The 57,671-nt window shown below is 61.0% G+C and carries 46 protein-coding genes, 1 rRNA gene and 2 pseudogenes; 18 read left to right on the top strand and 31 right to left on the bottom strand.

The window, feature by feature from the left end:
• Positions 1–67: 67 nt before the first annotated feature.
• Together CD175_RS25120 and CD175_RS25115 are read left to right on the top strand one after the other, a co-directional pair.
• Positions 68–430 carry a DUF6124 family protein gene (locus CD175_RS25120; RefSeq protein ID WP_104450863.1) on the top strand — a complete coding sequence of 121 codons (363 nt, stop codon included), beginning with the start codon at positions 68–70 and terminating at the stop codon, positions 428–430.
• Positions 431–545: 115 nt separating this feature from the next.
• A complete protein-coding gene (locus tag CD175_RS25115) occupies positions 546–1,952 on the top strand; it encodes a DUF2252 domain-containing protein (RefSeq protein ID WP_104450862.1) in 1,407 nt (468 codons plus the stop codon).
• Positions 1,953–2,356: 404 nt separating this feature from the next.
• Here the strand turns inward: CD175_RS25115 and CD175_RS25110 are convergent, their stop codons facing one another.
• Positions 2,357–3,190, bottom strand: coding sequence for a phosphatase PAP2 family protein (locus tag CD175_RS25110; RefSeq protein WP_104450861.1), 834 nt, complete (start codon positions 3,188–3,190; stop codon positions 2,357–2,359).
• A gap of 34 nt (positions 3,191–3,224) precedes the next feature.
• Positions 3,225–3,896 (bottom strand): lipopolysaccharide core heptose(II)-phosphate phosphatase PmrG, encoded by a 672-nt coding sequence (pmrG, locus tag CD175_RS25105; protein WP_104450860.1) that lies wholly within the window; start codon positions 3,894–3,896, stop codon positions 3,225–3,227.
• Positions 3,897–4,156: 260 nt separating this feature from the next.
• Between pmrG and CD175_RS32165 the strand changes: the two are divergent.
• Both CD175_RS32165 and CD175_RS32160 read left to right on the top strand, forming a co-directional pair.
• A pseudogene (locus CD175_RS32165) lies at positions 4,157–5,218 on the top strand (methyl-accepting chemotaxis protein); the annotation flags it as partial.
• Positions 5,213–6,079 (top strand): methyl-accepting chemotaxis protein, encoded by an 867-nt coding sequence (locus tag CD175_RS32160; RefSeq protein ID WP_420849145.1) that lies wholly within the window; start codon positions 5,213–5,215, stop codon positions 6,077–6,079. The pseudogene CD175_RS32165 and the gene CD175_RS32160, both read left to right, overlap by 6 nt.
• 121 nt (positions 6,080–6,200) lie before the next feature.
• Here CD175_RS32160 and CD175_RS25095 read toward each other — a convergent pair whose 3' ends face one another.
• The 8 genes from CD175_RS25095 to CD175_RS25055 all read right to left on the bottom strand — a co-directional run bounded on the left by CD175_RS25095 (position 6,201) and on the right by CD175_RS25055 (position 16,773).
• Positions 6,201–6,620, bottom strand: coding sequence for a type II toxin-antitoxin system VapC family toxin (locus tag CD175_RS25095; RefSeq protein WP_104450858.1), 420 nt, complete (start codon positions 6,618–6,620; stop codon positions 6,201–6,203).
• Positions 6,617–6,862, bottom strand: coding sequence for a FitA-like ribbon-helix-helix domain-containing protein (locus CD175_RS25090; RefSeq protein ID WP_104451049.1), 246 nt, complete (start codon positions 6,860–6,862; stop codon positions 6,617–6,619). Before CD175_RS25090 ends, CD175_RS25095 begins: the two co-directional genes overlap by 4 nt.
• 87 nt (positions 6,863–6,949) lie before the next feature.
• Positions 6,950–8,323, bottom strand: coding sequence for a DUF1329 domain-containing protein (locus tag CD175_RS25085; RefSeq protein ID WP_104451048.1), 1,374 nt, complete (start codon positions 8,321–8,323; stop codon positions 6,950–6,952).
• A gap of 157 nt (positions 8,324–8,480) precedes the next feature.
• Complete coding sequence (locus CD175_RS25075; RefSeq protein ID WP_205886355.1) at positions 8,481–10,436, bottom strand: DUF1302 domain-containing protein; 1,956 nt, start codon at positions 10,434–10,436, stop codon at positions 8,481–8,483.
• 41 nt (positions 10,437–10,477) lie between these two features.
• Entirely contained in the window at positions 10,478–11,779 is a 1,302-nt protein-coding gene (locus CD175_RS25070; protein ID WP_104450855.1) for a phospholipase C/P1 nuclease family protein, read from the bottom strand.
• Positions 11,780–11,993: 214 nt separating this feature from the next.
• Complete coding sequence (locus tag CD175_RS25065) at positions 11,994–13,562, bottom strand: FGGY-family carbohydrate kinase (RefSeq protein WP_104450854.1); 1,569 nt, start codon at positions 13,560–13,562, stop codon at positions 11,994–11,996.
• Between the two features lie 20 nt (positions 13,563–13,582).
• Positions 13,583–15,172, bottom strand: a complete 1,590-nt coding sequence (locus CD175_RS25060) for a glycerol-3-phosphate dehydrogenase/oxidase (RefSeq protein WP_104450853.1) — start codon at positions 15,170–15,172, stop codon at positions 13,583–13,585.
• A gap of 5 nt (positions 15,173–15,177) precedes the next feature.
• On the bottom strand, positions 15,178–16,773 hold the full coding sequence (locus tag CD175_RS25055; protein WP_104450852.1) for an FAD-binding oxidoreductase: 1,596 nt from the start codon (positions 16,771–16,773) through the stop codon (positions 15,178–15,180).
• Positions 16,774–16,983: 210 nt separating this feature from the next.
• Here CD175_RS25055 and gliR point away from each other — a divergent pair, with 210 nt between their 5' ends.
• Positions 16,984–18,012, top strand: a complete 1,029-nt coding sequence (gene gliR, locus CD175_RS25050) for an AraC family transcriptional regulator GliR (RefSeq protein WP_104450851.1) — start codon at positions 16,984–16,986, stop codon at positions 18,010–18,012.
• Positions 18,013–18,031: 19 nt separating this feature from the next.
• Here gliR and CD175_RS25045 read toward each other — a convergent pair whose 3' ends face one another.
• The 8 genes from CD175_RS25045 to mdaB form a co-directional block, all read right to left on the bottom strand.
• Positions 18,032–18,400, bottom strand: a complete 369-nt coding sequence (locus CD175_RS25045) for a glyoxalase superfamily protein (protein WP_104450850.1) — start codon at positions 18,398–18,400, stop codon at positions 18,032–18,034.
• Positions 18,401–18,598: 198 nt separating this feature from the next.
• Positions 18,599–20,056 carry an N-acyl-D-amino-acid deacylase family protein gene (locus CD175_RS25040; RefSeq protein ID WP_104450849.1) on the bottom strand — a complete coding sequence of 486 codons (1,458 nt, stop codon included), beginning with the start codon at positions 20,054–20,056 and terminating at the stop codon, positions 18,599–18,601.
• A gap of 1 nt (position 20,057) precedes the next feature.
• Complete coding sequence (locus CD175_RS25035; RefSeq protein WP_007973204.1) at positions 20,058–20,918, bottom strand: MurR/RpiR family transcriptional regulator; 861 nt, start codon at positions 20,916–20,918, stop codon at positions 20,058–20,060.
• 14 nt (positions 20,919–20,932) lie between these two features.
• On the bottom strand, positions 20,933–22,282 hold the full coding sequence (locus CD175_RS25030; RefSeq protein WP_104450848.1) for a GntP family permease: 1,350 nt from the start codon (positions 22,280–22,282) through the stop codon (positions 20,933–20,935).
• A gap of 220 nt (positions 22,283–22,502) precedes the next feature.
• Entirely contained in the window at positions 22,503–23,948 is a 1,446-nt protein-coding gene (locus CD175_RS25025; protein ID WP_104450847.1) for a SulP family inorganic anion transporter, read from the bottom strand.
• 212 nt (positions 23,949–24,160) lie between these two features.
• Positions 24,161–25,054, bottom strand: a complete 894-nt coding sequence (locus CD175_RS25020) for an NAD-dependent epimerase/dehydratase family protein (protein WP_104450846.1) — start codon at positions 25,052–25,054, stop codon at positions 24,161–24,163.
• Positions 25,055–25,157: 103 nt separating this feature from the next.
• On the bottom strand, positions 25,158–26,069 hold the full coding sequence (locus tag CD175_RS25015; protein WP_104450845.1) for a LysR family transcriptional regulator: 912 nt from the start codon (positions 26,067–26,069) through the stop codon (positions 25,158–25,160).
• Between the two features lie 146 nt (positions 26,070–26,215).
• A complete protein-coding gene (gene mdaB / locus CD175_RS25010) occupies positions 26,216–26,806 on the bottom strand; it encodes an NADPH:quinone oxidoreductase MdaB (RefSeq protein ID WP_104450844.1) in 591 nt (196 codons plus the stop codon).
• Positions 26,807–26,968: 162 nt separating this feature from the next.
• On the opposite strand from mdaB, the gene CD175_RS25005 reads away from it, so the two are divergent.
• Positions 26,969–27,283, top strand: a complete 315-nt coding sequence (locus tag CD175_RS25005) for a putative quinol monooxygenase (protein WP_104450843.1) — start codon at positions 26,969–26,971, stop codon at positions 27,281–27,283.
• On the opposite strand, the gene CD175_RS25000 is transcribed toward CD175_RS25005, so the two are convergent.
• A complete protein-coding gene (locus CD175_RS25000) occupies positions 27,273–28,037 on the bottom strand; it encodes a sulfite exporter TauE/SafE family protein (RefSeq protein WP_104450842.1) in 765 nt (254 codons plus the stop codon). The two genes, CD175_RS25005 and CD175_RS25000, sit on opposite strands and share 11 nt — an antisense overlap.
• A gap of 217 nt (positions 28,038–28,254) precedes the next feature.
• Between CD175_RS25000 and CD175_RS24995 the strand changes: the two genes are divergently transcribed.
• Positions 28,255–29,145, top strand: a complete 891-nt coding sequence (locus tag CD175_RS24995) for a LysR family transcriptional regulator (RefSeq protein WP_104450841.1) — start codon at positions 28,255–28,257, stop codon at positions 29,143–29,145.
• 30 nt (positions 29,146–29,175) lie between these two features.
• On the opposite strand, the gene CD175_RS24990 is transcribed toward CD175_RS24995, so the two are convergent.
• From CD175_RS24990 to kynU, 3 genes are all read right to left on the bottom strand, one after another.
• Positions 29,176–30,585, bottom strand: coding sequence for an amino acid permease (locus tag CD175_RS24990; RefSeq protein ID WP_104450840.1), 1,410 nt, complete (start codon positions 30,583–30,585; stop codon positions 29,176–29,178).
• An 88-nt stretch (positions 30,586–30,673) separates the two neighbouring features.
• Positions 30,674–31,987, bottom strand: coding sequence for an OprD family porin (locus CD175_RS24985; protein WP_104450839.1), 1,314 nt, complete (start codon positions 31,985–31,987; stop codon positions 30,674–30,676).
• Positions 31,988–32,091: 104 nt separating this feature from the next.
• The gene (gene kynU / locus CD175_RS24980) at positions 32,092–33,342 is read right to left on the bottom strand and encodes a kynureninase (protein ID WP_104450838.1); all 1,251 of its coding nucleotides are present in this window, start codon (positions 33,340–33,342) and stop codon (positions 32,092–32,094) included.
• 221 nt (positions 33,343–33,563) lie between these two features.
• Between kynU and CD175_RS24975 the strand changes: the two genes are divergently transcribed.
• Entirely contained in the window at positions 33,564–34,037 is a 474-nt protein-coding gene (locus CD175_RS24975; protein ID WP_085719050.1) for an Lrp/AsnC family transcriptional regulator, read from the top strand.
• A gap of 14 nt (positions 34,038–34,051) precedes the next feature.
• Here CD175_RS24975 and CD175_RS24970 read toward each other — a convergent pair whose 3' ends face one another.
• Positions 34,052–35,065, bottom strand: a complete 1,014-nt coding sequence (locus tag CD175_RS24970) for an AraC family transcriptional regulator (RefSeq protein WP_104450837.1) — start codon at positions 35,063–35,065, stop codon at positions 34,052–34,054.
• Between the two features lie 385 nt (positions 35,066–35,450).
• Between CD175_RS24970 and antA the strand changes: the two genes are divergently transcribed.
• The 4 genes from antA to CD175_RS24950 are packed head-to-tail and all read left to right on the top strand — an operon-like array spanning position 35,451 to position 39,821.
• Positions 35,451–36,842 (top strand): anthranilate 1,2-dioxygenase large subunit, encoded by a 1,392-nt coding sequence (gene antA, locus CD175_RS24965; protein WP_104450836.1) that lies wholly within the window; start codon positions 35,451–35,453, stop codon positions 36,840–36,842.
• Positions 36,842–37,333 (top strand): anthranilate 1,2-dioxygenase small subunit, encoded by a 492-nt coding sequence (gene antB, locus CD175_RS24960; RefSeq protein ID WP_104450835.1) that lies wholly within the window; start codon positions 36,842–36,844, stop codon positions 37,331–37,333. The genes antA and antB overlap by 1 nt, the downstream gene beginning before the upstream one ends.
• 18 nt (positions 37,334–37,351) lie before the next feature.
• Positions 37,352–38,374: an anthranilate 1,2-dioxygenase electron transfer component AntC gene (gene antC / locus CD175_RS24955; protein ID WP_104450834.1), complete on the top strand. Its 1,023-nt coding sequence runs from the start codon at positions 37,352–37,354 to the stop codon at positions 38,372–38,374.
• 43 nt (positions 38,375–38,417) lie between these two features.
• Positions 38,418–39,821 carry an amino acid permease gene (locus CD175_RS24950; RefSeq protein ID WP_104450833.1) on the top strand — a complete coding sequence of 468 codons (1,404 nt, stop codon included), beginning with the start codon at positions 38,418–38,420 and terminating at the stop codon, positions 39,819–39,821.
• A 73-nt stretch (positions 39,822–39,894) separates the two neighbouring features.
• Here CD175_RS24950 and kynA read toward each other — a convergent pair whose 3' ends face one another.
• Together kynA and kynB are read right to left on the bottom strand one after the other, a co-directional pair.
• Positions 39,895–40,749 (bottom strand): tryptophan 2,3-dioxygenase, encoded by an 855-nt coding sequence (gene kynA, locus CD175_RS24945; protein ID WP_104450832.1) that lies wholly within the window; start codon positions 40,747–40,749, stop codon positions 39,895–39,897.
• Positions 40,746–41,411 carry an arylformamidase gene (gene kynB / locus CD175_RS24940; protein ID WP_104450831.1) on the bottom strand — a complete coding sequence of 222 codons (666 nt, stop codon included), beginning with the start codon at positions 41,409–41,411 and terminating at the stop codon, positions 40,746–40,748. Before kynB ends, kynA begins: the two co-directional genes overlap by 4 nt.
• Positions 41,412–41,675: 264 nt before the next feature.
• Here kynB and CD175_RS24935 point away from each other — a divergent pair, with 264 nt between their 5' ends.
• From CD175_RS24935 to CD175_RS24915, 5 genes and pseudogenes are all read left to right on the top strand, one after another.
• The gene (locus CD175_RS24935; protein ID WP_007900627.1) at positions 41,676–42,020 is read left to right on the top strand and encodes a cupin domain-containing protein; all 345 of its coding nucleotides are present in this window, start codon (positions 41,676–41,678) and stop codon (positions 42,018–42,020) included.
• Positions 42,021–42,254: 234 nt separating this feature from the next.
• Positions 42,255–42,841 (top strand): annotated as a pseudogene (locus tag CD175_RS24930) (LysR family transcriptional regulator).
• A 42-nt stretch (positions 42,842–42,883) separates the two neighbouring features.
• Positions 42,884–43,462, top strand: coding sequence for an NAD(P)H-dependent oxidoreductase (locus CD175_RS24925; RefSeq protein WP_104450830.1), 579 nt, complete (start codon positions 42,884–42,886; stop codon positions 43,460–43,462).
• Positions 43,463–43,511: 49 nt separating this feature from the next.
• Positions 43,512–43,883, top strand: a complete 372-nt coding sequence (locus tag CD175_RS24920) for a MerR family transcriptional regulator (RefSeq protein WP_104450829.1) — start codon at positions 43,512–43,514, stop codon at positions 43,881–43,883.
• Between the two features lie 106 nt (positions 43,884–43,989).
• On the top strand, positions 43,990–44,334 hold the full coding sequence (locus CD175_RS24915) for a cupin domain-containing protein (protein ID WP_046038617.1): 345 nt from the start codon (positions 43,990–43,992) through the stop codon (positions 44,332–44,334).
• A 249-nt stretch (positions 44,335–44,583) separates the two neighbouring features.
• On the opposite strand, the gene mmsB is transcribed toward CD175_RS24915, so the two are convergent.
• Both mmsB and CD175_RS24900 read right to left on the bottom strand, forming a co-directional pair.
• Complete coding sequence (gene mmsB, locus CD175_RS24905) at positions 44,584–45,471, bottom strand: 3-hydroxyisobutyrate dehydrogenase (protein WP_104450828.1); 888 nt, start codon at positions 45,469–45,471, stop codon at positions 44,584–44,586.
• Positions 45,472–45,481: 10 nt separating this feature from the next.
• A complete protein-coding gene (locus tag CD175_RS24900) occupies positions 45,482–47,008 on the bottom strand; it encodes a CoA-acylating methylmalonate-semialdehyde dehydrogenase (RefSeq protein ID WP_104450827.1) in 1,527 nt (508 codons plus the stop codon).
• Positions 47,009–47,158: 150 nt separating this feature from the next.
• On the opposite strand from CD175_RS24900, the gene CD175_RS24895 reads away from it, so the two are divergent.
• Positions 47,159–48,106, top strand: a complete 948-nt coding sequence (locus CD175_RS24895) for a LysR family transcriptional regulator (RefSeq protein WP_104450826.1) — start codon at positions 47,159–47,161, stop codon at positions 48,104–48,106.
• Here the strand turns inward: CD175_RS24895 and recD are convergent.
• The 4 genes from recD to rrf form a co-directional block, all read right to left on the bottom strand.
• Positions 48,103–50,190 carry an exodeoxyribonuclease V subunit alpha gene (gene recD / locus CD175_RS24890; protein WP_104450825.1) on the bottom strand — a complete coding sequence of 696 codons (2,088 nt, stop codon included), beginning with the start codon at positions 50,188–50,190 and terminating at the stop codon, positions 48,103–48,105. The two genes, CD175_RS24895 and recD, sit on opposite strands and share 4 nt — an antisense overlap.
• Positions 50,187–53,876 carry an exodeoxyribonuclease V subunit beta gene (recB, locus tag CD175_RS24885; RefSeq protein ID WP_104450824.1) on the bottom strand — a complete coding sequence of 1,230 codons (3,690 nt, stop codon included), beginning with the start codon at positions 53,874–53,876 and terminating at the stop codon, positions 50,187–50,189. The genes recD and recB overlap by 4 nt, the downstream gene beginning before the upstream one ends.
• A complete protein-coding gene (gene recC / locus CD175_RS24880) occupies positions 53,876–57,325 on the bottom strand; it encodes an exodeoxyribonuclease V subunit gamma (protein WP_104450823.1) in 3,450 nt (1,149 codons plus the stop codon). The genes recB and recC overlap by 1 nt, the downstream gene beginning before the upstream one ends.
• Before the next feature lie 236 nt (positions 57,326–57,561).
• Positions 57,562–57,671, bottom strand: a 5S ribosomal RNA gene (gene rrf, locus CD175_RS24875); the annotation flags it as partial.

Below are 57,671 nucleotides of genomic sequence, written 5' to 3'. Positions count from 1 at the left end.
GCTGCCACCCACACCTGATTGACAGCAGATAGTTGGCAGCTCCTTCAACCAAAGACGGAGCACAATCTTGAAAAAACATAGCCCCAACCCGCCAGACACTTCACCAGACCCAACAACCGAATCACCCGACTTATCCAACCTCTCCAACACCACCGAACCCGCCATCAGCGCCCGCCTGCGCAACCCCAATCACCTCGACCCCGTCAGCCACGTCTTCACCATCCGCCCCGACATCGACACACCGTCCCTGCTCACCCACGCCAGCGAAACCCTCGCCTCGCTCAACGTCATGAGCACCGACCTTGCCTGCGAGCTTGAGAGTTCGCGTCGCAACATCGCCCTGGCGATCCAGCAGTTGGCCGTGCTGGCGCAATTGCTGGTGAACCGGGCTCTGGACAACATCGCGCCCCTCGAGGAAGCAGAGGCTTGAGATGGATCGATCCATGCCGATGCCAGACAGGTCAGTCGCCGGGCAAACACGAACCCACAAAGCCCTTCTACACTCCATTCGCAAACGCCCTAAAACACCCGTCGAATAGGCCCCCATGACGACCCTCACCGACCGTTTGAAGCAAGGTAAGGATGCACGCAAGAAGTGCTCGCGCAGTTCGCAAGCAGCCTTGGGCAATGTCGATCGCGACCCGATACCGCTGATCAAGGCGTCGAGTGAAGGACGCATCAAATCGCTGGTGGAACTGCGCTACGGGCGCATGCTGGTGTCGCCGTTCACCTTCTATCGCGGCAATGCGCTGCTGCAGGCCCACGACCTGGCGGGCACTTCGAACATGGGGCTGGTTTCGCCGATTTGTGGCGATAGCCACTTGATGAATTTCGGCGGTTTCGCAACGCCGGAACGCAACTTGCTGTTCAGCGTCAACGACTTCGATGAAGCCCATCCCGGGCCGTGGGAGTGGGACTTGAAACGCCTGGTGGCGAGTTTTCTGGTGGCCGCCCACGACTTGCGCCATGGCGAGTCGGTTGAAGAAACCATCTGCCATGAGGTGGTGAGTGCCTATCAGAAAACCATGCTCGAATGCGCCGAACAAAGTTCGCTGGAAACCTGGTACGAATCCATCAGCTATGACGACCTGCTGGCGCAGGCCAACAAAAGCACCCTGGAACACGTGGAGCGCGCTATCGCAAAAGCCGAGCGTCGCACCCATGCCGAACTACTGCCAAAAATCAGCGAACGCGATGCCCATGGGCGTCTGATCATTCGCGATGACCTGCCGGAAATTTTCCACCTGCACAAGAACACCACGCTGTTGGACGCCGATGATGACTGGTTGCGCCTCTCGGACTGGCGCCCGCTCTACGACACCTTCATGCGTGACTATCGCGGCACCCTGCAAGCGGACCGCCGTGATCTGCTGTCGCGTTTTCACGTGCAGGACATGGCCTTCAAGGTGGTGGGCGTCGGCAGTGTCGGCACCCGTTGCCTGGTGGCGCTGCTGACCGACGATCAGCAGTTCCCGTTGTTCCTGCAATTCAAGGAAGCGCGGCGCTCGGTACTCGCCGGCTACGTGAAGGCCAGGTCGCGGGTGCGGCATGAAGGGCAGCGGGTGGTCGAGGGGCAACGCTTGATGCAATCGGCCAGCGACCTGTTCCTCGGCTGGACCACCGGCCCCAGCGGGCGGCATTTCTATGTGCGGCAATTGCGCGATATGAAAATCTCCGCCGAACTCGAGACCTTCGATGGTGAAGCCTTCGCGGCCTACGGCCGGCTTTGCGGCCGGGCCCTGGCTCGCGCCCATGCCAAGTGTTCCGGGCAGGCGGCGGTGATCAGCGGCTACATCGGCAAGAGCGACGCACTGGCCGACGCGCTTTATAAATACGCCCAGGGCTATACCGAGCAGAACGAGCGCGATTTCGAGCGCTTCCAGCAAGCCTGCCGCAAGGGCCGTTTACGTGCACGGTCGGAAGCCGACTTTGCCGCGGATCATTTGCCGTAGCGGTGTCGCAGGCTCTGGTGCGGGGCTTTGATCGAGATGAATTTTTCTTCACCCCCCACTCTCGCGCCAGCCTGTACATTTCGCTCGCTCATTCAAGAAACTACGGTTTGCCCGCCCTCCCGCGGGCTTTTTTTTGGGCTTTAACTGGTTTTTTCGACTCTTGCCAGCGATGGTCGTCAACGATAACGCGTGTGAACCGGATAAACGCGGCGCACTTGAGTCCATCGCCAGCAGGCTGGCTCCTACAGTTTCAGCGTGGGCATGGCCCCTTGTGGGAGCTGGCTTGTCGGGTCGCCGCATCGCAGCGATGGTCGTTAACGATTACGCGTGTGAACTGGATGAACGCGGCGCACTTGAGTCCATCGCCAGCAGGCTGGCTCCTACAATTCCCCGGCTACGCCCACTCAATTCACTGGCTGACTCTGAGCCACCGGCACCGGTTGTTGCGCTTTGGAGAGCACCGGCTGTTCCAGCCTCGCTCGCCCGTAAAACGCCAGTGCCGTCAGCAAACACGCCAGCCACACAAAGATCCCGGCCCAGAAGGTGTGGGACATGTAGTGCCAGCCTTGCAGCACCCGCGTTGTGCCATAGATGAAACCGAGGGTCAGCGAGCCGTACATGATCGCCTTGGAATAGCGCCAGCGATAACGGCGAGCCACGAAGTACAACGCCAGCATGGTGAAACCGCCCGAGGCATGTCCGCCCGGCCAGCAGCGCCCCGGACCGGCAACTTTCAGCAGGTCGAAATTCTCATACCACTCGACGTGCTCCATTTTGCCGCCGTACAGGGTGGTTTCGATCGGGCAATACACGCTGGTGTGGCCCTTGAGGTAGTGAATGACCCCGGTGCTGATGGAGAACGCGAACACGACGTAGAGAAAATCGCGACGGTGGCGGGTGGCAAAGCGCAGCACCGGTGCAACTTTGATTTTTTCCAGGAAGGCGATGATTTTCGAATGCTTTTCAGCCTTCAGGCGCGGCCAGAGAAACGACAGCAAGGCACCGATAATCGCAATTTCGCCGGTCCAGTTCGGGATGATCCGCGCCCATTTGTGGGTAATTTTCTCGAACAGGTGGACCTGGTCCAACGGGTATGTCTGCGTCACCGGATCAAAAAAGTAATTGTTGAAGGCGATGTCGATGCTGGTCATGTCGAACATCAGGAACACCACGACCGCGCAGGCCAGCGGAATACCAAAATTCACCCAGTAAAAGCGGTAGCGAGAGGCGGTCAGCATTGTGAACCCTGATTCAGAAAGAGGAAGGAAAAACTCAATGGGTGCTCACCGAGCTCCAGTCGGAAGCTTCGATAAAGCCAAGCATGCGCGGAGTCTGCGGGGTTTCGGCGGAAATAAACAGTGAAGCACCATAACCCAGGGTCGAAGGCGGTAAATTGAGCTCTTTTTCCAGTTGCTCCATGCACTCGCTGTGGGTCACCAGAACCAGGTTACGCCCGGCCACCTTATGCGCAAGCGCGTCACGCAGCATGGTGCCCTTGCAACTGATCAGCCAGTCCTCTCCCGTGCCAACCTTGTTGAACATGAAGTTGGCCGTCTGAGCCGTACGCAGGATCGGGCTGTGATAGATGTCGGCCTTGCCCAGGCCAAGGTGTTTGAACTGCGCCCCGAGGCTCTGGGCAATACTGCGAGAGCGCTCGGTAATGCCATCGTTGCCAACCAGGCAAGGCGCCGAGGAGTGATCGCAGCGCTCGACGTGGCGCACCAGCACGATCACGTCACCCTTGGCCCATCCCGTCATCAAAGCCTGTGCACCGGCCACATTGCCGTGAGCCAGGTCCGGTGCAGTGGCGGGACGCAGCAAAAAAAAGGTCAACGGAATCACCAGCAGCGCCGAGGCCAACACCACCGCAGCGTTGCGATAGCGGGCGAAGCGCTTCAGATCTATCGAGCGTTTTATCCCGAAAAGACTCAGTCTTAGTTCCACATCAAGCCGCCTCGCCGGCACGCACCACCTCATTAGATCCCGAGAGGTTAAAGAAGCGTGCGTTGGTGGCAGGTGAAACACATGTGAAAAAAAGCTTAAAAACACTGTAAAAATCTTGTTACAGAATCCGTTTGGAAAAATCCTTTCAGCTCCCGCCATTGCTGCCGATACATCCTGCTTACACAGCTTGGCGGCCCCCAAAAAAAACAATCTTCCAGCCAACCGACGAAAAAGAAGCACTACGTTCCTGGAGGAATTTGATGAATAGCTGGTTCGGCAACATCAGCGTGAACCTGAAACTGGGCCTTGGATTTGGCCTCGTGCTGGCACTGACCTGCGTCCTCGCCCTGACCGGCTGGACCAGCCTGGGCGGGTTGATCGACCGCAGTAACTGGATGAGCGATATCACCCAGCTCAACGCCGGCCTGACCAAGCTGCGCGTGGTTCGCCTGCAATACATGCTGACCAACGGCGACGAAACCGCCGCGCAGGGCGTGCAGACCACCCTCGACGCCTTCTCGGCCCAGCAACAGGCCCTGCTGGCGAAGTTCAAGAGCCCGGAAAACCTCAAGCTGCTCCGGGAGCAGGGCACCGTGATCGACGCCTACAGGACGTCCCTGGGCAAAATGCGCAACGCTTATCGCGCCGGCAACAGCGCCCGCGACGCCATGAGCGTCAACGCCGAAACCGCCAACGCGCTGATCAATGACATCAACACCCGCGTGCAGCAAATGCCGCTGAGCGACCAGCGCTTCGAACAGTTCCAGGCCATTACAACAGCCAAGGAAGCGTTCCTGTTGGCGCGTTACGAAGTACGTGGTTACACCGCCACCACCAATACCGAAACCGAGCAAAAAGCGGTCAGCCAACTGGACGCCGCCATCGCCAGCCTGAAACCGCTGAACGCGCATTTCGCCGACACCCAGCAAGACGCCCTGCGTCAGCTGGAAACCGCGCTGGGCAACTACCGCAGCGCCTTGCAGGCCTACAAGGCCGCCAGCAATGACGCGGTGCAGGCGCGCAAGGAAATGACCGACCAGGGCGCCGCCATCGTGTCCCAGAGCGATCAGCTGTATCAGATCCAGCTTGACCGCCGGGACGCCGAAAGCGCCCGGGCGCGCACGCTGCAACTGATCAGCACGCTGCTGGCATTGTTGGTGGGCATCATTGCCGCCGTGGTCATCACGCGCCAGATCACCCGTCCGTTGCGCGAAACCCTGGCAGTGGTCGACCGCATCGCCAGCGGCGATCTGTCCCAGAACGTGCTGGTCACCCGTCGTGACGAACTCGGCGTGTTGCAGCAAGGCATCGCACGTATGGGCGTGACCCTGCGCGACTTGATCAGCGGCATCCGCGACGGCGTAACCCAGATCGCCAGCGCCGCCGAGGAGCTGTCGGCCGTGACCGAACAGACCAGCGCCGGGGTCAACAGCCAGAAAGTCGAGACCGATCAGGTCGCGACCGCCATGCACGAGATGACCGCCACCGTGCAGGAAGTCGCGCGCAACGCCGAAGAAGCTTCGCAAGCCGCTGCAGCGGCGGACGGCGAAGCCCGTGAAGGCGACAAAGTGGTCAACGAAGCCATCGCCCAGATCGAGCGCCTGGCCAGCGAAGTGGTGCGCTCCACCGAGGCCATGAGCGTGCTGCAACAGGAAAGCGACAAGATCGGCAGCGTCATGGACGTGATCAAGGCCGTGGCCGAGCAGACCAACCTGCTGGCGCTCAACGCCGCCATCGAAGCGGCCCGCGCCGGTGAAGCCGGTCGTGGTTTTGCCGTAGTAGCCGACGAGGTCCGCGGCCTGGCCCAACGCACGCAGAAATCCACCGAGGAAATCGAAGGCCTGGTGGCCGGCCTGCAGAACGGCACGCAACAAGTGTCCGCCGTGATGAACAACAGCCGCGTCCTCACCGACAGCAGCGTGGCCCTGACCCGCAAGGCCGGCGAGTCACTGGAGAGCATCACCCGCACGGTGTCCAACATCCAGTCGATGAACCAGCAGATCGCCGCTGCGGCCGAACAGCAAAGCGCCGTGGCCGAGGAGATCAGTCGCAGCATCATAAACGTGCGCGATGTGTCGGAGCAGACGGCTGCGGCGAGCGATGAGACTGCCAAGTCCAGCGTTGAGCTGGCGCGGTTGGGTGGTCAATTGCAGCAGATGGTGAGCCACTTCCGCGTGGGATGAACTCAGGCTCGCCCTGTAGGAGCGAGCTTGCTCGCGATGGTGGTCAACGTTACCGCGTGCATTCTGAATGACCGCGGCGCTGGCCAGTTCTTCGCGAGCGAGCTCGCTCCTACAGGGCAGCTCAGCTCACCCAGGGATCTATCACTTCAACACCGCTGAACTCGAAATCTCGAACATTGCGGGTGGCTATTGCCGCCCCATGGCTTCGGCAAGTGGCGGCAATTTGTGCATCTGCCATTGAAACTGCACGCCCGTTTGCTTCAGCACCCGCTGTCAGCGCTGCGTACTCAACAGCGGCATGCGCATCAAATGGCAAAATCCTGCCGGCAAAGTCCTCTTCGAACATGGCCATGGCATGGGCTTCAAGTTTTTGTTTGCGCTTGCCCGAAGGCAGGCGTGCGATGCCGTGGAGTATTTCCGCCACCGTTACCGCACTCACTGCCAGATCCATCGCCGGCTGCGCATCAACCCAGGCAAGCACCCGGGTTTCAGGCTCGACTCGCATAAACTCTGAAAGAACGTTGGTATCGAGCACTATCATTCAGAAAAATCCACCGCCGTTGCTTTCTCTGAACGCACTGGCAGATCAAGTTCGACTCCGCCCAGAGTGCTGAAACGATTGCGGATCCTGCTTCCAAGTCCACCGGCGCGATCAACCGTCGCCAAGGCCCTGCCCAGAATCAGGCGAGCCTCTTCTTCCATGGAATGTCCGTTATGAGCCGCTGTGATGCGCAGTTGCTCCTTGAGCTTCTCATCAAGGTTTCTAATTGTGATGCTGGCCATGATGCCTCCTGCAATCAATGAAATCATTGATTGCATGCTAGCACATCCTGGCAAACCAAAACCCGACAATCTTCCGAATGGCCAATATCACCGCGTCCCACGCTGGCGCAACGCCGACGGCATGAAGTACGCGTCTTCCGGCACCGGTTGGGCGAAGTCCACGGTGCCCTGCTCTTCGTTATCCAGGTTCTGCACGTAGTAACGACGCGCCTGCAGGTCATGGAACACGTCCAGCGCACTCCAGGTGGTGGGCAGGTCGTAGAAGTTTTTCAGGTAGGCCATCGACACCCGCCACAACTCCCCTCGCCCGTCATACTGATCGACCAATGCGGCGCCCCAACTGTCCTCGTCCAGAAACAGCACGCGCTTGGAATAGATATGCCGCGCGCCCGGCTTGAGCGTGCCTTCGACCACCCAGACCCTGTGCAGCTCATAACGGGTGTATTGCGGGTTGAGGTGACCCGGTGTGAGCAACTGCGCGTACTTCACCTCAGGGCTGCCGACTTTGTAGTTGTTATAGGGAATGTAGACCTCTTGCTTGCCCTTGAGCTTCCAGTCGTAGCGGTCCGGCGAGCCGTTGAACAGGTCGGTATCGTCCGCCGTGCGCAGGCCGTCGGATGAGGCGATCGGGGTGTCATACGCGAGGTTCGGCGCCCGGCGCACACGGCGTTGGCCTGCATCGTAGACCCAGGCCTGACGCGCGTCCTTGAGCTGGTCCAGGGTCTCGTGAACCAAGGCCGCACCACCCGCCAGGCGGGCCGGGCTCTTCACGAACGCCAGGTAGTAAAACAGGATGTTTTTCAGGTCGGCGAATTGCCCGCCAGGGCGGTAATAGTTGAAGAGCCCCTCCTGCTGCGAGGTCACAAGCGCGAAGCTGCCGTTGCGTTGTACCGGCGCTTCGGAGGCACGACGGACCACATAGATACCGCGATAACGGGTGATGTGGTTCCACAGTACCTCGACCCCATCCTTGGGCACCGGGAACGGCACACCGCCATAGGCTTCGGCAAAACCGGTGCCGCCATCGATAAGCTTGGCCGAGGTGGCATTCTTCAAGGTGTTGTCATACAGCCACTGCGGCGCCGAGCCAGAGCGGCGAGAGGGATAGACCGGCATCTGGAAGGTGTCGGGGTAGCTGTTGAACAGGGCAAGCTGACCCGGGCTGAGGTGGGCCTTGTACTGTTCAAGGTTGGCCTTGGTGATGGTGAACAGCGGCTTGTCCGCCGCATACGGGTCCGGGTGATGCTGGCCTGGCTTGTAGCCCGCCGGCGCCTGGGTAATGCCGCCGGTCCAGGCCGGAATGGTCCCGGCGGCGTTGCCGGCACGCTCGGCGCCCATTGGGGTCAGGGTGGTTTTCAGTTGTTCGGCCAGCTGTGGCGTGACCGCGGCCAGCGCGCTGCCGGCGGCCAGGCTCAGGAACAGCGCCAGCGTGGTCTTGGTCAGTCGTGAAGTGTGAAACATGATCGTTCTCCGAAAAAATCCAGCAGGTCTGCAAAACACAGCAGATCCCCTGTAGGAGCGAGCCTGCTCGCGATAGCGGTGTGTCAGCCAACATCAACTTCGACAGAAAGTCCGTCATCGCGAGCAGGCTCACTCCTACAGGGGGATGAGTTGGAACTCACAAGAAGTACTTGAGGTTGAAGCCGACGTTGTCGCGGTCACGCAAGCCGTTGTCCTGCCCGCCGCCATAGAACTCGGTGTATTGCAGCTCGGCCTCCAGCTTGTTCTGGTAGTTGGCCTTGATCCCCAGGGTGTAGGCCTTGCGGCCCTCGATGACGTTGCCCGCCTGATAGCTGTTGCCCTCGAAGTCATCCTTGTAGACGACATAGGGCGAGACGTTGACCCCGGCATACACGTCGTTCCAGGTGCCGTTGAGCATCGCGGTGTAGCTGTAGGAGTTGCGGTTGACCTGGTCGTCGCGCTCACCACCGGACACATAGGAAAAGTTACCGGTGCCCGCGTAGTAACGGTTGCTGCCGTCATACGCGGTGTATTGCAGGCTGCTGCCGCGCAGGTGCTCGGACGCCAGCTCGAATACGCCGAACATCGAGTCGAATGACAGGCTCGGGCCAAAGTTGTAAATGGTGCCCAGGGAAGTGTTGAACGCTTCAACCCGCTCAGCGTTATTGATCTGACTGTCGAGCGTGACCTGCTGCCCGCCGATGTTGATGGTCTGGCCAGCTGCCGCAGCGGCGGCGCCGTTGGCCAGGTCGCCGATCAGGTCGTTGGTGGCGGCGACCCCGATGGGCAGGTTCGGCCGATACGCCACTTCACCGAACACCGACGCCTGGCCCAGGGTGGTGTTGAAACTGAAGCCATACATGCGGATGTCTTCGGCATAACGCCGGTGCGCCTGAATATTGCCCAGCACATCCACGGTCGCCAGGCCGTTGGCCAACTGCCCTGCCTGGCTGCCAGCGACACCGGTCAACAGGTTGGTCAGTGCATTCATGTCGATGCCCTGGTACCCGCCCAGATCGGCGGATATGGTCGGTTCCTTGGCGTGGTAGTTGACCATGTACAACCCGAACTCGGTGCTGTTGAGTGCTTCTGCGATGTAGCGAAAAGCGAAACCGAACTGGCCGTCGTTGCGCGCGTTGAAATCCTTGCCGATCGTGGCCACCTTGACGGTGTTGCCAAAGGTCGGGGTGACCCCGTTGGCGTACAGGCCGGTGGTGCTCAGGGCCTGGTTGAGCAGCGGGTTGTTGCCCAGTGCGCTGTACAGATCGATCACGTTGCCGAAGCCTGGCACCGGAGTGTCCAGCGCGGTACCGCTGAAGTTGTTGTAGGCGGTGTTGCCGCCGTCGGCGAACAGGTCCGTCTGCGAGTAGAACGTGCCGACCGGGTCGATGCGGGTTTCCTTCCAGTTGGTCTGGTAAAAGCTTTCCATAGTCAGGCTGTCGGTCAGGCCGATGTTGAAGCTGAGCGCTTCCACCGGGACCAGCACTTCCTTGACCTCGGCACCGGGCAAACGGTACTTGGCCGCATCCACCGGGTTGGTGGTGTTGATCCCGCCACGGTAGAAAATCCCTTCGCCCCAGTTGAACACCTGGCGCCCGACACGTGCGGTGACCGGCATCTGCGCGACGTCCCAGTTGCCATAGAGGTAGGCGTCGAGCAACTCCACCCGGCTGCCGGCGATATCGCGGGTCTGGCTGGTGAAATGGTCGTCCTGGGGGAAACTCTGACTGGGTTGCGACGGGTTGTTGTTGCCGTAGTAATCGTTGCGCTTGTCCATCAGTTGGGTGTCATAGAACGCGGTACCGCGCACGAACATCCCGTAGTTCTGATAGTTGGCTTCGAGCTCCGAGGTGATCTTGTACACCTCGGAAACCAGCCCGGTGTCGAAGTTGCGATTGCCGTCGTTGGTGTTGACGTCGTCGTTGTTCTTGTCCCGGCCCTGGACCCGCCAAAAGCGGCCATAAGACAAGGTACTGTCGAATGAACCGGTGACCTGGTTGTCCAGCACGCTGAACTCCTCGGCCTGCACGCCGTCGACCGCGCACAGTTGCAGCAGCCCTGCCAGGCCCACGCCGGGAAGCGCCGCGCCAGACAGGCGAAATCGAGTGCTCATGATCTGTTCCTCTTTCCCTGGATTTATTGTTTTTGTGTGCGTTACTGCGAGGGTTCGGGCGCCAATCCCGCACCGGCATAAATCCGGCTGTGCGCGCCAAAATGTCCCAGCAGTTTGAACAACTGTCGGTTAAGTGCCGGATGGTCGAAGTCTTCGCGCTGCAGCTGATTACCGCGGCTGAAATCGCCGGTGATCGGTGCTGTGTCCAGCCATTGGCCGATGGCTTCATCGAACGCTGCGGACGCGTCGACGGACTCGGCACTCACCACTTCGCGCAGGTAGTCCACCGAGTACGGCGGGTAACGGGCGTCCTGGGCAGAATCGGCATAGGCGTCGAGCATCGGATGGGGCTGGCCCGTGCGCAGCAAACGACGCAACCAGCTCGACTGATACTTCTCTACTTCCATGTGCCGGGTCGCAACGTGCTCGATGGATGCCTGCTTGTCGGCCGCGAAACCGGCCAGTGCCTTGCCTTCCAGCAGAAGAAGACTGGCGAGGTCGACACCGGGCAATGGCTTGGCGTGATAAGGCTGGGTCAGGTCCTGAATGTGGTGCAGGCCCCAGCCGAGAAAGCGATAACCCCAATAAGGATGGCCGGAGGCAAAGGCCAGTCGCGCCAATCCCATGTATTGATAGGCGCGCCAGTCGGGCCAACTGCGTTCAAGAAATCCGGCAGCGGCGTACACCACCGGGCTCTCATGGAAGAACCCCATGTGGAACGGCGCCTGGGAGCTGTACTGAAACCGCGCGTCACCGAAGGGCTGCGGGCCGAAGCCGTACAGCGCGCCGACGTCGCCGGGGTTGTCGCTGAACAGGTTGATGTCGTGGCCGTAATCAGGCTCATCGGCGGCACTGGCCAACACGGCCAGGGGCGCGACTTGTTCGTGGTCAGCTACGACGATGAAGCGCTGGCGATTCCACGGTGACAGGGTCTGCTCGACCATGACCTGCTCGGCCTTGAGGTGCTCACGTTCGGGCAGATCCTTGCCCGGCATCGGCTGGATGACCATCGCCAGATGAATCTGTGGATTGATGCGCAGTGCGGTGAGGAAGTCGTGGCGCAGATTGTCCCCAGGCACGGCTGGCAATCGCAGGTTGTCGGGGCGCGGCGGGTACTGGGCGAAGTGCTCGCGGGCGAAGCGCTCCTGCTCGTCGAGCAACGCGCTCACCGCCTCGTATTGTTGCGAGAGAAACTGTTCCAAAGGCTCGACGTCGACCTGCGGTGCGTCGCGCAAGGCCGGCAGGTCCTGCAACGCCAGGTAGCTGCCCACCGTATGGTTGGACCAGCCCCACGCCATCGGCGCCGTTCCACAAAGCAGCAACAGGAGGAATGTCAGCTTCATTGCCTGGTTCTTATTGGATGTGCAGTGAGGGTTGAGCCTAACAACCGACCCTGCCCCTGACACTGTCCAATCTCACCAGAAAAGTTCTCCGATAGCGCCACATGCACGCTACCAACGGTTCCCCTGTAGGAGCTGCCGAAGGCTGCGATCTTTTGATCTTGCTTTTAAAAAATCAAAAGATCGCAGCCTTCGGCAGCTCCTACAGAGGGCGCTTTCAGGCGGGGTAACCGGTGATTTTGCGGATGCTCTGGTACAACGGCTTGAGCTGTCGATACATGCGCAGGTAGACCTCTTTGTACAGTCGCTCATAGACCTGCTGCGCCTCGGGTTGCGGCAGGAAGACCGCACCGACCCGCGTCATGGCGGCCATCGCCGTGGGGAAGTCCGCGTGCAGCCCCAGCCCCACCGCGCAGCAAATGGCCGCGCCCAGGCCGGACGCTTCGTAGACATGCGGACGCTCGGCCGGCAGGCCGAAAATGTTCGCCGTGAGTTGCATCGCGGCATCACTCTGGGAGCCACCACCGGCGACGCGCAAGCGCGTGACGCAGACCCCCGAACGTTTCTCGATCTTCTCCATGCCCTGGCGCAAGGCATACGCCAGGCCTTCGAGGATGGCCCGGTAAATGTGCGCGCGGGTATGCACGTCGCCGAAGCCGATCATCGCGCCCTTGGCTTCCACACCCGGCTCGCGGATGCCGGGCGACCAGTAGGGTTGCAGCATCAACCCCATGGAGCCCGGCGGCACGGCCTCGACCAGCGCATCGAAGAGTTGCTCAGGCTCTACGCCCTGGGCTTTGGCCTGCTGCATTTCCCGCAGGCCGAACTCGTTCTTGAACCAGCTGACCATCCAGTAGCCGCGATAGATCATCACCTCGCAGTTGAATTGATCCGGCACCGCCGACGGGTAAGGCGGAATCAACGGGACGATTTCCAGGTAGCGCGAGCGGGTGCTGGTGATCGTCGCCGTGGTGCCGTAGGACAGGCACACGGTGCTGGCGTCGACGACGCCCGAACCCACAACCTCGCAGGCCTTGTCGGCACCCGCGGCAATCAGCGGCAGCCCCTCGGGAATGCCGGTGTGGCGGCTGGCCTCGGCGCTGATGTAGCCGAGGGTTTCACCGGGCTTGTGCAGGCTCGGCAGTTGCTCGGGACGCACCGCCAGCGCCTGCCATTTCCAGTCGGTGGGTGCGGCCCATTTCAAGCGTTTGAAGTCGAAGGGCAAGTAACCGACGCAACACCCCACGGAATCGACAAAGCGCCCACAAAGACGATGAGTGAGAAACCCCGAGAGCAGCAGGAACTTGTCGGTCGCCGCCCAGACCTCAGGCTGGTGGCGGGCGATCCAGTTGGCCTCGGCCTGGGCGCGGAAATAGTCCACCGTGGCTTGCGCGCCGACCAGTTTGAACAACCAGCCCCACGGTCCTTTGATACCACCTTCGACTTCGCTCTGACGCTGATCGAGCCACAAAATGGCCGGGCGCAAAGGCTTGCCCTGGGCATCGACGTTGATCACCGTACCGCGTTGGGTGGTCAGGGACACGCCGGCAATCTGCGAGCGATCGATCCCGGTTTGCTGCCACACCTGCTGGCAGGCTTCACCTAACTTATCCCAGTAATATTCCGGGTCTTGCTCGGCCCACCCCGGTTGTGTCGAGTAATAGGCCTGCAACTCGACCTTGCCTTTGCCCAGCAGATTGCCCTGCAGGTCGAAGAGCAGCGCGCGCACGCTCTGGGTGCCATTGTCGATGGCCAACAGGTAACGCTTGTTCGGGTGGTTATCCATGGAGCTCTCTTCAATGGGCATCAATGCGTGGCATCCGGCAATCCGTGATGGCGTTGCCACAACGCACGATAACGCTGTATCTCCTGCTGCCAACGCTCATCGTCCCAGCCCAGTCGTGGCTGGCAGAGTTGGCGAATGGCCGCGAAACAATCCTCGCCGCCACGCGGCAGCAGCAGGCCCAGGCGGGTGCGACGCAGTAGCAGGTCGTCGAGATGCAGAACCATTTCCGCATCGCAGGCAACGGCCAGCTCCGCCCACAAGGTGTCCGTGCTGCCTACCGTTTCATGGCCCAATAGGGCGATCAGTTGCGCCAGCCTCGGCAGGTCACGGCCATGCCGCCCGGCCAGGCGCCGCCACTGGCTGGCGCTGAGCCCCGGTATCGCCAGCGGCGGCACAACGGCGAAAACAGGCGCGGCGTCATCATTGAAGGGCCGCTCGAGCATGCTCGCGCAGGCCCTGAGCACTTCGATCGCCTGCGGCCGAAAGGTGGTCAGCTTGCCGCCGGCCAGGGTCACGCAACCCGGCTCCTGCCACAGCACATGCTCACGGGTTTCATTCGACGGTTTGAGTTCACCCGCCACGCTGCCCACCACCGGGCGTACGCCCGACCAGGTCGACAGCACATCGGCTGCGACTACGTCAGCGCCGGGAAACTGTTGAGTGCAAGCCGCCAGCAGATAGTCGAGTTCCTCAGCGCTGATACTCGCGCTCTGGTCCAGATCCTCGCGATGATCGAGGTCCGTGGTGCCGACCACCGTGGCACCCTCCCAGGGGAAAACGAACACCGGTCGACGGTCGCGTTCATGCAGGAAGGTGAAGGCTTGTGCCACGGGCAGGCGCCAGCCCGGCAACAACAGATGACTGCCACGCAACGGGCGCAACTGACGAGGCGCATCGGGCAGGCGCAAGCGCTCGGCCCACGCGCCGGTGGCCACGGCCAACACCCCACAACGCACTGTCAGTGATCCGCCCCCCTCGCAGTCTTCGACCTGAACCCCGCAAACGCGCCCTTCCTCACGCAGCAGTTGCTGCACGCGCACGCCGTTGAGCACCACGGCGCCGTCGGCCCGGGCCTCGCCCAAAACGCGCATCACCAGGCGGGCATCATCGGTCAGCGCATCGACAAAACAGGTGCCGCCCAGCAGGTCATCTTCCTTCACCCCGGGCGCCAGATACCGCAGTTGCTGCGCGTCATGAAAGCGATGGCTGCGCCGCCCGGCCAACGCGTCATAGATGGACAGCAATCCACCCAGCACCCGCGGTCCGGGAAAACCGCCACGGTAATGCGGCATCATGAAACTCATCGGCTCGACCAGCCCCGGCGCTTCGTCCAGCAGCCTCTGGCGTTCCCGCACCGAATCGCGGGTCAGGCGCCACTGGCCCTTGGCGATGTAACGCAAGCCGCCATGGACCATTTTCGAAGAGCGGCTGGAGGTGCCCCAGGCGAAATCGCGCTGCTCCAGCAGCAGGCAACGCCACCCTCGACGCGCAGCTTCGCGCAGGATGCCGGCGCCGCTGATGCCGCCGCCGATGACGATCAGGTCCCAGGTTTCAGCCGCCAGCGTCGGCAGCACCTGCTGACGCCACGCCGCGTTCCAGTCCAGGCTCATGGCCGTCACTCCTGCAACAGCGTGCCAGGGTTCAGTCGCCCGGCCGGATCGAAGTGCCGACTCAATGCCTGCAGGGTGTCCATCGCCAGCGCGCCCTTCTCGCGCAGCAGGTACGGCGCGTGGTCCTTGCCCACGCCATGCTGGTGACTGATGGTGCCGTGGTTGTCGACGATGGTCTGGCTGGCCGCCTGCTTGAGTGCCTGCCAGCGCGCCAGGGTGGCGGGGTAATCCGCCGCCGGGCGAAACACATAGGTGGTGTAGATGCTCGATCCTTCGCCGTAGACGTGGGACAGGTGGGTGAACACGTGGACCCGTTCGCCCTGCGCCGCCAAGGCGTCACGCAAGCTGCTTTCGATGAGAGTGAGCAGGTTATCGACGTTGCTCCAGTCGGTGGCCGTCTCCAGGGTGTCGACCACGTAACCGGCGTTCCACAGGTTCTCGCGCAGGTAGGGAAAGCGGAAGCGGTTCTGCGCCCACTTCTTGCCGAGCAAGGTGCCGGTAAACACCCCGCCGAACGCCTTGAGGTGCTGCCGGGCCTGACGCAGGGACAGCGCATTTTGCCGACGGTTGCCGGTCACGCCGAACGTCAGCAGGCATTTGCCCTCACCGGCGCCGCGCAGGGCCAGGTACTTTTCCAGCCAGGCGATCTGCTGCGGATGACCGGCCAGCGCCAACTGGGTTTCGGTTTCCACCGCGTTGGACAGGCGCAGCATCGACAGCGGCACCAGCGCCTGGGCCAACTGGCGGATGGCTTGCAGCGCCTTGGGCCAATCGGGCAGGAACACCCCATAGAAACGTTCATCGGCGGGCAGTGCGCTGATCCGTACCTTGACCTCGGAAATGATCCCGAAGCGCCCCTCACAGCCCAACACCACTTCGCGCAGATCGGGGCCGGCCGCCGAGGCCGGAAAGGAGGGTATTTCCAAAGGCCCGGCAAAGGTTTCCAGGGTCCCGCCGGCGAACAATTGCTCGATCCGCCCATAACGCAATGACTGCTGGCCACTGGAGCGGCTGGCGACCCAACCGCCCAGGGTCGACAGCTCCCACGACTGCGGGAAATGCCCCAGGGTGTAACCACGGGCGCGCAACTGACTTTCCACCTGCGGGCCACTGGTGCCGGGGCCGAAGGTGGCCAGCAGGCTCTCTTCGTCGAGGTCCAGCAAGCGACTCATGCGGGCCAGGGAAACCGTCACCACCGGCCGCGCGGAACTCGGCGGGTTGATGTGACCGGCCACCGAAGTGCCGCCGCCATAGGGAATCAGGCACAGGTCCTGTTCATGGGCGAGCAGCAGTAAACGGCGGATCTGTTCAGCGCTCGTGGGATAGGCCACGGCGTCGGGATAATTGCCCAGCTCGCCCTCACGCAACGCCAGCCAGTCCGGCAGGCTCTGGCCGCGAGCATGCAGCAAACGATCATGGGCATCCACGCTGTACAGGAAGTGCTGCTGCAACCGCGACGGGGGCACGCGGGCCAATGCCGTCTCAAGCGTCGCGTCGGGCAGCGCTCGACCGTCACCTACCCGCCGGGCGAGAAAACTCGCGCCCTGGGCCGGCAGTTCGACCACCGTGGTTGCATCTCCCCAGCCGTTCCAGCGTCGCATGCGTGTGTCCTTTTGCGGTTCTTATCAGTGATATTTCAGGCCCCCATACTAGTCAGCCGCCGGAAAGTGTCACGGTCGCATCGGGCCAGTTCGAGTAGCCAATTGAGTCAAACGTCGCGCAGGCGTCAGCCATTTACTTTAGCCGTGGTTTCAAATTACCTTTCAGGGCATTCATCCGCGCACGCGGGCCTTGATCAAAGGAATACGATCATGCAATCCCTGGGCTTCACTTCCGTTCCGCCGCTGCTCAAATACCTGCGTCATGCCGAGCAACTGGGCATGGCCATCGAGCCTGCGTTGACGGCTGCCGGGTTGCAGGCGCAGCAGTTGAGCGACAACAGCCTGCGGTTGCCCGGTGAAGCCCATGAACGGCTGCTCGATTATTTCTGCGAACACTCGGGCGATCCGTTGTTCGGTCTCAACGCCGCGCGCTTTGTGTTGCCCAACTCCTGGAGCGTGCTGGGTTACATCACCATGAACTGCGCGACACTGGGCGATGCGATGAGCCGCATCATGCCGTTCGAGAAACTGGTGGGAGACATGGGCGTCAGCCGCGCCGAGGTGCAAGGCAGCGACGTGCACCTGATCTGGACCTGCCGTCATCAACGCCCGCGAATTCGCCGGCACCTGGTGGAAAACGTGCTCGGCTCCTGGCTGCAATACGCGCGCTGGATCGCCGACACGCAACTGTCGCCGGCCGCCGTCTGGCTGGAACATGCCTGCCCGGCCGACACGACGTTGGCAGAGTACGAGCAGTTCTTCGACTGCCCGGTACTGTTCGACCAGCCTTATTCGGCGCTGATTGTGCCGTTACCGTATTTGCAGTTGCCCTTGCGCCAGGCCGATGCGCAATTGCTGCGCACCCTGGAAGAACATGCCCAGGGGTTGATGGCCACACTGGAGGACGCGTCGCTGGAACAGCGGGTCAAAAGCATCCTGCGCCAACTGCTCAAGGAGGGCCTGCCACGCAAGGAGCAGGTGGCCGAGCATCTCGCCGTGTCCGTGCGCACGCTGCAACGCCAGCTGCATCAGGCCGGTACGTCGTACCAACAGATACTCGACGACCTGCGCCAGGAACTGGCCGAGCATTACCTGCTCAACAGCACCCTGCCGATTCAGGACATCGCCCAATACCTGGGCTTCACCGAACCCCGCTCGTTTCACCGCACGTTCAAAAGCCGGCGCGGGATACCGCCCGGCGAGTTTCGCCAAACCCACCGGGTGCCGAACGAAGGCTGAAGGCTCAGGGGTTGTAGGCTCAGAGACTGATCGCGTTGGTGAACACCAACCGATTGCCGAACGGGTCGGCGATGGTCATGTCCTGGCTGCCCCAGGGCATGGCCTGAATCTGTGGATGGGAAAACCTGTATTCCCTGGCCAACAGTTGCTGTTGAAATTGCTCCAGCTCATCCGTCTCGATCCGCAGGGCAGAACCCGGCGTGCTGTCGCCATGGTGTTCGGACAAGTGCAGCACACAATCGCCACGGGAGATTTGCAGGTACAGCGGGAAATCCGCTTCAAGTCGATGTTGCCAGTCGATCTTGAAACCGAGGAAGTCGACGTAGAACTCCACGGCCTTGGCTTCGTCGAAAATACGCAGGACCGGAGTGGTTTTGCCGAAGCTCATCGGATTGCTCCCAGACAATGAAAGCCCGGAGTTTAGCCGGGCTTGATGTCAGCAATTCGGCTTGGCGGGGGGATTCTTTAATTGCACATTGCCACTATGTGATACAGATCAAAAGATCGCAGCCTTCGGCAGCTCCTACAGGGAAATGCAATCCATGTAGGAGCTGCCGCAGGCTGCGATCTTTTCGCCCCGCCTCAATCAATGAAACCCGTCACGCAAATCCCCTTGCCGCGCCAAAAACCGCCCTTCCCTGCGCCCGTTGGCCTGGCCATCGCGGTAACTCAACACACCGTTGACCCATACGCCCTCGATGCCTTGTGCCGCCCGCTGCGGATCGTTGAAATCAGCCACATCACGGATGGTCGCTGGGTCGAACAACACCAGGTCCGCCCAATGGCCTTCGCGGATTTCACCGCGCTCCTTCAAACCGAAGCGTGCCGCCGACAACCCGGTCATTTTGTGCACGGCGGTGTGCAGCGGGAACAGTCCTACGTCACGGCTGAAATGTCCGAGCACCCTGGGGAATGCGCCCCACAGGCGTGGGTGTGGGAACGGGTCTTCCGGCAAGCCGTCGGAGCCGACCATCGACAGCGGATGCGCGAGGATCCGGCGCACATCCGCCTCATCCATGCCGTAGTACACCGCACCGGCCGGTTGCAGTTGGCGGGCGGCATCGAGCAACGACAGGTTCCATTCGGCGGCGATGTCCATTAGGTCGCGGCCGCCCATCTCCGGGTGCGGCGTCGACCAGGTGATGGTGATGCGGTGGGCATCGGTCACCTGCTTGAGGTCCAGGGTCGATGAACTCGCGGCATAGGGATAGCAATCGCAGCCCACGGGGTGCGATTTCGCTGCGTCTTCCAGGGACGCCAGCAACTGCGGACTACGCCCCCAGTTACCGGCACCGGCACATTTGAGGTGGGAAATGATCACCGGGCTCTGCGCATGGCGACCGATCCGGAACGCCTCGTCCATGGCCTCCAGCACCGGTTCGAATTCACTGCGCAAATGGGTGGTGTAAACCGCGCCGAACGCGGTCAACTCTTCGGTCAGTTGCATCACTTCATCGGTCGATGCCGAGAAGGCGCTGGCATAGGCAAGGCCGGTGGACAGGCCCAGCGCACCGGCCTCAAGGCTCTCGCGCAGTTGCTCGCGCATCGCGGCAATTTCATCGGTTGTGGCGGTGCGGAACAGATCGTCGAGGTGGTTGCTGCGCAATGCGGTATGACCCACCAAAGCGGCGACGTTCAGCGTGGTGTTCGCCGCTTCGACCGCCGCCCGATAGTCGCGGAAGGTCGGATAAACGAATGCAGCGGCCGTGCCGAGCAGATTCATCGGGTCCGGTGGATCGCCGCGCAAACTCACCGGTGAGGCACTGATCCCGCAGTTGCCAACGATCACCGTGGTCACGCCCTGGCTGAGCTTGGGCAGCATCTGTGGTTGGCGAATGACCACGGTGTCGTCATGGGTGTGCACGTCGATGAAACCCGGCGCCAGCACATGGCCCTGTGCGTCGATTTCTTCGTTGGCACGGGCATCGCGCAGGTCGCCGATACGCTCGATGCGTCCGTTCCGAATCGCCACATCGGCGGGGTAACCGGGGCTGTTGCTGCCGTCGATGATCAGGGCGTTGCGAATCAGCGTGTCGTACTGCATGTCAGTCTCCCAGCGGCAAGTGATCGTCGCCGCCGCGGTATTCGTCGAGGGCGAGTTTGATCCGCCGCAGACGTTCTTGATTGTCTTCAGGGTTGGCCAGGGCCAGCTCGGTGGCGAGCACATCGATGGCCAACAGCATGCCGTAGCGCGCCGCCGTGGGTTTGTAGATGAACGAGGTTTCGGCGCTTTGCAGCGGCAGGACGATGTCGGCCAGTTGCGCCAGCGGCGAATCGCCGCGAGTGATGGCCAGGATGCGCGCGCCGTAGTTGCGCGCCAGCTCCACCGTTTCAATCAGTTCCGGGGTGATCCCGGTCAGCGAGCAGACAATCACCACCTGTTCGGCACTGAGGCTGGCGGCGGTGACGCGCATCATCACCGCATCGTGGCACGCCGTGATCGGATAGCCGAGGCGCACCAGGCGCACTTGCAGTTCATCGCTGCACAGGGTCGAGCAGCCGCCCATGCCGAAGGCGTGGATCATCCGCGCCTTGCCCAGCAGTTTTACCGCATCGGCGAAACGCGACTCATCGAATGCCGCCAGGTGCTGGCGCAAGGTCGATTCGATGTCACCGACGATTTGCCCGTAGAACGCCGACTGCTCCGGGGTGCCCGCCGGGTCGAGAAACCGGCTGCCGACACCGCTGGCCTGGGCCAGCTGCAAACGCAAATCACGCAGATCCTTGCAGCCGACCGTACGGGCGAAACGCGACAGCGTGGCGCTGCTGACCTCTGCCCGCAGCGCCAGCTCATCGAGGCTGGCGGAGGCGGCGAAGCCTACGTCGTCGAGCATCAGGCGGGCGATGCGTCCTTCACCGGCGCTGAAGGAATCCTGGCGGGCGCGGATCTGGTAGAGGATGTCCATGCAAGTGGCTCCGGCTAAATCAGGTAGGAAAGGCCAACGGTCAGTCCGAAGGCAATGACCGAGATCAACGTCTCGAGCACGGTCCAGGTCTTGAAGGTTTGGGCAACGGTCATGTTGAAGTATTCCTTGATCAACCAGAAACCGCCGTCGTTAACGTGGGAAAAGATAACCGACCCGGCGCCCGTCGCCAGCACCAGCAGCTCCGGATGGGGATAACCCAGACCAATGGCCACCGGTGCGACCACGCCTGAAGCCGTCGTCATGGCCACAGTGGCAGAACCGGTGGCGATGCGCATCAGCGCAGCAAACAGCCAGCCCATCAACAGCGGCGACAGATGAAATTCGTGGGCCAGGCCGACAATTTGATCGGTGACGCCGGCGTCCACCAGAATCCGGTTCAGGCCACCACCGGCGCCCACCAGCAGGGTGATGCTCGCGGTCGGCGCCAGGCATTCGTTGGTGAACTTGAGGATCGATTCGCGGTTGAAGCCCTGGGCCAGGCCGAGGGTCCAGAAGCTCAGCAAGGTGGCCAGCAACAGCGCGATCACCGAGTTGCCGATGAACAGCAGGAACTGGTTGAAACCACTGCCCGGCGTGGAAATCAGATTGGCCCAGCCGCCGATCAGCATCAACACCACCGGCAACAGGATGGTCGCCATGGTGATGCCGAAACCCGGCAGGCTGTCGCGCGGTTCACGCTCGAGGAACTGGCGCTCCAGCGGGTTTTCCGCCGGCAATTGAATGCGCGGCACGATGAACTTGGCGTACAGGGGACCGGCGATGATCGCGCTCGGAATGCCGATCAGGATCGCGTACATCAACGTCTGCCCCACCGACGCCTGATACACCTGCACCGCCAGCATCGCCGCCGGGTGTGGCGGCACCAGCGCATGCACCACCGAGAGCCCGGCGACCATCGGCAAGCCGACCATCAGGATCGACACGCCCACGCGCCGCGCTACGGTAAAGGCAATCGGCACCAGCAAGACGAAACCGACTTCGAAGAACAGCGGCAGCCCCACCAGAAACGCGATGCACACCATCGCCCAATGCGCGTTCTTCTCGCCAAAGCGGTTGATCAGCGTGCGGGCCATCTGCTCGGCACCACCGGACTCGGCCATCATCTTGCCGAGCATGGTCCCCAGCGCCACCACCAGTGCGATGTGCCCCAGGGTTTTGCCGACACCGGCCTCGTATGCCCCCACCACACCGGACGGAGGCATCCCGGCAACCAGCGCCAGGCCAAGGGAAATCAGAGTGATGACAATGAACGGATTGAGCCGGTAACGGGCGATCAGAACGATCAGCGCGATGATGGCAACGGCGGCATACACCAGCAGCCAATAGCCGAAGGACGGGGTCATGCGGTACTCCTCGAGAGGGTCACGTCGAAATATTTGTGAAACTCTTAAAACATTTCGGCAGGTGATTTTCAAACGAGGTGAAAGTAATTTTCGTGCAGAGGTAAGGGGTGTCGCGCAGAGGCATGGCGTGTCGCGAATTATGAAAGTCGGCTGTATGAATTTTCATAGCCGACAGTCCGATCTTTCCCCGCTCAGCGTGGGAAAGATCGAATGACTGGCCTCAGTCGTGCTGCATCCGGGCACGCTTGAGCAATTTCTTGCAGCGCTCGGACAAGTGCAGCACCCGCAAGTGCTTGCCGGCCTTGGCGTAGCGCTCGCGCAAGGTACCCAGCGCGGCGATGGCCGAGTAGTCGACGAAGCTCAGGTGCTGGCAATCCAGGGTCACTTGCGCCGGGTCGTTGGCCGGATCGAACTGATTGAGAAAGGGTGTGGTCGAGGCGAAGAACAGCGTGCCATGCACCCGGTACAGCTTGCTGCCGTCGTTCTCCAGATGACTGTCGGCATACAGCTGGCGGGCCTGTTGCCAGGCAAAGTTCAGCGCCGCGATGATGATGCCGCAGAGCACCGCGGTGGCCAGGTCGGTGAACACGGTAATCACCGTTACCGCGATGATCACCAGCACGTCGTTGAGCGGCACCTTGTTCAGCACCCGCAACGAGGCCCAGGCGAAGGTCTGTTGCGACACCACGAACATCACCCCGACCAGCGCGGCCAATGGAATGCGCTCGATCAGCGGCGACAGAAACAGGATGAACAGCAGGATCGACACCCCGGCCACCACCCCGGACAAGCGTCCGCGGCCGCCGGAACTGAGGTTGATCACGGTCTGGCCGATCATGGCGCAACCGCCCATGCCGCCGAACGCACCGGACAGCACATTCGCCGCCCCCAGCGCTACGCACTCGCGATCCGGGTAGCCACGGCTCTCGGTGATTTCGTCGGTGAGGTTGAGGGTCAACAGGGTTTCCAGCAACCCGACCAGCGCCATCAGGATCGCGTAGGGCGCGATGATGCGCAGGGTGTCCAGATTCCACGCGATGTCCGGCAGCGCCAGCGTCGGCAGGCCACCGGCAATGTGCGCCATGTCGCCCAGGGTGCGGGTTGGCAAGCCAAGCAGATACACCGCCAGGCCCACGCCGAGAATCGCCACCAGCGCCGGCGGCACGGTGCGGGTCAGGCGCGGCAATACGTAGACAACGGCCATGGTCACCGCGACCAGGCCAAGCATCATGTACAGCGGCGTGCCGCTGAGCCAGGCCTCACCGTCCTTGAAGTGCTCCAGTTGCGCCAGGGCAATGATGATCGCCAGGCCGTTGACGAAGCCGAGCATCACCGGATGCGGCACCATGCGCACCAGCTTGCCGAGCTTGAGCAGCCCGAACGCCATCATGATCAGCCCGCCCAGCAACACCGTGGCCAGCAAGTACTGCACGCCGTGTTGCACCACCAGCGCGACGATCACCACGGCCATCGAGCCGGCCGCGCCGGACACCATGCCCGGTCGCCCGCCGAACAGCGCCGTCAGGGTGCAGATGATGAACGCGCCATAGAGCCCCATCAGCGGATTGAGGTGGGCCACCAAGGCGAAAGCGATGCACTCGGGCAACAGGGCGAAGGACGTGGTAAGCCCGGCCAGGACATCGGCGCGTAGACGTTTTGCTTTCATGGGGGGGACCGCACACAGGGAGAGACGAAAAAGAGTGTGCGGATGTTACGGAATCGAGGGCAGCGCGGCCAGTTAATGGGTTGCTGAAAAAGCTTCGCGAGCAGGCTCGCTCCCACAATTGATCTACACCGGTCACAAAATTTGTGTACGACGCAAAACCCTTGTGGGAGCGAGCCTGCTCGCGATGAACGATGACGCGGTCTAAAGCGAACTCAAACCATTTCGTCGCGAATCCACTCAACCACCGAAGTGCGCTTCGGCACCCAACCCAACAGTTCCCGCGCATGCTTGCCGCGAACCCGACTGTTGGAACCCAGACCATAGTTGGCCATTTCATAGCCCCACTCGGCTTCGGCCTCCTTGAGCGGCCAGTCCTGTGGCTCGCCCAGGTTCAGCGCGTGGGCCATCGCCGTGGTCATGTCGATGAACGACGCTTCACCGCTTTCAACAAAGTAGAACGTGCCGGGTACATTTTGATTCAGTGCCAGCAGGTACAGCGCAACCACGTCCTCGATGTGCACGTTGGACCAGATGTTGCGGCCCGTGCCGACATGGCGCACCACGCCGCTTTTGCGCGCCTGTTTGAGCAGGCGCGGCAGCTGCACGCTGTCGCGATGGACGCCCAGGCTGTGGCCGTAGATCAAGGTGTTGCAGATCACTGCCGAGTTCACCCCCTCCATGGCCGCCGCCAGGATCAGGTTATCGATGGCCACGCGCGCCGCCTTGTCGACGGTCGGTTCCGGCAGGTTGTCTTCGAAGTAGATGACATCGCTGGATTGGCCGCCCGAGGCATCACCGACAATGCTCGAACCGCTGGTGTGCAGGAACACCTTGCCAGAGCCGCGCAAGGCATCAAGCAAGGCTTCCACCGCGCCACGATGATCGCTGCTGGCCGCGTTGATCACTGCATCGGCAGCGAGCGCCTGATCGGTCAACAGGTCGCGGTCGTCCAGACTGCCCACCACCGGAGAAATGCCCAGTGCACGCAGCTCATCGGCCTGTTCGGCGCTGCGCACCAGACCGGTGACAGCGTGGCCGGCCTGGACCAGGCCCGTGGCGATGGAACCGCCGATAAATCCGGCAGCGCCGGTAACGAATACGTTCATGGAGAAACTCCCTGCATGGATAAGTGATGCAAGGAGTATCCGGTAGCGATGACTGACGAAAAATCCCTGCTGGACCAATTCACTCTTGCGCAGGGGTCACGAATCAGCCTTTGAAATCCGCGCTCGCATAATCCGCCAACTTGCCCTGGATAAAGTCCAGGAAACATTGAATCCGCAAGGCCAGCTGCGAGTTGCGGTAGTACACCGCATTGATCGGCTGGCGGTAGCCGCTGTTGAATTCGGCCAGCAACACTTTCAAGCGTCCGGCACGAATGTCTTCGATGGTCATGAAATGCGACAGGCTGGCGATGCCCTGGCCGTCCAGTGCCAGATGGCGGATGGTCTCGCCGCTGGAGGCGCTGATCGACGCCTGGATCGGCCAGCGATCACCATGCACATAACGCAGCGGCCATTGGTTGAGGCCTTCGTTCTGGGTGAACCCCAGTAGCGTATGGTTGGCCAGGTCAGCCACGGCCTGCGGTGTGCCGTGCTTTTCCAGGTAGGCCGGGCTGGCGACGATGTGCAGCGGGCTGCAACCGAGGGAGCGGGCATGCAGTGTCGAGTCGGTCAGGGTGCCGATGCGAATGGCGATGTCAGTGCTCTGCTCCAGCAGGTCGATGATCAAGTCATTGCTGTTGAGTTCGAGTTGGATGTCCGGGTAGAGCCTGCGGAATTCATCGATGTAGGGCACGATGGCGTGCAGCATGAAGGGTGATGCGGCGTTGATCCGCAGGCGCCCGGACGGTGTTTGCTGGCGCGAGGACAGGCGCTCTTCGAGCTCGTCCATCTGATCGAGAATGCGCTTGGCGTGCTCGAAGAAGTACTTGCCCTCCTCCGTCAGGTCCATGCGTCGCGTGGTGCGATTGATCAAGGTGGTGTCGAGCTTGGCCTCCAGCCGCGACAGCGTACGGCTGACCGCCGAAGGCGTTTGCCCGACCTGCTCGGCCGCCGCAGAAATCGACCCGCATTCAATTACGCAGACGAATATCTGCAATTCATCGGATCTGGCTTTCACGTGTGTCCCTTATCGATAATTCAGCACAACGCTTAAATCGCTTTTCGTAGGAGCCCGGCTTGCCGGCGATTGCGTCCTCATGAGCGCCATCGCCGGCAAGCCGGCTCCTACAGGTTCTGGCTTCAGGTATCGATAGTAGCCGAGCGTCATGCCTTGAGGCCAAACACCTCAGTCAAATGCTGCTCATAACGCGCCACATCGCCTTCGATGTTCGGGCGCTTCATCACGTCTACGCACAGGAAGGTCGGCAAACCGGTCATGCCAAGGAACTCGTTGGCCTTGTGGAACGGGAAGTACACCGCGTCCACACCTTTGGCTTCGAAGAAATCGGTCGGGTCGTCGAAGGCTTGCTGCGGGGCGTTCCAGGTCAGCGACAACATGTACTGCTTGCCGTGGATCAGGCCGCCGCTGCCGTACTTCTGCGACGCGTCGGAACGGGTGCGGCCGTCGCTGGCGTAGAGGCTGCCATGACCTTCGGTGAAGACTTCATCGATGTACTTCTTCACGGTCCACGGCGCGCCCATCCACCAGCCGGGCATCTGGTAAATGATCACGTCGGCCCAGAGAAACTTGGCCACTTCTTCGGCGACGTCGTAGCCCTCGTCGATGAAGGTGGTTTTGATATCCACACCACCGCGATCCAGCACGCTCAACGCGGCTTCATGCAGGGTGGTGTTGTAGCGGCCGTCGGAGTGCGCAAATTGTTTGCCGCCGTTGAGCAACAGGACTTTTTTCATGGAAGGTCTCGGGAAGGGTCGGGAATCGATGGCGGCAGAGTACCGATCGGCCTCGCGCGGAATAAGCGTCGTTTTGGCAAAATTCATTTGACCCACAAGCACGAATCAACAGTCGATTGTTGCCTTAGACTGGCGTCCATTCTGACCTGAGGAGAGATGTAGATGAGTGAAATCCAGGGCTTCATTCTGCACGCCAAGACCCGTCCGGAAAAATCCGACGCCTTCGAAGCGTTTTTCAGCGGCTACGTGGAAGCAAGCCGCGCCGAACCCGGCTGCATCGAATACCACATGCTGCGCGACAAACAGGACCCGACCCTGTTCATTTTCTATGAGATCTGGCAGTCCCAGGCCCATCTGGACGTGCACTCGAACCTGCCGCACATGAAGCAGTTCCTTGAGCAGCGCGATGAGTATCTGGAACGGGACTTCGACATCCGCGCCATCGACATGATCAGCCCGTCGTCCGCTAGCCGCTGATCAGCAAATGGCCGCCGAGCACACCCAGGCCAACGAAAAACACACGCTTGAACCACAGGGCGCTGATCCGCTGGCGCAGCGATTGCCCCAGCCACATGCCGAGCATGGCCGGGATCAGCGCCAGCAGCGACGCGCTCAACTCGCCCCCGCCGAGCGCACCGCGCCATAACAAGCCACCGGCCAGGGCCAGGGTCGAGACGGTGAACGACAGGCCCAGCGCCTGCACCAGTTCGTCCCGGCTCAAACCCAGCGCTTGCAGATAGGGCACCGCCGGAATCACGAACACGCCGGTGGCCGAAGTGATGACGCCGGTCAGCAGGCCGCACAGTGGACCGAGCCAGCGTTCACGGTGGGGTCCTACGCGCAAGGTCGGCAGGCACAATCCGCTCAGTGCATACAGCAACAACGCAGCGCCCAACCCTCGCACAACCCAATGGCCACCACTCATGCCGATCCACAGCGTGCCCGCCCCGGTGCCGATGAAAATCGTCAGTAACATCGGCCACAGTCGTTTGACCAACCCGGACAAATGCCCGCCGAATGCCAGTTGCCAGACGTTGGTGAGCGTTGCCGGAATGATCAATAGCGCGGCTGCCTGCGACGGTGCCATAGCCAGACCCAGCAGTCCCATGGCAACCGTTGGCAGGCCGAGGCCGATCACGCCCTTGATCATGCCGGCCAGCACAAAGGTGCAGATGACCAACAGTGACAGGGCCAATCCGAGATTCTGGTAAAACGCCGAGAGTGTGTTCATGGGGCTATGGTGGGCCCGCAGGGGTTGATTGAAAATCTGCCATATACTGAGGTTGCCTCTTGCAAGACAAGAGTCTGAATAACCGGGTGCGGCATCTGACGCCATCGCGAGCAGGCTCGCTCCTACAAGGGATTTGTGAACAACACATAACCACTGTAGGAGCGAGCCTGCTCGCGATGACACCCTCCCAGACGACACACATCCAGAGGTTGCTGTAATGCACTTCGACCTGACCGACCTGCGCCTGTACCTGAACATCCTCGACACCGGCAACATCACCGCCGGCGCCGCACGCAGTCATCTGTCACTCGCGGCGGCCAGCGCACGAATTCGCGCCATGGAGGCATCACTGGGCGTCGAGTTTCTTCAGCGCAACCGTCGCGGGGTCAGCCCGACACCGGCCGGCGATGCCCTCGCCCGGCACGCCCGGGTTCTGCTGCAACAGGCCGAACGCCTGCAACAGGAACTGGCCGAATACGCCAAGGGCGTCAAGGGCCAGGTGCGGCTGCTGTGCAATACCACGGCAATCACCGAGTACCTGCCGGAGTTGCTCGCGGACTTCCTGCACAGCCACCCCAACCTCGACATCGACCTGCAGGAACTGCCCAGCGCCCGCATCACCCACGCCTTGCGCCAGGGCGCGGCGGACCTCGGTATCGTCTCCGACGCCATCGACACCCACGACCTCCAAACCCGACCGTTTCGCGATGATCCGCTGGTGCTGATCATGCCCCGCGAACATCCTTTGGCACAGGGGGCCTCGGTGAGTTTCAGCGACACGCTGCGTCACGATTACGTCGGCCTGAACGCCAACAGCGCCCTCGCCGTGTACCTGGAGGAACAGGCGCTGCACATCGGCTCGCGAATGCAGATCCGCATTCGCGCCGACGGCTTCGACGGTTTGATGCGCATGGTCGCCCACGGCGCCGGATTAGCGATTGTGCCGCTGGCGGCGATCCAGCGTGGGTCGCTCGATGAGCCGTTGAAAAGTGTCGCGCTAGAGGAAGACTGGGCGCAGCGCAAACTGCTGCTCTGTGCCCGCTCATTCGACAACCTGCCCGGTTATGCCAGAGCCTTGTTCGAGGCATTGCAGGGCGACAGCCTTTGAAGACTGCCGCCCCGCCGAGTTGCTTGCAGACTAGACCTTGGGCAACGGGCGCAAGGCTTCGGCAGTCTTGGGTTTTCTGAAAAAGATGCCGTAGATCACCGTGAGTACCACCAGGAAAGGCACACCGAAGACCAAGGTCATCTTGAAGGCGTCGGTGAAGTAGGTGGTGATCATCACCGCGCCCATCAACACCAGCCCCAACAGGGTCGAGTAGGGGAACAGCCGCATGCGGAACGACAGTTTGCGTTCGCCGTTGCGCTGGTGATAACGACGGAAGCAGTAGTGCGTCAGGAAGATCATGAACCAGGTGAAGATGGCGCCAAACATCGAGATCGCCATCATCAAGGTGAACGAACTTTCCGGATACAGGATATTGAGCAAGGTCGCCAGGGCGATGCCCGAGCTCGACAGCAGCAATGCGTTCAGCGGAATCCCGCTCTTGCTCAACACCCCCATGGACTTCGGCGCATAACCACCACGGGACAGGCTGAACATCATGCGCGTGGTGATGTACAACTGACTGTTCATCGCCGACAACGCCGCAATAAGAATCACGAAATTCATCACACCGGTCGCGCCGGGAATCCCGATCGACTGCATGACCGTGACGAACGGGCTCTGGGCTTTACCGGCCTGGACCCACGGCACAATCGCCAGCATCAGCGCGAGGGTCAGCAGGTAGAACACCACCAGGCGCACGATGGTCGCGCGAAAGGCTTTCTTCACCGCTTGCTCCGGATCCTTCGCCTCACCGGCCGCCACCGCGATCATCTCGACGCTCAGGTAACTGAAGATCGACACGATCACAGCGACCCACATGCCTTGCAAACCGTTGGGGAAAAAACCGCCATGGGAGGTGTAGTTATGCACGCCGTATTCCGGGTTGCCGGAGCCAAACACCACATACACCGCCAGAATGATGAAGCCGATAATCGCACCGATCTTGATGGTCGAGAACCAGTACTCGAAGGTGCCGAAGGTCTTCACGCTGATGGCGTTGAGCACGATCAGTACACTGGAGAACGAGACGATCCAGATCCATTCCGGCACGTTGGTGAACCAGTACTTCATGTACATCGCGACCGCCGTCACTTCCGTACCGACCGCCAGCACGATCGCCGCCCAGTAGGCATAGCGCACCAGGAACCCGGCCAGCGGGCTGACATAGAATTCGGCATAGGCACCGAATGAACCCGAGGTCGAATGGGCCACGGTCATTTCCGCCAGGCAGCCCATCAACAGCAGGGTGATGATCGCGCCGATGGCGTAGCTGAGCAGCACGCTCGGCCCGGCATAGCCGATGGCGTAGGCGCTACCCATGAACAGCCCGGTGCCAATCGCACCGCCAATGGCGATCATGCTCATCTGCCCCGACGTCAGTTGACGCCGCAAGCCTTGTTCACGGTTGGATATCGTTTCAAAACCGGAGTTATCGGTCATTTGTCTGTCCTCTGAATATTGTCTGTCTTGAAGAGAGCACGTGGTTGGATGGTCTCGTGGGGATCAGCCACGCACAGCAGGACACGGATCAGAAAATACTCAGTGGATACTCGATGATGACGCGGACTTCGTTGTTGTCCGTGGTGTCGGCGCGCGCCACTTGAGCGGTCGAACGCACACTGGCCTGACGTACCCGCACCGACAGATCCCTGGCCTTGCCCGACTGCACGACGTAGCGCGCTTCGAGATCGCGTTCCCAGCGCTTGCCGTCATCGCCGTAACGCCCGTAAGCGCCATTGGGGCCGCCATCGTAGTGGCTGTCGTCGATATGGTCACCGCTGACGTAACGCGACATGAAGCTCAGGCCCGGCACGCCGAATGGCGCCATGTCCAGGTCGTAGCGAAGTTGCCAGGAGCGTTCGTTGGGGGCGTTGAAATCGAGGACCTGGATCGAGTTGGCGAGGAAAATCGAAGTCCCCGGTTGTTGATCGAACCCCAGGTAATCGAACGGCTCATCGCCATCGACGCGTTGATACGCCAGAGTCAGACGATGGGCGCCAAACTTGTACGCTGTGGCCAACGACCAGGTCGTGTTATCGATCTTGCCGGCCAGGCTCTGGCCATCGTCGTTGGTACGGTAAATATTGAAATCCAGGTTCAGCGACTGCCATTCGCTCAAGGCAAAGGTGTAGTTGGTGTTGGCGTAATACTGCCGCCAGATGTCGGTGAACTGCGAACCATACAGGCTGACGCTCAGTTGATCGCTCACTGCATAGCTGCCGCCCAGGTAATCGACGCTGCGGGTTTCCACCCCGGCATACAGCGCTTTGAGAGCACCATTGGCGTTGGTGGAGTTACTGTCGTTGCCGGCTGTGAAGTGGCCGATGTCCACTTGCAGCGCCTTGAGTTCATTGCTGGTCAGCTGAAAGCCGGTGGCCATGCTGGTAAACAGGCGCGCATTGCCCGTGCCGAACACCGGGTTGAGCGGGGTCAGGTTGCCGTATTTGAGTTCGGTGTTGGAGATCCGCGCCTTGAGCGCACCACCCGCTTCGGAATACTCATCCTCGGGGCGACCGTCGGAACCGACCGGCAACAAACCGGTGCCGGTGCGTCCCTTGCCGCTGTCGAGCTTGAGGCCCAACTGCGCATAGGCATCGACGCCGAAACCCACCGTGCCCTGGGTATACCCGGACCGGTAATCGAGCATGATCCCGTGGGCCCATTCGTCCCGATAGTTCTGGCCCCCCGGGTTGTTGAGGTTGTTGCGGTAGAAATAGAAATTGCGGTTGGTCAGGATCAGGCTGCTGTCTTCGACGAATCCATTGTCGTTTGCGGCGTAAGCCATTTGACCGAGGCAACTGGTGATGGCGAGCGGCAAGGCGTGCCAAGGGGACAACTTCATTCTGCGTGCTCCTTATTATTGTGTTTGCACAGAACTCTTGATTGACGGCACCCGAAGCCCTGCCGCCAGGAAAACCCGGCAGCAAGACGCGGACATCGGTTAACTCAGGTGACGCTGTGGCGGACTTGGAATTGCGCCTGCGCCCAGGTTTTCCGGTCGAGGATTTCACCGAGGATCTGCACGGCATCCCAGACCTCGGTGAACGTCGTGTACAGCGGCGTAAAGCCGAAGCGCATGATCCGCGGCTCGCGGTAGTCACCGATCACACCGCGGTCAATCAGGGCCTGGATCACGGCATAACCCTCGGGATGCTCGAAGCTGACATGGCTGCCACGCTTGGCGTGTTCGCGTGGCGTGACCAGGGTCAGTTCATGAGCAGCGCAGCGCTGCTCGACGAGTTCAATAAACAGGTCGGTCAGTGCCAGGGATTTGCGGCGCAGGCTGGCCATGTCGGTCTGGGCGAAAACATCCAGCCCACACTCCACCATCGCCAATGACGTGATGGGCTGGGTGCCGCACAGGTAGCGGGCGATACCGCTGCTCGGCTCGTAGCGAGACTCCATGGCAAACTGCCGCGAATGGCCGAACCAGCCCGACAAGGGCTGCGGCACCAGATCGCACAACGGCGGCGAGACCCAGACAAACGCCTGCGAACCCGGGCCGCCATTGAGGTATTTGTAAGTGCAACCGATGGCGTAGTCGGCGCCCGCCTGGTTCAAATCAACCGGCACCGCCCCGGCGGAATGCGCCAAGTCCCAGATGGCCAGCGCGCCACACTCGTGGCTCAGCGCGGTCAGGGCCTGCATGTCGTGCATGTAGCCGGTCTTGTAATTGACGTGAGTGAGCATCACCACGGCGGTGTCCTGGTCAATCGCTTGCGGCAACTCTTCCGGGCTGTCGACCAGACGCAAGGTGTACCCCTGCTGCAGCAGGTCGGCCAAGCCTTCGGCGATGTACAGGTCGGTAGGGAAGTTGCTGGTTTCGGTGACGATCACCCGGCGCTCTGGCGACCGGGTGGCCTGCACGCGCAACGCGGCACTGAGCACCTTGAACAGGTTGATCGAGGTGGTGTCGGTCACCACCACTTCGCCTTCGCGAGCACCAATCAGTGTGGCCAGGCGGTTGCCCAGGCGCTCGGACAGATCGCGCCAGCCCGCGCTGTTCCAGCTGCGAATCAGGCCATTGCCCCATTCCTCGGCAATCACCGCCTGAGCGCGAGCCAATGCCGCGACAGGCCGTGCGCCCAAGGAGTTGCCATCGAGATAAATCACGCCTTCAGGCAGCGCAAACTGCTGACGCAGATGAGCCAAACTGTCCTGTGCATCAAGCGCCAGGCAATCGTTTCTTGTAGTCATTGGATGTCCTGTTTGTTTGAATGACATGCCGTCCGGGCACATCGTGAAAGTCGAGGCGAACAGAGCGCCCAGCGCCCTGTTTCAGGCGCTATTGGCGCCTTTTCGGTGGAGAGATAATGAACGAAGCATTGGAGAATTTTCGTGCAAAGTGAGCGGGCATATAGTACTTATCTCGCAGAAAATTCGAATTTAACTCCAATAACAACGGATTTATTTCAACCATGAATCTCGACTCGACCGACCTGCGAATCCTCCATCAACTGCAACAGGATGGCCGTATCAGCAACCAGGAATTGGCAGAGAAAGTTGCGCTGTCGCCGTCGGCTTGCCTGCGTCGATTACGCCTGTTGGAAAGCGAGGGAATCATCACCGGCTATCGCGCGGTGCTGAATGCCGAACGGCTGGGAATCGAGCTGGAAGCCATCGTTCATGTGTCGTTGCGACAGGACGTTGCGGACTGGCACGAGACCTTCATCAAGAAGGTCCAGTCGTGGCCGGAAGTGGTCACCGCGTATGTGATTACCGGGGCGAGCAACTACGTGTTGCGAGTGCAGGCGCGCAACCTGAAGCACTTCTCGGATTTCATCGTGAATCACCTGAACCGCACGGCGGGCGTCACCGATATTCGCTCGGAAATCGTCCTGCAGAAAATCAAGGAGCGTGACGAATTGCTCGATCTGGTGGTGCGCAAGTAAAGGCGCCCTGCCCCTCAGAAGCCACGCATGCGGCGGGCTTCGTTGCGCTGCAAGGTCATGGTCGGGGTTTCGTCGAACAACTTGCGGTACTCGGCGGAAAAACGTCCGAGATGGGTGAAGCCCCAGCCCATGGCAATCGCGGAAATATTGCGTGCAGAACCGTGCTCGAGAATCTCCTGACGCACCGCGTTCAAGCGATGTTTTTTCAGGTAGACCATCGGCGACAAGGCGAAGTACTTCTTGAACGCCTCGAACAACTTGAAGCGCGAGACGCCGGCGGCGGCTTCGATGTCCTCCAGGTGCAGGGCTTCGCGGGCGTTTGCGTGGATGTATTGCCGGGCGCGAATCAGGTAGTGCGGCAACTTCACGCCCAGCACCTCCCGCAGCTCTTCGGAGTAGTTGTTCGGCTGGGCGAGGATCAAGCCTTTGATCAGCGAACTTTCAATGTCCCGAGTGAAGGCCACCTGCTCATAGAGTTCGCTGCTGTGCTCCAGTTCGGCGATGAAATAGCGCGCCATGCGCCACCATGAAGCCGATGCCCCATCGACCGCATCCATCACCGGCTCGAACCGCAGCGGCGTATCCAGAGGCCGCTGTAGCAGCCCCTCCAGCGACTCGCTCATGGCGACTCGGGTAATCACCACCTGGACCTTGCGGCAATCGCCGGAGATCGCCAGCAGCTGGTTTTCATTCGGGGAAATGATCACCCCTTGATCGCGGTCGGACTTCACCACGCTGCCGTTCTTGCTCAACTCCTGCTCGCCCACCAGCGGCAGGCTCAGGCTGTAACTGCTGAAGTGCTCGGCGTCTTCGATATCGATGGTGACATCGGTGCCGTACTCGATGGTGCCAAGGGTCGTGGCCATCGACTTGAACATATTGGCGCTGTGATGAAAACGGATCCGTTCGGGCGTCGTGGTGACGAGTCGATGCGGCCCGCAGATCCCGGACATCCAGCTCCTCGCGGCCTCAAGGTCATCGCTGTCGACACGAATGTCGCGACACTGCGGATCAGTTTTGCTGTTCATCACGGTGCACTCACGGGCTATTTTTTCGGCGCGCTCTGACGGCGCGTCTCCGGATTGGAAAGGCAAGTTCCAAGCCACAAAACATCAGCGCCAACTTAGCGGATAACAATCCTCGACTAAGCGGATAACGCCACCGGCCAGAGGCTGGTAATCGCGATCAAACAGCATTCGACGCTGCACAAAACAGTACCTGATTGCTGCAAACAGGGGCAGCCGTTCATCGCGTGGTGCGCCGTTTGAGTCGGCGCTGCCCAGCTTGATACCGGACGGGTGTTACCGCACCAATTTTATGGACTGCCTTCGCCGACTAACCGGATAGACCCCGACCCGCCCCGCTCCTTCTAATGAGCCCACGATTAGCCCCAATAAAAACAGGTACACACCCATGAGTGGCGAAAAAAACGTCGAGCAGTGGAAAACGTTTATCCAAGGCTGCCTGGATTTCCGTCCGGTAGAGGGCGTGTTCCGCATCGCCCGGGACATTTTCACCGAGCCTCAGTTGTTCGATCTGGAGATGGAACTGATCTTCGAGAAGAACTGGATCTACGCCTGCCACGAAAGCGAACTGGTCAATAATCACGACTTCGTCACCCTGCGCGCCGGCCGTCAGCCGATGATCATCACCCGCGACGGCGAAGGAAAACTCAACGCGCTGATCAACGCCTGCCAGCATCGCGGCACCACCCTGACCCGCGTGGGCAAGGGCAACCAGTCGACCTTCACTTGCCCGTTCCACGCCTGGTGCTACAAAAGCGACGGCCGCCTGGTGAAGGTCAAGGCACCCGGCGAGTACCCGGAAGGTTTCGACAAGGCCACCCGTGGCCTGAAAAAGGCCCGTATCGAGAGCTACAAGGGCTTCGTGTTCATCAGCCTCGACGTGCACGCCGACAACAGCCTCGAAGACTTCCTCGGCGACGCCAAGGTGTTCTTCGACATGATGGTTGCCCAGTCACCCACCGGTGAGCTTGAAGTACTGCCCGGCAAGTCGGCCTACACCTACGACGGCAACTGGAAACTGCAGAACGAAAACGGCCTCGACGGCTATCACGTCAGCACCGTTCACTATAACTACGTGGCCACGGTGCAGCACCGCCAGCAGGTCAACAGCGAGAACGGCACCAGCAGCGGCAGCACCCTCGACTACAGCAAACTCGGAGCCGGCGACGCCAACACCGATGACGGCTGGTTCGCCTTCAACAACGGTCACAGCGTCTTGTTCAGCGACATGCCGAACCCGTCAGTACGCTCCGGCTACGCGACTATCATGCCGCGCCTGGTCGAAGAACACGGCCAGCAAAAGGCCGAATGGATGATGCATCGCCTGCGCAACCTGAACATTTATCCGAGCCTGTTTTTCCTCGATCAGATCAGCTCGCAACTGCGCATCATCCGTCCGGTGGCCTGGAACAAGACCGAGATCATCAGCCAGTGCCTGGGGGTGAAAAACGAGTCGGACGCCGACCGCGAAAACCGCATTCGCCAGTTCGAGGATTTCTTCAACGTCTCGGGCCTGGGTACACCGGACGACCTGGTGGAATTCCGTGAAGCCCAACGCGGTTTCCAGGCGCGCCTGGAGCGCTGGAGCGACATTTCCCGAGGCAGTCACCAATGGGTCACCGGCGCCACGCCCAACAGCGAAGCAATCGGCATTGCCCCCGCCATGACCGGCACTGAATTCACCCACGAAGGGCTGTACGTCAACCAGCACAGCAACTGGCAGAAATTCCTGCTCGATGGCCTGGACACGAAATCCCTGAAACTCCGTGAGGTGCAATGATGAATGCGCAATTGCAGTACCAGATCGAACAATTTTTCTATCGCAAATCCGAACTGTGCGACGCCCAGGATTGGGACGCCTATCTCCAATTGTTCGACGAACAGAGTGAGTTCCACCTGCCGCAATGGGACTCGGAACACGTCTACACCCGCGACCCAAAACGCGAGATGTCGCTGATCTACTACCCCAACCGTTCCGGCCTGGAAGACCGCGTGTTCCGCCTGCGCACGGGCAAGTCCGCGTCCTCGACGCCGATGCCGCGCACCTTGCATTTGATCAACAACGTGCGGATCGACGAACTGCAGGACGGTGAGCTGGAGATACGCCTGAACTGGCACACCTTGTTCTATCGACTGGCCACGGCCGAGCAGTTCTTTGGTCGCGCAACCTATCGGCTCAAGCCTCATGCCGATAGCTGGCTGATCAGCCGCAAGCATGTGCTGCTGCTCAACGACACCATCAACTCGGTACTCGACTTTTACCACCTCTGAATCCATGGAGACCGAGGCATGAATCACAAAGTAGCGTTCAGTTTTGCCGACGGCAAAACCCTGTTCTTTCCGGTACAGCCCAACGAAATCCTGCTCGACGCCGCCCTGCGCAACGGCATCAACATTCCCCTGGATTGCCGCGAAGGCGTTTGCGGAACCTGCCAGGGTCGCTGCGAATCCGGCGACTACAGCCAAGACTATGTGGACGAGGAAGCCCTCTCCAGCCTGGACCTGCAACAGCGCAAAATGCTCACCTGCCAGACGCGGGTGAAGTCCGACGCGGCGTTTTACTTCGACTTCGCATCCAGCCTGTGCAATGCCGCCGGCCCGGACCGCCTGACTGCGACCGTCACTGACGTCAAGCAGGTTTCGGCCAGCACGGCGATTCTGCATCTGGACCTGGGCTCGGTCGGTCAGCCACTGGATTTCCTGCCGGGGCAATACGCCCGGCTGCAGATTCCCGGCTCCGAGAGCCTGCGCTCCTACTCGTTCGCCAACCGCCCGAGCAACAGCAATCAACTGCAGTTCCTGATTCGCCTGCTGCCCGACGGGGTGATGAGCAACTACATTCGCGAACGCTGCCAGGTGGGTGATGACATCGTGCTGGAGGCGCCGCTGGGCGCCTTCTATCTGCGCCACGTCGCCAAACCACTGATTCTGGTGGCGGGTGGCACCGGGCTTTCCGCACTGCTCGGCATGCTGGATGAACTGGCCGAGCGCGGCTGCGGGCAACCGGTGCATTTGTATTACGGCGTGCGGGATGCGGCTGACTTGTGCGAACGCGCGCGTATCGAAGCCTATGCCAAACGCATTCCGGGGTTTCGCTACACCGAAGTGGTCAGCGAACCCTCGCCGCAATGGACGGGAAAACGCGGCTACATTGCCGAGCATTTCGACAGCAGCGAACTGCGCGACGCGCCGGTCGACATGTACGTCTGTGGTCCACCGCCCATGGTCGAGTCGATCAAGAGCTGGTTGCAAACCCAAGCGCTGGACAGCGTGCACCTGTACTACGAAAAGTTCACCGAGAGTAATATCTGATCTTGCAAATCAAGCCTGACAACAATAACCAGAAGGGAACGAGATGGCAGATGAAATCTTGCAACAGGGAACGCTCAAGCGGGGGTTGAAAAATCGTCATATTCAACTGATCGCCCTGGGCGGGGCGATTGGTACCGGGCTTTTCCTCGGCTCTGCCGGTGTGCTTAAGTCGGCCGGGCCGTCGATGATCCTCGGCTATGCGATTGCCGGTTTCATTGCGTTCCTGATCATGCGCCAGTTGGGCGAGATGATTGTCGAAGAGCCCGTGGCCGGTTCATTCAGTCATTTCGCCCATAAGTACTGGAGCGGTTATGCCGGTTTTCTGTCCGGCTGGAACTACTGGGTGCTGTACGTGCTGGTGGGCATGGCCGAACTGACGGCCGTCGGCAAGTACGTGCAGTTCTGGTGGCCTGAGGTGCCGACCTGGGTCAGCGCGGCGGTGTTCTTCGTGCTGGTCAACCTGATCAACACGATGAACGTCAAAGTCTTCGGTGAAATGGAGTTCTGGTTCGCGATCATCAAGGTCGCGGCCATCATCGGCATGATCGTCCTGGGCTGCTACATGCTGTTCAGCGGCACGGGCGGCCCACAGGCTTCGGTCAGTAACCTGTGGAGCCACGGCGGTTTCTTCCCCAACGGAACCACCGGTCTGCTGATGTCGATGGCCTTCATCATGTTTTCCTTCGGTGGCCTGGAGCTGGTCGGCATCACTGCCGCTGAAGCCAGTGATCCGAGAAAGGTCATTCCCAAGGCGATCAACCAAGTGGTGTATCGCGTGTTGATCTTCTACGTCGGCGCACTCACCGTATTGCTGTCGCTGTATCCGTGGGATCAACTGCTGCAAACCCTGGGCGCGTCCGGCGATGCCTATGGCGGCAGTCCGTTTGTGCAGATCTTTTCGTTGATCGGCAGCGACACCGCCGCGCACATCCTTAACTTCGTGGTGCTCACCGCAGCGCTCTCGGTCTACAACAGCGGCGTCTACTGCAACAGCCGCATGCTCTATGGCCTGGCCGAACAGGGCGACGCCCCAAAATCGCTGATGAAGCTGAACAAACAAGGGGTGCCATTGCGGGCCCTGGGTATCTCGGCGCTCATCACGATGTTGTCGGTACTGGTCAACTACCTCGCCCCACATGAAGCGCTCGAGCTACTGTTCGCCCTGGTGGTCGCGTCGCTGATGATCAACTGGACGCTGATCAGCCTGACCCATCTCAAGTTCCGCAAAATCATGGGCCAACAAGGCATCGTGCCAAGCTTCAAGTCCTTTTGGTTTCCCTTCAGTAACTACCTGTGCCTGGCGTTCATGGCCATGATCGTCTGCGTGATGTGGATGATTCCGGGGATACGCGCGTCGGTCATCGCCATTCCAGTGTGGGTGTTGATCATCTACGTGTTCTACCGGGTGCGTGTAGCGAAGGATCGCGTTTTACCCGTCGTTCAATAATCTCCCGTGCAATAAAAAGCCCCGGCATTCAATGAATGCCGGGGCTTTTTTATTTTGGATCAGGCCCTGCGTCTCAGAGAGTAGAACGTACTCGCCACAGCTCTGGAAACAGTACGGTGTCGAGCATCTTACGAAGATAGCCCACGCCTTCAGTGCCGCCGGTGCCTGGTTGAAAACCGATGATCCGCTCGACCGTGGTCACATGGCGGAAGCGCCACTGGCGGAACGAGTCTTCCAGATCGATGAGTTTTTCGGCCAACTGATAGAGGTCCCAATAGCGCGAAGGGTCCTTGTAGACGACTCGCCACGCGGCTTCAACCGAGGCGTCATGCTGCGTCGGGCTGGTCGGGTCACGCTCGAAACGCTGCGGATCAATCGTCAGACCGGCACTGGCCATCAAGCGAATCGCTTCGTCATACAGCGACGGCGTGGCGATGGCTTTTTCGAGTTCCTCCAACAGCTGCGGACGATGCGCGTGGGGCCGCAACAAGGTCGCGCTTTTGTTGCCCAAAATGAATTCTATCTCGCGGTACTGGAACGACTGAAAGCCCGACGACTGCCCCAGGAAAGGCCTGATCGAGTGGTACTCGGTGGGCGTCATGGTCGCCAGCACCGTCCAGGCATGCACCAGTTGATCAAAGATGCGCGAGACTCGCGCCAGCATCTTGAATGCGGGCGGCAACTCGCCCAACCGCATGTGTTCGCGGGCTGCCTTGAGCTCGTGCAACATCAGCTTCATCCACAGCTCGGAGGTCTGGTGCTGGATGATGAACAGCATCTCGTTGTGGTCGGGTGACAACGGGTGCTGCGCACTGAGAATGCGCCCCAGGTCCAGGTAGTCGCCGTAACTCATGGAGTCGGAAAAATTCAACTCGGCGTTATGCCATTCCGCAGTCGGATTGGCCGATGAATAGGGACATTGGCTCATTGAGCAGGCTCCTCACGTTGCGGTGAATTCAGTGGACGCAATATGGCCCGGACCGGGCTGGCATCGAGATTGACAAAACGTAGCGGCAACGCGATCAGCTCATAATCGCCTTCGGGGACTTCGTCGAGCACGATGCCTTCAAGAATGGCCATTCCGTGATGCGCCACCGCGTTGTGCGAATCCATGGTCTTGGATTGCTGTGGGTCCAGCGACGGCGTATCGATGCCGATCAGCCGCACGCCGAGGCTGGCCAGCAGATCGACAGTTTCTTTGGCGACGGCGGTGAAGTCCGGGTCCCAGGTGGTCAGCGGTGCGTTTCGATAGGTACGCAGCAGGACGCGCTCAGGGAGATGTTCAAGACGCCCCCGCAATTGCTCCGGCTGCACCAGTTGGCCGCTGTCCAGGCAATGCAATACCCGGCAAGGCCCGATGTAGACGTCCAGCGACACTTCGCCAATGGCCTTGCCTTCCGCGCTGTAGTGCAGCGGCGCGTCGACATGGGCACCGGTGTGCGGCGACAGCGTGATGCGCCCGACATTCACAGGGCACTCGGGCCCGAAGCTCCAGACACGCTCTTCCTGAAACGGCGTATCACCCGGCCAGGTCGGGGTTGCGGTACTCAAGGGCGGGCTGATGTCCCACCACGACATTGTTTTTTTCATAGCAAAGCTCTCGGCCTTTTCCGAAGTGAATGATACGAGTGATACCTGTGCATGTTCTTGCGAAAACTTTCGGTAATACTCGGGTCTTTCGCAGAAACCGCCGGAAATCGATCAATTATCGAGGGTAAATTTCAACCGCCTTGGGTAACGCGGCCAAGCAATGGCCGCTGCGTTTCTGGATACATCAATGTCGAGCACAGACAACGGATGCCCGTCAGGCCCTATAGGGTGCGACTTCAGCTCTCCCTCATGCCCGGAGTCATCATGACCGCACCGATTACCGTTCTTCGCGACACCCACCCGCTGCCCGTACTCGACGCCTGCAAATGGGAAAAACTCGAAGGCGATCCGCACACCGTCAACCTCAACGCCTACACCAGTGAAGACGGCAGCAAGATCATGGGCACGTGGATCTGCACGCCGGGCAAGTGGTATGTGGAATATGTGAAGTGGGAGTACTGCCATTTCCAGGAAGGCTACTGCATCATCACCCCGGAAGGCATGGCGCCGATCCACCTGCGCGCCGGCGATATTTTCGTCATCGAACCGGGGATGAAAGGCACCTGGGAGGTAGTGGAAACCGTGCGCAAATATTTTGTGTTTGCCTGATACAAAAAAACCGGGGGATCACCCGACGTGATCTCCCGGTAAATATCTTTGAGTACATGCAACCCCTGTGGCAGCGAGCTTGCTCGCGATAGCGGTGGATCAATCACTGCCAATGTTGAATGTGCCGTCCCCATCGCGAGCAAGCTCGCTCCCACAGTGAATCGCGTCACCTGTGGGAGCGGGCTTGCCCGCGAAGGCGCCCATCCAGACAACACAAATCCAGAGGTTGCTGTAATGCACTTCGACCTGACCGACCTGCGCCTGTACCTGAACATCCTCGACACCGGCAACATCACCGCCGGCGCCGCACGCAGTCATCTGTCCCTGGCGGCAGCCAGCGCGCGAATACGCGCCATGGAGGCGTCGCTGGGCGTCGAGTTTCTTCAGCGCAATCGTCGCGAAGTCAGCCCGACGCCGGCCGGCAATGCCCTGGCCCGACACGCCCGGGTGCTGCTGCAACAGGCCGAACGCCTGCAACAGGAACTCGCCGAGTACGCCAACTGCATCACGACTATGTCGGCCTGCATGCCAACAGCGCGTTTGCGGTGTACTTGGAAGAACAGGCACTTCACACCGGCCTGCGCATGCAGGTTCGCATCCGCGCCGACGGTTTCGATGGCGTGATGCGCATGGTCGCCCGCGGGGCGGGACTGGCAATAGTACCGCTGGCCGCCGTCGAACGCGGGTCCGGTGGACTGTCTTTCAAAAGCCTCGCCCTGCAAGAACCCTGGGGCCAACGCAAACTGTTGCTCTGTGCCCGGGACTTTGCCGCATTACCCGGCTATGCCAAGGCCCTGCTGCACGCCTTGACTCTCCCCTGAGGGGCAGACTTTATCCTTGAGGTTTTATCTTCAAGGACAGCGATGATGGGTAAACGAATACTGGTGATCCTCGGGCATCCTTCAAGCAACAGCTTCTGCGCCGCCCTCGCCGAGCGTTACACACAGTCGGCAGTGCGCGCCGGGCATGAGGTGCGTCAGTTGTTTCTGGGTACCCTGGATTTCGACCCGGTGCTGCGTGAAGGCTATCAGCAGGTCCAGCCACTGGAAGCCGACTTGGGTAACGCTCAGGCCGATATCCTGTGGGCCGAACAACTGACGCTGGTTTATCCGATCTGGTGGGGTGGCGTACCGGCCTTGCTCAAGGGCTTTTTCGACCGGGTGTTCTTGCCCGGTTTTGCCTTCAAGTATCGCCAGGGCAAAGCCTTCCCCGACAAACTCCTGCGCGGCCGAACCGCCCACCTGCTGGTGACCATGGACACACCGCCCTGGTATTACCGATGGATCTACCGCATGCCCGGTTTGCATCAGGTCCGCAAAACCACGCTGGAATTCTGTGGTATCAAGCCAACCCGAACCCTCACGTTCGGGCCAATTCTCGGCGCCAGCGCGGACCGGCATGCGGCTTGGCTACGGCAAGCCGAAGCTATCGCCAGCCGTTGAGTCTGTCGATAATGCACCGAGCGTTACCCTTGGAGAAAAGGAACTTCCCATGTACATCGGCCAAGCCGCGCAACGTTCCGGAACCACGGTCAAAAGCATCCGTCACTACGAGTCGATTGGCCTGCTGCCTGCCGCCCGACGTCAGGGCAAGTACCGCATCTATGACCAGCACAGTGTCGATCTGCTGATGTTCATCAAATGTGCCCAGCAGCTGGGTTTCAGGCTCAAGGAATTGCAGTCAGCCTTCGCCGGACATCAGGGCCCGCAGTTGCCATGGGAACGGGCCCATCAGGTCATCGCCAGCAAAAAACGGGAAATCGCCGAACGGATAGCGGCGCTGTCGCAACAGCACGCGCAATTGGTCGAGTTCGAAAACAGTCTCGAACAATCCAGGCTCGACTGCCCACTGACCAGCCTTTGAGAGCCGTGCGTTTCTGGACAGCTCAGTGTCGACTACAGACAACTGACCAATGGACGGGCGCTATAGGGTGCGACTTCAGTTCTTGAGCCCACTGCCCGGAGTCATCATGACCGCACCGATTACCGTTCTTCGCGACACCCACCCGCTGCCCGTACTCGACGCCTGCAAATGGGAAAAACTCGAAGGCGATCCGCACACCGTCAACCTCAACGCCTACACCAGTGAAGACGGCAGCAAGATCATGGGCACGTGGATCTGCACGCCGGGCAAGTGGTATGTGGAATATGTGAAGTGGGAGTACTGCCATTTCCAGGAAGGCTACTGCATCATCACCCCCGAAGGCATGGCGCCGATCCACCTGCGCGCTGGGGACATTTTCGTCGTTGAACCGGGGATGAAAGGCACCTGGGAAGTGGTGGAAACCGTGCGCAAATATTTCGTGTTTGCCTGAGACAAAAAAGATCGCAGCCTTCGGCAGCTCCTACAGGGTGTATACATTCCCCTGTAGGAGCTGCCGAAGGCTGCGATCTTTTTTTACCGCGCAAAAAAACCGGGAGATCACCCGACGTGATTTCCCGGTAAATATCCATGAGTACATGCGGCCCTTGTGGGAGCGAGCCTGCTCGCGATGACGTCGGCACAGTCAACAGCCATGGTGACTGATACACCGCAATCGCGAGCAGGCTCGCTCCCACAGGGTCTATTGCGGTTTGCGATAGCTATTGATGATCGCCGAGAAGTCGTTGCCACCTTCCCCACGCAAACTCATCGCCTGATACAACTGCTGGGCCACCGCGCCAAGCACCACCGGCTGGTGCGCCTGACGCGCCGCTTCAGTGGCCAGCCCCAGATCCTTGAGCATCAGTTCGGCACCGAAGCCGCCGGTGTAGCCGCGCGACGCCGGTGCTGTTTCGACGATGCCCGGCCACGGGTTGTACATCTCCGAACTCCAGCAACGCCCAGTGGAGCTGTTGATGATGCCCGCCAACACCTTGGTGTCGATGCCCAGCGCATCACCCAGGGCCATGGCTTCGCTGACGCCGACCATGGAAATCCCCAGCAGCAGGTTGTTGCAGATTTTAGCGATTTGCCCGGTGCCGACCTCACCACAATGGACGATGTTGCGGCCCATCTGCGCCAGTACCGGTTGCAGGGTGGCGAACAGTTCAGGCGTGGCGCCGACCATGAAGGTCAGGGTCCCGGCGGCTGCACCACCGGTACCGCCAGAGACCGGCGCATCGGCCATGGTCACGCCCTGTTTGGCAGCGGCGGCGGCCACGTCCCGCGCGGTCTGCGGATCGATGGTGCTGCAATCGACGGCCGGTACGCCTTGACCGATACCGGCGAGCACACCGTCTTCACCCAGCCACACACTGCGCACATGCACTGCGGCAGGCAGCATGGTGATCACCAGTTCGGCACCCTCTGCCGCTTCACGGGCCGAAGGGCTGATACTGCCGCCCAACTGCTCCAGCTCCGCCAGCACAGCCTTGTTCAGGTCCACCAGGCGCAGTGCATGGCCGGCCTTGATCAGGTTACGCGCCATCGGCGCGCCCATGTTGCCCAGACCGATAAAAGCGATTTTCATGTCCGGCTCCTTATCGCAAGTTGATCGTGGTGTTCACACCGTCGTTGACGCTGTTGTCATCGAACCAGCGACTGGTGACGGTCTTGGTCTGAGTGTAGAACTGCACAACCTGCTTGCCGTACGGACCGAGGTCGCCGAGCTTGGAGCCGCGCGAACCGGTGAAGCTGAAGAACGGGACCGGCACCGGGATCGGGATGTTGATGCCGACCTGGCCGACATCGATTTCGCTCTGGAATTTACGTGCCGCCGCACCGCTCTGGGTGAACAGGCCCGTGCCGTTGCCGAACGGGTTGGCGTTGACCAGGGCGATGGCCTCGTCGAGGGTGGCGACTTCCAGCACCACCAGCACCGGGCCGAAGATTTCCTGGGTGTAGATCTGCATGTCGGTGGTCACGCCGGAGAACAGGGTCGGGCCGACAAAGTTGCCCTTCTCGTAACCCGGAACCGAGATCTCGCGGCCGTCCAGCTCCAGTTTGGCGCCTTCCTTGATGCCGCTTTCGATCAGGTCGAGAATCCGCGCCTTGGCTTTCTTCGAGATCACCGGACCGACATCGGTGCCCGGCTCGCTGCCGGCATTGACCTTGAGTTTTTGCGCCAGCGCCTTGAGGTCCGGCAGCCATTGCTTGGCGGCGCCCACCAGCACCACCACCGAAGTGGCCATGCAGCGTTGACCGGCAGCACCGAAGCCGGCACCGACCAGCGCATTCAGTGCTTGTTCGCGATTGGCGTCCGGCAGCACCACGGCGTGGTTCTTGGCGCCCATCATCGATTGCACGCGCTTGCCGTGTTTACCGGCCAGGTCATAGACATGAGTACCGACGGCGGTTGAACCGACGAAGGAAACCGCCTTGATGTCCTTGTGGGTGCAGAGCCCGTCCACCACATCCTTGCCGCCATGCACGACGTTGAGCACGCCAGCCGGAATGCCCGCCTCGATCGCCAGCTCCACCAGGAGCATGGTCGACATCGGGTCCTGCTCGGACGGCTTGAGCACGAAGGTGTTACCGCAGGCGATGGCCATCGGGAACATCCACAGCGGAATCATCGCCGGGAAGTTGAACGGGGTAATGCCCGCGCACACGCCGATCGGCTGGCGCAGGGTGTAGGTGTCGACGCCACCGGCGACGTTTTCAGCGAATTCGCCCATTTGCAGGCTGCCGATGGAGCAGGCGTGCTCGACCACTTCCAGGCCACGGAAAATATCGCCTTCGGCGTCGGCAATGGTCTTGCCCTGCTCGGCGCTCAGGACCGCGGCGATGCGCTTGGAGTGCTCGCGAATCAGCGCCTGGAGCTTGAGCATGATGCGCATCCGCGCGCCGATGGGTGTCAGCTTCCAGGTCTGGAACGCGCGATGAGCGGCGCTGATGGCGGCGTCGACTTCTTCGGCGGTGGCAAACGGCACTTTGGCCAGCACCTGCTGGGTCGCCGGGTTGATGATGTCGTGCCATTCGGTGGACTTGGATTCGACCCACTCGCCGTCGATCAACAGTTTGACCTTTTGCACGGTGGTTTCGTTAGGCGTGAGCGATACGTTCATGTGGGTCTCCGGATCTTTGTTGTTATCTTGGGAGCCAAGGCGAGAAAGTCGCCTTGAGATGAGCTGTGTGTCGCGAATTGGTTCTCGGACTGTTTTTGGAGTATAGATGTGCAAACTTCTGATAAGAACGCACATAAAAACCGGTCCAACATGCAAAAAAACATCACCTCCCTCGGTTCGCTGAACTGGGATGACCTCAAGTTTTTCCTCGAAGTCGCCCGCACCCGCAAGGCCAGCACCGCGGCCAAGCGCCTGGCGGTGGACTACACCACGGTGTCGCGACGCATCAGTTCGCTGGAAACGGCGCTGGGCACCTTGCTGTTCGAGAAGTCCCGGACCAACGGCTTTGTCCTGACTGCCGAAGGCCAGCGCTTGATGGGGTATGCCGAATCGATCGAAAGCACCTTGCACATGGCGTGCGAGCAGGTTTCCGGGTCCGGCGTGGCGCTGTCCGGTCATGTGCGCATGGGCTGCACCGAAGGCTTCGGCAGCTTTTTCATCACGCCGCAGTTGAGCCACTTCGTCGACACCTACCCGGCGATCTCGGTGGACATCCTGCCGCTGCCGCACTTCATCAGCCTGTCCAAGCGCGAGGCCGACATCGTCATCGCCCTGGAGCGTCCGGAACATGGCCCGTACGTCTGCTGCAAACTGTGCGACTACCGGCTGCAGCTGTACGCGACCCAGGATTATCTCGACAACCACCCGGCCATCCGCCGCCCGGCAGACTTGGCGAAACATTCGTTTATCAGTTACGTCGACGACCTGGCGTTCAGCTCGGAGCTGTTGTACCTGGCCAATGTACTACCCGGCGCCAGCGCCAACCTGCGCAGCACCAGCGTAATCGCGCAGTTCGTGGCGGCGCAGCAGGGGCGTTCACTGGCGATCCTGCCGTGCTTCCTCGCCACTCAAGACCCGCGCCTGCTGCCGGTGTTGCCGCAGGAAATCAACATCACCCGACAGTTCTGGATGTACTGCCGCGAAGACCTGAGGAAGCTCAAGCGGATCACCCTGTTGTGGGATTACATCCGCCAGGTCACCGAGCAGAATCAGGGCCTGTTGATGGGGGAAAGCCGGGAGATGTTGTTTGCCGATTAGTCGGTGCCGAGCTCCAGCATCAGCCCGCTCAAGCGTTTGACCCGGCGTTTCACCGCCTCTTCAAACACGCCTGGGCGCGATTCGATCAGGGTGAACCAGTCCTTGGCCCGGGTAATCCCGGTGTAGATCAATTCCTTGGTGAGTACCGGATTCAAGGCATCAGGAAGAATCAACGCGGTGTGCGCGAACTCCGAGCCCTGGGATTTATGCACGGTCATGGCGTACACGGTTTCGACATCATTCAGGCGGCTTGGCAGGACAAATCGCACGCCGCCCTGGCCGTCATTGCGTGGGAACGCCACACGCAAAACCTGTTTTCCATGGCCCTCCTGCTCCGGGAGCTTGAGGGCGATGCCAATATCGCCATTCATCAAACCCAGCCCGTAATCGTTGCGGGTCATTAGCACGGGGCGACCTTCGTACCACTGTTGGTCGCTGTCGATCAGGCGTGCCCTGAGCAAGGCGTCCGTCACTCGCTGGTTCAAACCCTCCACACCCCACGGCCCCTTGCGCACGGCACATAACAGCTGGAACGCGTCGAAGGCTTGCAACACCTCCCGGGCCCAGTTGGTCCAGCGTGAGTCTTCCAGCGGGCTGTCGAGTGGCGGCCGCTGTTTACGCAGTAAGGTCAGGTAATGCCGGTAACCCTGCGGGGCCTCACCATGGCCTTCGAGCAGCAAACGCTCCAGGGTCCGGTCCTGCTCACCCTTGAGGGACAAGCCATACACATCGTCATGGCTTCGCGCAGACAACAACTTGCGGGCTTCTTCCGGTTGCTGCTGGTTGACCCAACGAGCGAGCTGGCCAATACCGCTGCCCTCACCGAATCGCCGGGAATGGCGCAACATCACCACCTGTTGGGCCAGTGGATGAGCGCCCCGCGTATCCTCCTGCAGTCCGCCGGCCTGCAGACTTTCGCCACTGACGGCTTCCAGCCACTGGCGTGTCTGCGGGCTGTACCAGCCAGCCTCCGCGTCGCGACACAGATCCCCCAGTACCGCACCGGCTTCTACCGAAGCCAGCTGGTCCTTGTCCCCCAACAGCACGAGGCGCGCATGGGCCGGCAGGGCGTCGAGCAGATTGGCCATCATTTCCAGGTCGATCATCGAGGCCTCGTCCACCACCAGCACATCCAGCGGCAGGCGATTGCCCGCGTGGTGCCGGAAATGACGTGTCCCGGGCCGGCTGCCCAGCAGACGGTGAACGGTGGTGACATCGGACGGGATCTTCTCGCGAATTGCTTCGCTGACCTTCAAGGTCCGGACTTGCTGGCTGATGGACTCTGTCAGACGCGCCGCGGCCTTGCCGGTCGGTGCGGCGAGGCGAATGCGCAAAGGCATGCCGGCCTCGACCGCCGGCGCCTGGAGCAACGCCAGCAAGCGCACGACGGTGGTGGTCTTGCCGGTTCCCGGCCCCCCCGTCACGATGCTGAAGGCGCTGCGCGTCGCCAGGGCGCAGGCCAGCTTCTGCCAGTCGATCACTTCACCCGGCCGGGCAGGCCCAAACAAACCGGTGAGGCGCTGGAGCAGGTCGTTCGGTGTGGACTCGTGCTCCGTCAGGCGCTCGCGCAACGAAAGGTCGATCCGCCGCTCGTAGGCCCAATAGCGGCGCAGGTACAAGCGTTTGCCCGATAACACCAAGGGCCGGTCACGCACGTTGTCACGGCTGTCAGCGGCCAGGGCGACCAGGTTGCTGGCGGCCAGCACCTTGCACCAATGAGCACCGTCCAGCGATCCGAGCAATTGCGACGGCAGCAGCATGGCGCCGCCTTGTACGTCACCTTCGGGCGGTAATGACAGGGCGAAGTCCGGCTCTTTCAGCGTCTCGAACAGGTCGAGGCAGACATGCCCGTGGCCCAACTGGTGGCTGGTCAGCGCGGCTGCCAGCAACACCAACGGATCATCCTCCGGCGCCAGCTCATGCAGAAACGCCACAAAGGCTTTGTCCAGCGCGCGCAGCCAGCCACGTTCTACCCAGCGCGTGAGCAGCAACAGCAAGTCGTCGGCACGACTCAGCGGCGCCAGATCGGCCAGGCTTTCGGCTGCCAGCGATGTCGGCAGCAAATCGGCGAAGGTGCGACTCATAACAGTACTCCCTGTTCCCAGGCGGGCTCGGCCTTGGGTTCTGGCTTGCCCTGGAACAGCCTGTCCAGACGCTCGATCAGTTCTCTTGGCGGACGGGTGAAAAACACACCCTGGCTGGCCGCACGCGTACCCCGCAGAAACAGGTACAACGCACCGCCGACATGCCGGTCGTAGTCGTAATCGGCGAGCCGCGCCTTGAGCTGGCGATGCAGGGCCAACAGGTACAACACGTATTGCAGGTCATAGCGGTTGTCGAGAATCGACTGTTCCATGGCCGGCACGGTGTAGGCCGCATCATCGGCGCCCAGCCAGTTGGATTTGTAGTCGCCAACGTAATAGCGGCCGTCGTGCTCGAACGTCAGGTCGATGAAGCCCTTGAACATGCCGTTGAGCAGCACCGGTTCAGCGGCCACCCTGGCCACGCCGCCATGGGTGTACTGGCACACCAGCGCATCGAGCTTGAGCACATCGACCTTGTGGCTGGCGAACCAGAATTCCATCTCGACCTGGTATTGCGTCAGCTGCGCGAATTTCACCGGCGCCTGATCGGCATCCAGCTGCAACGGCGACTTGAGCAGATGCTGCAGCCAGTCACTCAGCGTGGTGATCCAGCCCTCCCAGCCTCGGCGATTGCAGCGACGGGCAATGGCGTCGATCACCTCCTGTGGCGCCGCGGCAAACCCCTCGCCCCCCGCCCATTCGAGCAGACCATGGAGGAAGGTGCCGGGGTTCGGGCCGCGCGGGAAGCGATGGATATCGCCGCCACTGGCCACCACTTCCCTGGGAGCCTGCGGGTCGAGACGTTCGTCATCGAACAGTTTTTGCGCCTGCGGACTCTCCGGCGCCTCGTCCGTGCCGACACTCAGGGTGTCGCCAATGCGCAATGCGCTGTAAGAGGCGATCCACCAGTTTTCACTGGCCTTGCGTTTGGGGATCAGCGGAGCCAACAGCGCCGCGTCGTTTTGCGGTGGCTGGTAATGCTCTGTTGTCGCATCAGGCATCTGGGCATACGCCAGCGCCGGGCAGCCCTGTTGCAGGTCGCGCAACCACTGCTGCAACGCCGAGGAGTCGGCCAATGGCGCACCGCCTCCCAACAGATAACCCAACGCCGACAGATGCAGCACCGAACCATTGTTGTTGCCGCGCTTGAGGTCAGCCACCCCCAGCCAGCAGGCGTGTTGCGCCCGGGTCAGGGCAACATAGAGCAAGCGCAGGTCCTCGGCCAGGCGCTCATCGTCGGCCAGGGCAATCAATTCTGCCGTCGGCTTCAACGTGACCTGGGCATTGCCTGATTCATCGTGGTAGTGCAACGGCAGGCGGCTGCCATCCACCGGCTTCGCCGAGCAAATGAACGGCAGGAACACCAAGGGGTATTCAAGGCCTTTGGACTTGTGGATGGTCACGACCTTGACCAGTTGCTCATCACTTTCCAGACGCAGGATCTGCTCCTCGCCCGCCTGCCCGGACAACGCCAGATGCTCGGACAGATGCCGGATCAGCGCTTGTTCACCATCGAGTTCGGCGGCGGCCTGTTGCAGCAATTCGGACAGGTGCAGGAGGTTCGTCAAGACCCGCTCGCCGTCACTGCGGGCAATCAGGGCCTGGGGCAAATGGAAGTCGTGCAGCAAACGGCGCAGCATCGGCAGCACACCCTGCTTGCGCCAGACTTCGCGATAGCCACGGAACTGCATGACCCGGGACTCCCAGGCCAACTCGTCCTGATTCAGCCGCTCCAACTCGGTCAACGAAAGGTTCAAGGTGATACTGGCCAACGCGGCCCGCAGCGGCCGCTCGACATCCGGCTCGGCGCAGGCCTTGAGCCAGGTCAGTACGTCATGCGCCTCCTGGGCGGCGAACACCGAGTCCTTGTCCGACAGGTAGACACTGCGCACGCCCCGGGCGGCCAATTCACCACGCACCGCCTGCGCTTCCTTGCCATCGCGTACCAGGATGGCGATGTCCGCCGGCAGCAGCCCTCGGAAGGCTTTGCCGTCCTGGGTGAACCCCGCTTGCCCCTGCTGCCCGCCATTGAGCAATGCCGTGATTTCACTGGCGCAGGCCGCCGCCAGATGTTGCCGGTACACGGCGCCGGACAACGGTTGTTCGGCCGGCAAGTGCCAGATGTTCAAGGCCGGGACTGCCTGATCATTTATATGCAGGACTTCTTTGCGGCCCTGGGAGGCCACCGGCATGAACGGAACCGGGTTAATGCCATTCGGCTCCCGAAAGAGGAATGCGCCCCGTCCCGACTCCCGGGCTTCGGCACGCTCGAACACATGGTTCACTGCGTTAACCATGCCGTGGCTTGAGCGGAAGTTGGTGCCCAGGGTGTGCAGGCGGCCGGTGGTGGCCTGACGGGCGCGCAGGTAGGTATGGATGTCGGCCCCGCGAAAAGCGTAGATCGCCTGTTTCGGGTCGCCGATCAGGAACAGGCCGCACTCGGGGCCGTTCTCTTCAATGCGGTAGATGCTCTCGAAGATCCGGTATTGCACCGGGTCGGTGTCCTGGAACTCATCGATCAGGGCGACCGGAAACTGTTCACGAATCAGGGTGGCCAGCCGCTCGCCGCCATCGGACTGCAAGGCGGCATCAAGGCGCAGCAACATGTCGTCGAAGCCCATTTCCGCACGACGGCGTTTCTCTTCTTCGAATCGTGCCCCGACCCAGCGGGCGGCATGTTGCAGCACGGCGGCATCGGGCGTTGGCAACCCGTCGAGACAGGCCTTGAGGCTGGCCATCGCATCGAGCCCCGGATGTCGAGGCGCTTCGCCCTTCCAGGCTTCGGCCATGCCATCAGGGGTCAGGCGCGTGAAACCGGTGCCGATATCCAGTTGCTCGAGGGATTCGTCCTCGGCCCAGGCTTTGATTTTTTCGAACCAGGGCTCGAAATAGCGTGCCTGCATCTTGCGACCGTCGACAGCCTTGCTGGCAACGCCTTCGTGGCAGATGGCAAGCAACTCGTCCGCCCACTGCGGCCATGGCTTCTTGAGCTCGATCAGGGCAGCCCGTCGCTCTTGCAAGCATTGCGAAATTATCTCGGCGGGCTCTTTCCCTTGAAGCGTATCGCGCTCACTGGCGAACAGTGCACGAATCCGCGGCAGCAGCGCCGCCGGACCGCCCCAATTGCTGCGCACCCAATTCAGCGCATCGCCTTGCATCGGGTAGCAGAACAGCCGCCAGTAATCGCGCAGGACTTCCCCCAGCAAGTCGCTGTGGTCGGTTTCCAGGGTCTGGGTAAACAGGCTGCCGCTGTCGAAGGCGTGCTCGCGCAACATGCGCTGGCACCAACTGTGGATAGTCGACACCGCTGCCTCGTCCATCCACTGGGCGGCGATATCCAGGCGGTTTGCGCACCCGGGCCATTGCTCGGGCAAGTACTGACCACGCAGCTCGGCAATCAGGCTGTCGGGGGCAGGCGTTTCATCGCGGAAAAAGCGTGCGGCCTCGGCGAGTCGCGTGCGAATGCGTTCGCGCAACTCTTTGGTGGCGGCGTCGGTAAAGGTCACGACGAGGATTTGCGGCGGCAACAGCTCACGTCCGAAGCCACTGTCTTCCCCGCCATTGCCCAGCACCAGGCGCAGGTACAGCGCGGAAATGGTGAAGGTCTTGCCGGTCCCCGCGCTGGCTTCGATCAGTTGACTGCCACGCAGTGGGAACGCCAGGGCCAGCGGTGTCTTCGTACTCATCAACGCGACTCCTCGCTGGACAGTGAACGCCAGGGTGCTTCAAGCAGCGGGCGATAGAGCGCATCACACCAGTCGGGGAAGGTTTCATCGGCGCTCAGGGCATCGTAATCGGCGAATTGGCGAGCGAGTGCCGGACTTTCGCGTCGCTCTCCGTCCGTCGTCTGCCCGTCGCCTTCATAGGCTTTGCGCGCAGCGGCCGCGGCTTTGACCGGGTCGGTTTGCCCCAGCCACGCGAAGGCTGTCTTGACCGCGATCGGCAGGGGCTGGCGCATACCCGACTGCCAGGCCATCAGCAGATCGCCGAGAATTTTCCGTGCCGAGGACTCGTCCATCGGTGCGAGCAACAGGCTGTCGTCGCTGGCCACCAGTGCGGTGGTCAACGCCATGCCACTGGCACAGGCCACCAGATGCGTGAGCCACGGGCGCGTCAGTCGATGCCATTTGCGCGATTTGATCGAGCCGATACTGTTGGGGATCGTCGTGACAGACAGCAAGCCACCATCAGCGCGCTGATGCAGACCGCTGAGCCAGCCCTCGATGTGCAGGCCTTGCAGTTCAAGATTGACCGGCAACGCACTGCTGAGGGGTGTCGGCCACAAAGCCAGGAGCTGTTGGTGGCGTTGCAGCAAGTCGGGCAATGGGTCGATCAATTCCCGTTGCAGGCACTCACCGAAACCGGCCATGGGCAGCAGCCCGCTGTTTTGCAGGCGTTTGGCCTGATCCTCCAGTGCCTGTCCGGTATTTTCCGGATCTGCCAGTGCCGCTTCGAGCAATCGGTCACTGAGGCTGTAACGCTGCAATGCATCCAGGACAAAAGGCTCTTCATCGGCCAACGGCACTTCAGCCGCCTCGAAGAAGACTTTCAGTCGCTGGCTGAAAAAGTGCCGTACCGGATTGCGCAGGAAATCCTGCAGCTGACCGAGGCTGAGGGGTTCGTCCTGAACGTGGGGCCCGAGCACTTCGGCGCTCGCCTGTTGCTCTGCCGCTTGATGAAGAACCTGCCATTCCGTGGCGTAGCTGAACGACTCATCCCCTGCGTGAAAGTAGCGGGCGCTGAAAGGTTGCAACGGGTGTTCCCGGGTCATGGCTTCAAGCAGATCCTCGCCACTTTGTGCCAATCGCCAACCGCTGGCCAGGTGGTCACGCAACTGGCCGATCAATACCGACGCCGGCCTCTCGCTGTTGTCGCGGATGCTGCGGCCCACCCAACTGATGTAGAGCTGATCACGCGCCGACAACAAAGCTTCCAGTAGCAGGTAGCGGTCATCTTCGCGTCGGGAGCGATCGCCTGGCCGGTAATCACTGCCCATCAGATCGAAATCCAGCGGCGGTTGCGCACGCGGATAATCGCCGTCATTCATGCCCAGCAGGCAGACCAGTTTGAACGGGATAGCGCGCATGGGCATCAAGGTGCAGAAGTTGACCGCACCGGCCAGGAAGCGTTGGGACAAACGACCCTGATCCAGGCCTGCAAGCCAGGCTTCACGGACGACCGTCAGCGGCAACTCGTCCTGCAGGCCGACGGACTCGCAGGTCTCGAGCCAGGTCTCGCGAAGCTCTTCGAGCTGGGCCAACAAGTAGTCATCGTGTTCGTTGCTGGCGAGGAAGAACAACTGCACCAACGCCTGCAAGCGCAAGCCCCATTGCCGCGGCGGTGCAGGCTGAGAGAGTTCGTGGTGAGCCACTTCCAGCGCGTCCAGCAGAGCAACCAGCGGACCTATGAGCGCAGCGTCCAGACCACCGATTTCGTCGTAGGGTTCGATGCCCTCATAGGCATCGGCGCAGCCAACGGCATAACCGAGCAACATCCGTCGCAAGCCGAAACGCCAGCTGTTTTGCTCCAGTTCATTGGGCAGCCCGAGCCCGGCACGTTGCTCGGCATTCATGCCCCAGCGAATGCCGGCACCTTCGATCCAGCGGTGCAGGGTCGGCAGGTCACGCTCCTCGACATCAAAGCGGGCGCGCAGTGCCGGGACGTCCAGCAGGTCGAGAATCTCACTGACGGGGAATCGGCTGTCCGGCAGCTTGAGCAGGTGCTCGACCGCAATCAGCAGTGGATCGCGACCACGCTGGCCCTGGTCAGCCAGCGTAAACGGTATGAAGCGCGGGTCCTGACGGTCGAGCTGGCCAAACACGGCACGAATATGCGGGGCGTAGCTGTCGATGTCCGGGACCATCACGATGATGTCCCGGGGGCGCAATGCTGGATCGGCACTGAAGCGCGCAAGCAGTTGGTCGTGGAGAATCTCGACTTCTCGCTGGGCGCTGTGGGCAATGTGAAAACGGATCGATTCGTCCGTGTGCAGATCGATGGCCGGCCAGCGCTCCCGAGTCTCGTTGAGGGGACGCAACTCGAGGATGTCATCCTGCAACTGGTTGAGCACATTCAGCGGCTGACCGTCACTGAACAGGTCGATGCGCCCGTCACGGAATGCCGAGCGATAGCTGTTGGGATCGTCGTAACTGTCGAGCAGGTTGATGTAGTCCCGCCCCTGTTTACCCCAGGCAGCCAGCAGCGGGTGAGCATGCTGGTGCAGGGTTTGCGGGTCGATCACTACCGGCATGCCGCTCTTGCGGGCCTGACGCTTGTATTGACGACGCAACAGATCTTTATCGGCGACGATGTCTGCCCAATGGTGACGACACGGGTTGTGTACGCACAGCAGGACCTGGCTGAATCGTGCCAGCCCCGCCAGTGCTTCCAGGGCTTGGGCAGGCAACGAAGAAATCCCGAAAACGATCACTCGCGAGGGCAATCCCTTGGGAGCTGTTTCGAGGTTGTTGATGCACTCGACGAATCGCTGATGGACCCCGGCACGGCTTTGCGCCATGCCTTGCTCTCCGACATCCAGCAAGAGTGCGCGCCATAACTCTGCCTGCCAGCAATTGGCCGGCGTCAGGGCCTTGGCCTCGCCCCTTGCACTTCTTGTCTGATGTCGACCTTCTGCCCAGTCTTCAAGCCAGTCTGCCCGATAGACCTGGTACTGGTCGAACAGGTCCGCCAGACGCTCAGCCAATTGATAGCGTTTGCGCAGATCGGTGTCATGGGTCAGGAAGCGCTGCAGGGGCTCGAAGTGTGGCTGGTTGATCAACTGCGGTAGCAGGCGCATCAATCGCCAGGTCAGCGGGGCTTTATCGAGCAGGGACTTGGCCGGAATTTCATCGCGCCCCAGGACCATGCGATAGAGCTGCCACATGAAACTGCCGGGCAACTGCACATCGATGGCGGCGGCGATGCCGCAGCCGCCCATGTCGTCTTCTTCGGAATCTTCCGCCAGTGCCAGCTTCAGCCATTGGGCAATGCCGTTGCTTTGCACCAACGCGATTTCATTCTCCAGGGGAGCCAGCGGGTAGCGCCGCATCCAGCTGACCACCAGGCTGCGCAACTCGTCCAGGCGGTTGCCGTGAACCACCATGAATCCAGCACTGAGGGACGTTGCGTCCGGCATAAGGCTTCCTTGGAAAATGCAAATTCGAGGGACGACTTTAGCATTTGTAGGAGCGAGCTCGCTCGCGAAGGTCGTCAACGATGACGGGGGTTGTCTGGGGTAACGCGGTGCCCTGAAGTTCTTCGTCGGAACGCCGCGCGGAGCAGGCTCGCTCCTACAGGGAACAGCGTTTGAGGTGTATGGAGGCGCAAAAACAAAACCCCAACTGCTTTCGCAATTGGGGTTTCGGAATTTAATCTTGACGATGACCTACTCTCACATGGGGAAACCCCACACTACCATCGGCGATGCATCGTTTCACTTCTGAGTTCGGGATGGGATCAGGTGGTTCCAACGCTCTATGGTC

The sequence above is a fragment of the Pseudomonas laurylsulfatiphila genome, from assembly GCF_002934665.1.
GTDB lineage: Bacteria > Pseudomonadota > Gammaproteobacteria > Pseudomonadales > Pseudomonadaceae > Aquipseudomonas > Aquipseudomonas laurylsulfatiphila.
Note: the sequence above shows the minus strand (reverse complement) of the source record. Positions and strands in the feature narration are given on the sequence as shown.

What these genes read in the sequence shown, in the direction of transcription:
- CD175_RS24970 (WP_104450837.1), bottom strand. Translation starts at nt 35,065, where the DNA reads ATGAACAGCAAAACTGATCCGCAGTGTCGCGACATTCGTGTCGACAGC.
- kynB (WP_104450831.1), bottom strand. Translation starts at nt 41,411, where the DNA reads ATGAAAAAAACAATGTCGTGGTGGGACATCAGCCCGCCCTTGAGTACC.
- CD175_RS25025 (WP_104450847.1), bottom strand. Translation starts at nt 23,948, where the DNA reads ATGAAAGCAAAACGTCTACGCGCCGATGTCCTGGCCGGGCTTACCACG.
- CD175_RS25005 (WP_104450843.1), top strand. Translation starts at nt 26,969, where the DNA reads ATGAGTGAAATCCAGGGCTTCATTCTGCACGCCAAGACCCGTCCGGAA.
- CD175_RS24925 (WP_104450830.1), top strand. Translation starts at nt 42,884, where the DNA reads ATGATGGGTAAACGAATACTGGTGATCCTCGGGCATCCTTCAAGCAAC.
- CD175_RS24920 (WP_104450829.1), top strand. Translation starts at nt 43,512, where the DNA reads ATGTACATCGGCCAAGCCGCGCAACGTTCCGGAACCACGGTCAAAAGC.
- CD175_RS25065 (WP_104450854.1), bottom strand. Translation starts at nt 13,562, where the DNA reads ATGGATAACCACCCGAACAAGCGTTACCTGTTGGCCATCGACAATGGC.
- CD175_RS25090 (WP_104451049.1), bottom strand. Translation starts at nt 6,862, where the DNA reads ATGGCCAGCATCACAATTAGAAACCTTGATGAGAAGCTCAAGGAGCAA.
- kynA (WP_104450832.1), bottom strand. Translation starts at nt 40,749, where the DNA reads ATGAGCCAATGTCCCTATTCATCGGCCAATCCGACTGCGGAATGGCAT.
- mmsB (WP_104450828.1), bottom strand. Translation starts at nt 45,471, where the DNA reads ATGAAAATCGCTTTTATCGGTCTGGGCAACATGGGCGCGCCGATGGCG.
- CD175_RS24990 (WP_104450840.1), bottom strand. Translation starts at nt 30,585, where the DNA reads ATGACCGATAACTCCGGTTTTGAAACGATATCCAACCGTGAACAAGGC.
- CD175_RS25000 (WP_104450842.1), bottom strand. Translation starts at nt 28,037, where the DNA reads ATGAACACACTCTCGGCGTTTTACCAGAATCTCGGATTGGCCCTGTCA.
- antC (WP_104450834.1), top strand. Translation starts at nt 37,352, where the DNA reads ATGAATCACAAAGTAGCGTTCAGTTTTGCCGACGGCAAAACCCTGTTC.
- CD175_RS25085 (WP_104451048.1), bottom strand. Translation starts at nt 8,323, where the DNA reads ATGTTTCACACTTCACGACTGACCAAGACCACGCTGGCGCTGTTCCTG.
- recB (WP_104450824.1), bottom strand. Translation starts at nt 53,876, where the DNA reads ATGAGTACGAAGACACCGCTGGCCCTGGCGTTCCCACTGCGTGGCAGT.
- CD175_RS24985 (WP_104450839.1), bottom strand. Translation starts at nt 31,987, where the DNA reads ATGAAGTTGTCCCCTTGGCACGCCTTGCCGCTCGCCATCACCAGTTGC.
- CD175_RS25055 (WP_104450852.1), bottom strand. Translation starts at nt 16,773, where the DNA reads ATGCGACGCTGGAACGGCTGGGGAGATGCAACCACGGTGGTCGAACTG.
- CD175_RS24935 (WP_007900627.1), top strand. Translation starts at nt 41,676, where the DNA reads ATGACCGCACCGATTACCGTTCTTCGCGACACCCACCCGCTGCCCGTA.
- CD175_RS25095 (WP_104450858.1), bottom strand. Translation starts at nt 6,620, where the DNA reads ATGATAGTGCTCGATACCAACGTTCTTTCAGAGTTTATGCGAGTCGAG.
- CD175_RS32160 (WP_420849145.1), top strand. Translation starts at nt 5,213, where the DNA reads ATGGGCGTGACCCTGCGCGACTTGATCAGCGGCATCCGCGACGGCGTA.
- gliR (WP_104450851.1), top strand. Translation starts at nt 16,984, where the DNA reads ATGCAATCCCTGGGCTTCACTTCCGTTCCGCCGCTGCTCAAATACCTG.
- kynU (WP_104450838.1), bottom strand. Translation starts at nt 33,342, where the DNA reads ATGACTACAAGAAACGATTGCCTGGCGCTTGATGCACAGGACAGTTTG.
- CD175_RS25045 (WP_104450850.1), bottom strand. Translation starts at nt 18,400, where the DNA reads ATGAGCTTCGGCAAAACCACTCCGGTCCTGCGTATTTTCGACGAAGCC.
- CD175_RS25070 (WP_104450855.1), bottom strand. Translation starts at nt 11,779, where the DNA reads ATGAAGCTGACATTCCTCCTGTTGCTGCTTTGTGGAACGGCGCCGATG.
- CD175_RS25040 (WP_104450849.1), bottom strand. Translation starts at nt 20,056, where the DNA reads ATGCAGTACGACACGCTGATTCGCAACGCCCTGATCATCGACGGCAGC.
- CD175_RS25035 (WP_007973204.1), bottom strand. Translation starts at nt 20,918, where the DNA reads ATGGACATCCTCTACCAGATCCGCGCCCGCCAGGATTCCTTCAGCGCC.
- recD (WP_104450825.1), bottom strand. Translation starts at nt 50,190, where the DNA reads ATGAGTCGCACCTTCGCCGATTTGCTGCCGACATCGCTGGCAGCCGAA.
- CD175_RS24895 (WP_104450826.1), top strand. Translation starts at nt 47,159, where the DNA reads ATGCAAAAAAACATCACCTCCCTCGGTTCGCTGAACTGGGATGACCTC.
- CD175_RS25030 (WP_104450848.1), bottom strand. Translation starts at nt 22,282, where the DNA reads ATGACCCCGTCCTTCGGCTATTGGCTGCTGGTGTATGCCGCCGTTGCC.
- CD175_RS24915 (WP_046038617.1), top strand. Translation starts at nt 43,990, where the DNA reads ATGACCGCACCGATTACCGTTCTTCGCGACACCCACCCGCTGCCCGTA.
- CD175_RS24950 (WP_104450833.1), top strand. Translation starts at nt 38,418, where the DNA reads ATGGCAGATGAAATCTTGCAACAGGGAACGCTCAAGCGGGGGTTGAAA.
- CD175_RS24975 (WP_085719050.1), top strand. Translation starts at nt 33,564, where the DNA reads ATGAATCTCGACTCGACCGACCTGCGAATCCTCCATCAACTGCAACAG.
- CD175_RS25060 (WP_104450853.1), bottom strand. Translation starts at nt 15,172, where the DNA reads ATGAGCCTGGACTGGAACGCGGCGTGGCGTCAGCAGGTGCTGCCGACG.
- mdaB (WP_104450844.1), bottom strand. Translation starts at nt 26,806, where the DNA reads ATGAAAAAAGTCCTGTTGCTCAACGGCGGCAAACAATTTGCGCACTCC.
- antA (WP_104450836.1), top strand. Translation starts at nt 35,451, where the DNA reads ATGAGTGGCGAAAAAAACGTCGAGCAGTGGAAAACGTTTATCCAAGGC.
- CD175_RS25110 (WP_104450861.1), bottom strand. Translation starts at nt 3,190, where the DNA reads ATGCTGACCGCCTCTCGCTACCGCTTTTACTGGGTGAATTTTGGTATT.
- antB (WP_104450835.1), top strand. Translation starts at nt 36,842, where the DNA reads ATGAATGCGCAATTGCAGTACCAGATCGAACAATTTTTCTATCGCAAA.
- recC (WP_104450823.1), bottom strand. Translation starts at nt 57,325, where the DNA reads ATGCCGGACGCAACGTCCCTCAGTGCTGGATTCATGGTGGTTCACGGC.
- CD175_RS25115 (WP_104450862.1), top strand. Translation starts at nt 546, where the DNA reads ATGACGACCCTCACCGACCGTTTGAAGCAAGGTAAGGATGCACGCAAG.
- CD175_RS25075 (WP_205886355.1), bottom strand. Translation starts at nt 10,436, where the DNA reads ATGAGCACTCGATTTCGCCTGTCTGGCGCGGCGCTTCCCGGCGTGGGC.
- CD175_RS25020 (WP_104450846.1), bottom strand. Translation starts at nt 25,054, where the DNA reads ATGAACGTATTCGTTACCGGCGCTGCCGGATTTATCGGCGGTTCCATC.
- CD175_RS24900 (WP_104450827.1), bottom strand. Translation starts at nt 47,008, where the DNA reads ATGAACGTATCGCTCACGCCTAACGAAACCACCGTGCAAAAGGTCAAA.
- CD175_RS24995 (WP_104450841.1), top strand. Translation starts at nt 28,255, where the DNA reads ATGCACTTCGACCTGACCGACCTGCGCCTGTACCTGAACATCCTCGAC.